Origin of the sequence: Desulfosporosinus fructosivorans, from assembly GCF_004766045.1 — a bacterium.
GTDB classification, from domain to species: Bacteria; Bacillota; Desulfitobacteriia; order Desulfitobacteriales; family Desulfitobacteriaceae; genus Desulfosporosinus; species Desulfosporosinus fructosivorans.
On the sequence record NZ_SPQQ01000004.1, the window covers coordinates 173,015 to 230,685 of the forward strand.

Annotated in this window: 60 protein-coding genes (2 of these 60 running past the window's edge); 5 read left to right on the top strand and 55 right to left on the bottom strand. The window is 42.9% G+C overall.

Annotated elements, in window-relative coordinates:
* From E4K67_RS12815 to E4K67_RS12835, 5 genes are all read right to left on the bottom strand, one after another.
* Positions 1 to 1,203: the 5' portion of a molybdopterin biosynthesis protein gene (locus E4K67_RS12815; protein ID WP_135547292.1), read on the bottom strand. It extends 702 nt beyond the left edge of the window; only the first 1,203 of its 1,905 coding nucleotides appear in the window; the start codon lies at positions 1,201 to 1,203; its stop codon lies beyond the left edge, outside the window.
* A gap of 39 nt (positions 1,204 to 1,242) precedes the next feature.
* Positions 1,243 to 2,484: a molybdopterin molybdotransferase MoeA gene (locus E4K67_RS12820; protein WP_135547294.1), complete on the bottom strand. Its 1,242-nt coding sequence runs from the start codon at positions 2,482 to 2,484 to the stop codon at positions 1,243 to 1,245.
* Positions 2,485 to 2,728: 244 nt separating this feature from the next.
* Positions 2,729 to 3,415 carry a HesA/MoeB/ThiF family protein gene (locus E4K67_RS12825; protein ID WP_135547296.1) on the bottom strand — a complete coding sequence of 229 codons (687 nt, stop codon included), beginning with the start codon at positions 3,413 to 3,415 and terminating at the stop codon, positions 2,729 to 2,731.
* Positions 3,416 to 3,640: a MoaD/ThiS family protein gene (locus tag E4K67_RS12830; RefSeq protein WP_135547298.1), complete on the bottom strand. Its 225-nt coding sequence runs from the start codon at positions 3,638 to 3,640 to the stop codon at positions 3,416 to 3,418.
* 164 nt (positions 3,641 to 3,804) lie between these two features.
* Positions 3,805 to 5,598 (bottom strand): aldehyde ferredoxin oxidoreductase family protein, encoded by a 1,794-nt coding sequence (locus tag E4K67_RS12835; protein ID WP_135547300.1) that lies wholly within the window; start codon positions 5,596 to 5,598, stop codon positions 3,805 to 3,807.
* Positions 5,599 to 6,028: 430 nt separating this feature from the next.
* Here E4K67_RS12835 and E4K67_RS12840 point away from each other — a divergent pair, with 430 nt between their 5' ends.
* On the top strand, positions 6,029 to 7,897 hold the full coding sequence (locus E4K67_RS12840; RefSeq protein WP_135547302.1) for a sigma-54-dependent Fis family transcriptional regulator: 1,869 nt from the start codon (positions 6,029 to 6,031) through the stop codon (positions 7,895 to 7,897).
* A gap of 168 nt (positions 7,898 to 8,065) precedes the next feature.
* Here the strand turns inward: E4K67_RS12840 and E4K67_RS12845 are convergent, their stop codons facing one another.
* The 36 genes from E4K67_RS12845 to E4K67_RS13020 form a co-directional block, all read right to left on the bottom strand.
* Positions 8,066 to 8,581, bottom strand: a complete 516-nt coding sequence (locus E4K67_RS12845) for an NADH-quinone oxidoreductase subunit B family protein (protein ID WP_135547304.1) — start codon at positions 8,579 to 8,581, stop codon at positions 8,066 to 8,068.
* An 18-nt stretch (positions 8,582 to 8,599) separates the two neighbouring features.
* Complete coding sequence (locus E4K67_RS12850; protein ID WP_135547306.1) at positions 8,600 to 10,198, bottom strand: hydrogenase large subunit; 1,599 nt, start codon at positions 10,196 to 10,198, stop codon at positions 8,600 to 8,602.
* A 1-nt stretch (position 10,199) separates the two neighbouring features.
* A complete protein-coding gene (locus E4K67_RS12855) occupies positions 10,200 to 11,657 on the bottom strand; it encodes a proton-conducting transporter transmembrane domain-containing protein (protein WP_135547308.1) in 1,458 nt (485 codons plus the stop codon).
* Between the two features lie 6 nt (positions 11,658 to 11,663).
* Positions 11,664 to 12,317, bottom strand: a complete 654-nt coding sequence (locus tag E4K67_RS12860) for a hydrogenase (protein WP_135547310.1) — start codon at positions 12,315 to 12,317, stop codon at positions 11,664 to 11,666.
* Positions 12,318 to 13,286 carry a respiratory chain complex I subunit 1 family protein gene (locus E4K67_RS12865; protein ID WP_135547312.1) on the bottom strand — a complete coding sequence of 323 codons (969 nt, stop codon included), beginning with the start codon at positions 13,284 to 13,286 and terminating at the stop codon, positions 12,318 to 12,320.
* Positions 13,287 to 13,296: 10 nt separating this feature from the next.
* A complete protein-coding gene (locus E4K67_RS12870; protein WP_135547314.1) occupies positions 13,297 to 15,234 on the bottom strand; it encodes a proton-conducting transporter transmembrane domain-containing protein in 1,938 nt (645 codons plus the stop codon).
* 325 nt (positions 15,235 to 15,559) lie between these two features.
* The gene (locus E4K67_RS12875; RefSeq protein ID WP_135547316.1) at positions 15,560 to 16,144 is read right to left on the bottom strand and encodes a TerD family protein; all 585 of its coding nucleotides are present in this window, start codon (positions 16,142 to 16,144) and stop codon (positions 15,560 to 15,562) included.
* A gap of 164 nt (positions 16,145 to 16,308) precedes the next feature.
* Positions 16,309 to 16,887, bottom strand: a complete 579-nt coding sequence (locus tag E4K67_RS12880) for a TerD family protein (protein ID WP_135547318.1) — start codon at positions 16,885 to 16,887, stop codon at positions 16,309 to 16,311.
* Positions 16,888 to 16,911: 24 nt separating this feature from the next.
* The gene (locus E4K67_RS12885) at positions 16,912 to 17,535 is read right to left on the bottom strand and encodes a TerD family protein (RefSeq protein ID WP_135547320.1); all 624 of its coding nucleotides are present in this window, start codon (positions 17,533 to 17,535) and stop codon (positions 16,912 to 16,914) included.
* A 382-nt stretch (positions 17,536 to 17,917) separates the two neighbouring features.
* The gene (locus E4K67_RS12890; protein ID WP_135547322.1) at positions 17,918 to 18,496 is read right to left on the bottom strand and encodes a TerD family protein; all 579 of its coding nucleotides are present in this window, start codon (positions 18,494 to 18,496) and stop codon (positions 17,918 to 17,920) included.
* A 102-nt stretch (positions 18,497 to 18,598) separates the two neighbouring features.
* Positions 18,599 to 19,210 (bottom strand): TerD family protein, encoded by a 612-nt coding sequence (locus E4K67_RS12895; RefSeq protein WP_135547323.1) that lies wholly within the window; start codon positions 19,208 to 19,210, stop codon positions 18,599 to 18,601.
* A 45-nt stretch (positions 19,211 to 19,255) separates the two neighbouring features.
* Positions 19,256 to 20,080: an HAD family hydrolase gene (locus tag E4K67_RS12900; RefSeq protein ID WP_243454446.1), complete on the bottom strand. Its 825-nt coding sequence runs from the start codon at positions 20,078 to 20,080 to the stop codon at positions 19,256 to 19,258.
* 11 nt (positions 20,081 to 20,091) lie between these two features.
* Positions 20,092 to 21,222, bottom strand: coding sequence for a cysteine protease StiP family protein (locus tag E4K67_RS12905; RefSeq protein WP_199242536.1), 1,131 nt, complete (start codon positions 21,220 to 21,222; stop codon positions 20,092 to 20,094).
* A gap of 50 nt (positions 21,223 to 21,272) precedes the next feature.
* The gene (locus E4K67_RS12910; RefSeq protein ID WP_135547327.1) at positions 21,273 to 22,673 is read right to left on the bottom strand and encodes a phosphoribosyltransferase family protein; all 1,401 of its coding nucleotides are present in this window, start codon (positions 22,671 to 22,673) and stop codon (positions 21,273 to 21,275) included.
* Entirely contained in the window at positions 22,624 to 23,787 is a 1,164-nt protein-coding gene (locus E4K67_RS12915; RefSeq protein WP_199242545.1) for an HpcH/HpaI aldolase/citrate lyase family protein, read from the bottom strand. Before E4K67_RS12915 ends, E4K67_RS12910 begins: the two co-directional genes overlap by 50 nt.
* Positions 23,788 to 24,099: 312 nt before the next feature.
* Positions 24,100 to 24,456: a DsrE family protein gene (locus E4K67_RS12920; protein WP_135547331.1), complete on the bottom strand. Its 357-nt coding sequence runs from the start codon at positions 24,454 to 24,456 to the stop codon at positions 24,100 to 24,102.
* Between the two features lie 394 nt (positions 24,457 to 24,850).
* Complete coding sequence (locus E4K67_RS12925) at positions 24,851 to 25,183, bottom strand: hypothetical protein (RefSeq protein WP_338031867.1); 333 nt, start codon at positions 25,181 to 25,183, stop codon at positions 24,851 to 24,853.
* A gap of 52 nt (positions 25,184 to 25,235) precedes the next feature.
* Entirely contained in the window at positions 25,236 to 25,985 is a 750-nt protein-coding gene (locus E4K67_RS12930; protein ID WP_135547333.1) for an N-acetylmuramoyl-L-alanine amidase family protein, read from the bottom strand.
* A gap of 24 nt (positions 25,986 to 26,009) precedes the next feature.
* Entirely contained in the window at positions 26,010 to 26,258 is a 249-nt protein-coding gene (locus E4K67_RS12935; protein WP_135547335.1) for a hemolysin XhlA family protein, read from the bottom strand.
* Positions 26,259 to 26,505: 247 nt separating this feature from the next.
* The gene (locus E4K67_RS12940) at positions 26,506 to 27,831 is read right to left on the bottom strand and encodes a hypothetical protein (RefSeq protein WP_135547337.1); all 1,326 of its coding nucleotides are present in this window, start codon (positions 27,829 to 27,831) and stop codon (positions 26,506 to 26,508) included.
* Positions 27,832 to 27,843: 12 nt separating this feature from the next.
* Positions 27,844 to 28,395: a YmfQ family protein gene (locus tag E4K67_RS12945; protein ID WP_135547339.1), complete on the bottom strand. Its 552-nt coding sequence runs from the start codon at positions 28,393 to 28,395 to the stop codon at positions 27,844 to 27,846.
* Between the two features lie 4 nt (positions 28,396 to 28,399).
* Complete coding sequence (locus tag E4K67_RS12950; RefSeq protein WP_135547341.1) at positions 28,400 to 29,437, bottom strand: baseplate J/gp47 family protein; 1,038 nt, start codon at positions 29,435 to 29,437, stop codon at positions 28,400 to 28,402.
* The gene (locus E4K67_RS12955) at positions 29,437 to 29,838 is read right to left on the bottom strand and encodes a DUF2634 domain-containing protein (protein WP_135547343.1); all 402 of its coding nucleotides are present in this window, start codon (positions 29,836 to 29,838) and stop codon (positions 29,437 to 29,439) included. The genes E4K67_RS12950 and E4K67_RS12955 overlap by 1 nt, the downstream gene beginning before the upstream one ends.
* Positions 29,835 to 30,191 carry a DUF2577 domain-containing protein gene (locus E4K67_RS12960; RefSeq protein ID WP_135547345.1) on the bottom strand — a complete coding sequence of 119 codons (357 nt, stop codon included), beginning with the start codon at positions 30,189 to 30,191 and terminating at the stop codon, positions 29,835 to 29,837. The genes E4K67_RS12955 and E4K67_RS12960 overlap by 4 nt, the downstream gene beginning before the upstream one ends.
* Before the next feature lie 10 nt (positions 30,192 to 30,201).
* Positions 30,202 to 31,176 (bottom strand): XkdQ/YqbQ family protein, encoded by a 975-nt coding sequence (locus E4K67_RS12965; protein ID WP_135547347.1) that lies wholly within the window; start codon positions 31,174 to 31,176, stop codon positions 30,202 to 30,204.
* Between the two features lie 16 nt (positions 31,177 to 31,192).
* Positions 31,193 to 31,861 (bottom strand): LysM peptidoglycan-binding domain-containing protein, encoded by a 669-nt coding sequence (locus tag E4K67_RS12970; protein ID WP_135547348.1) that lies wholly within the window; start codon positions 31,859 to 31,861, stop codon positions 31,193 to 31,195.
* Positions 31,861 to 33,642 carry a hypothetical protein gene (locus E4K67_RS12975; protein ID WP_243454447.1) on the bottom strand — a complete coding sequence of 594 codons (1,782 nt, stop codon included), beginning with the start codon at positions 33,640 to 33,642 and terminating at the stop codon, positions 31,861 to 31,863. The genes E4K67_RS12970 and E4K67_RS12975 overlap by 1 nt, the downstream gene beginning before the upstream one ends.
* Before the next feature lie 116 nt (positions 33,643 to 33,758).
* On the bottom strand, positions 33,759 to 34,364 hold the full coding sequence (locus tag E4K67_RS12980) for a hypothetical protein (RefSeq protein WP_135547350.1): 606 nt from the start codon (positions 34,362 to 34,364) through the stop codon (positions 33,759 to 33,761).
* A gap of 266 nt (positions 34,365 to 34,630) precedes the next feature.
* Complete coding sequence (locus E4K67_RS12985) at positions 34,631 to 35,053, bottom strand: phage tail assembly chaperone (RefSeq protein WP_135547352.1); 423 nt, start codon at positions 35,051 to 35,053, stop codon at positions 34,631 to 34,633.
* Between the two features lie 230 nt (positions 35,054 to 35,283).
* Positions 35,284 to 35,751 (bottom strand): phage tail tube protein, encoded by a 468-nt coding sequence (locus tag E4K67_RS12990; RefSeq protein ID WP_135547354.1) that lies wholly within the window; start codon positions 35,749 to 35,751, stop codon positions 35,284 to 35,286.
* Between the two features lie 3 nt (positions 35,752 to 35,754).
* Positions 35,755 to 37,071 (bottom strand): phage tail sheath family protein, encoded by a 1,317-nt coding sequence (locus tag E4K67_RS12995; RefSeq protein ID WP_135547356.1) that lies wholly within the window; start codon positions 37,069 to 37,071, stop codon positions 35,755 to 35,757.
* A gap of 1 nt (position 37,072) precedes the next feature.
* Positions 37,073 to 37,255, bottom strand: coding sequence for a hypothetical protein (locus tag E4K67_RS13000; protein WP_135547358.1), 183 nt, complete (start codon positions 37,253 to 37,255; stop codon positions 37,073 to 37,075).
* The gene (locus E4K67_RS13005) at positions 37,248 to 37,667 is read right to left on the bottom strand and encodes a phage tail terminator family protein (RefSeq protein WP_135547360.1); all 420 of its coding nucleotides are present in this window, start codon (positions 37,665 to 37,667) and stop codon (positions 37,248 to 37,250) included. Before E4K67_RS13005 ends, E4K67_RS13000 begins: the two co-directional genes overlap by 8 nt.
* A gap of 384 nt (positions 37,668 to 38,051) precedes the next feature.
* Entirely contained in the window at positions 38,052 to 38,255 is a 204-nt protein-coding gene (locus tag E4K67_RS13010) for a hypothetical protein (RefSeq protein ID WP_135547362.1), read from the bottom strand.
* A 197-nt stretch (positions 38,256 to 38,452) separates the two neighbouring features.
* Positions 38,453 to 38,896 (bottom strand): hypothetical protein, encoded by a 444-nt coding sequence (locus tag E4K67_RS13015; protein WP_243454448.1) that lies wholly within the window; start codon positions 38,894 to 38,896, stop codon positions 38,453 to 38,455.
* Positions 38,897 to 39,082: 186 nt separating this feature from the next.
* Positions 39,083 to 39,319, bottom strand: coding sequence for a helix-turn-helix domain-containing protein (locus E4K67_RS13020; RefSeq protein ID WP_158408470.1), 237 nt, complete (start codon positions 39,317 to 39,319; stop codon positions 39,083 to 39,085).
* A 241-nt stretch (positions 39,320 to 39,560) separates the two neighbouring features.
* Here E4K67_RS13020 and E4K67_RS13025 point away from each other — a divergent pair, with 241 nt between their 5' ends.
* Positions 39,561 to 40,157 (top strand): helix-turn-helix domain-containing protein, encoded by a 597-nt coding sequence (locus tag E4K67_RS13025; RefSeq protein WP_135547365.1) that lies wholly within the window; start codon positions 39,561 to 39,563, stop codon positions 40,155 to 40,157.
* A 26-nt stretch (positions 40,158 to 40,183) separates the two neighbouring features.
* Positions 40,184 to 40,687 (top strand): ImmA/IrrE family metallo-endopeptidase, encoded by a 504-nt coding sequence (locus E4K67_RS13030; protein ID WP_135547367.1) that lies wholly within the window; start codon positions 40,184 to 40,186, stop codon positions 40,685 to 40,687.
* Positions 40,688 to 40,713: 26 nt separating this feature from the next.
* On the opposite strand, the gene E4K67_RS13035 is transcribed toward E4K67_RS13030, so the two are convergent.
* From E4K67_RS13035 to E4K67_RS13065, 7 genes are all read right to left on the bottom strand, one after another.
* A complete protein-coding gene (locus E4K67_RS13035) occupies positions 40,714 to 42,021 on the bottom strand; it encodes an amidohydrolase (RefSeq protein WP_243454449.1) in 1,308 nt (435 codons plus the stop codon).
* A 23-nt stretch (positions 42,022 to 42,044) separates the two neighbouring features.
* A complete protein-coding gene (locus E4K67_RS13040) occupies positions 42,045 to 43,757 on the bottom strand; it encodes an adenine deaminase C-terminal domain-containing protein (RefSeq protein ID WP_135547369.1) in 1,713 nt (570 codons plus the stop codon).
* Between the two features lie 73 nt (positions 43,758 to 43,830).
* Complete coding sequence (locus E4K67_RS13045; protein WP_243454450.1) at positions 43,831 to 44,889, bottom strand: polyamine ABC transporter substrate-binding protein; 1,059 nt, start codon at positions 44,887 to 44,889, stop codon at positions 43,831 to 43,833.
* A 4-nt stretch (positions 44,890 to 44,893) separates the two neighbouring features.
* Entirely contained in the window at positions 44,894 to 45,964 is a 1,071-nt protein-coding gene (locus E4K67_RS13050) for an ABC transporter ATP-binding protein (protein ID WP_135547370.1), read from the bottom strand.
* 11 nt (positions 45,965 to 45,975) lie between these two features.
* The gene (locus E4K67_RS13055) at positions 45,976 to 46,758 is read right to left on the bottom strand and encodes an ABC transporter permease (RefSeq protein ID WP_135547372.1); all 783 of its coding nucleotides are present in this window, start codon (positions 46,756 to 46,758) and stop codon (positions 45,976 to 45,978) included.
* A 1-nt stretch (position 46,759) separates the two neighbouring features.
* Positions 46,760 to 47,587, bottom strand: coding sequence for an ABC transporter permease (locus E4K67_RS13060; protein ID WP_135547374.1), 828 nt, complete (start codon positions 47,585 to 47,587; stop codon positions 46,760 to 46,762).
* A 118-nt stretch (positions 47,588 to 47,705) separates the two neighbouring features.
* The gene (locus E4K67_RS13065; RefSeq protein ID WP_135547376.1) at positions 47,706 to 48,704 is read right to left on the bottom strand and encodes a LacI family DNA-binding transcriptional regulator; all 999 of its coding nucleotides are present in this window, start codon (positions 48,702 to 48,704) and stop codon (positions 47,706 to 47,708) included.
* A 320-nt stretch (positions 48,705 to 49,024) separates the two neighbouring features.
* Between E4K67_RS13065 and E4K67_RS13070 the strand changes: the two genes are divergently transcribed.
* Together E4K67_RS13070 and E4K67_RS13075 are read left to right on the top strand one after the other, a co-directional pair.
* Complete coding sequence (locus tag E4K67_RS13070; protein ID WP_135547378.1) at positions 49,025 to 49,219, top strand: helix-turn-helix transcriptional regulator; 195 nt, start codon at positions 49,025 to 49,027, stop codon at positions 49,217 to 49,219.
* Positions 49,220 to 49,222: 3 nt separating this feature from the next.
* Positions 49,223 to 49,690 (top strand): hypothetical protein, encoded by a 468-nt coding sequence (locus E4K67_RS13075; RefSeq protein ID WP_135547380.1) that lies wholly within the window; start codon positions 49,223 to 49,225, stop codon positions 49,688 to 49,690.
* Positions 49,691 to 49,944: 254 nt separating this feature from the next.
* Here the strand turns inward: E4K67_RS13075 and E4K67_RS13080 are convergent, their stop codons facing one another.
* From E4K67_RS13080 to E4K67_RS13110, 7 genes are all read right to left on the bottom strand, one after another.
* The gene (locus tag E4K67_RS13080) at positions 49,945 to 50,688 is read right to left on the bottom strand and encodes a glucose 1-dehydrogenase (RefSeq protein ID WP_135547382.1); all 744 of its coding nucleotides are present in this window, start codon (positions 50,686 to 50,688) and stop codon (positions 49,945 to 49,947) included.
* 41 nt (positions 50,689 to 50,729) lie between these two features.
* Positions 50,730 to 51,446 carry an ABC transporter ATP-binding protein gene (locus tag E4K67_RS13085; RefSeq protein ID WP_135547383.1) on the bottom strand — a complete coding sequence of 239 codons (717 nt, stop codon included), beginning with the start codon at positions 51,444 to 51,446 and terminating at the stop codon, positions 50,730 to 50,732.
* The gene (locus E4K67_RS13090; protein WP_135547385.1) at positions 51,440 to 53,224 is read right to left on the bottom strand and encodes a branched-chain amino acid ABC transporter ATP-binding protein/permease; all 1,785 of its coding nucleotides are present in this window, start codon (positions 53,222 to 53,224) and stop codon (positions 51,440 to 51,442) included. Before E4K67_RS13090 ends, E4K67_RS13085 begins: the two co-directional genes overlap by 7 nt.
* Complete coding sequence (locus E4K67_RS13095; RefSeq protein WP_135547387.1) at positions 53,208 to 54,080, bottom strand: branched-chain amino acid ABC transporter permease; 873 nt, start codon at positions 54,078 to 54,080, stop codon at positions 53,208 to 53,210. Before E4K67_RS13095 ends, E4K67_RS13090 begins: the two co-directional genes overlap by 17 nt.
* 102 nt (positions 54,081 to 54,182) lie before the next feature.
* The gene (locus tag E4K67_RS13100; protein ID WP_135547389.1) at positions 54,183 to 55,418 is read right to left on the bottom strand and encodes an ABC transporter substrate-binding protein; all 1,236 of its coding nucleotides are present in this window, start codon (positions 55,416 to 55,418) and stop codon (positions 54,183 to 54,185) included.
* Positions 55,419 to 55,881: 463 nt separating this feature from the next.
* The gene (locus E4K67_RS13105) at positions 55,882 to 57,348 is read right to left on the bottom strand and encodes a sigma-54 interaction domain-containing protein (RefSeq protein WP_135547391.1); all 1,467 of its coding nucleotides are present in this window, start codon (positions 57,346 to 57,348) and stop codon (positions 55,882 to 55,884) included.
* Between the two features lie 204 nt (positions 57,349 to 57,552).
* Positions 57,553 to 57,671, bottom strand: the 3' end of a protein-coding gene (locus E4K67_RS13110) for a thiolase family protein (protein ID WP_135547395.1). 1,189 nt of this gene lie beyond the right edge of the window; the window shows 119 of its 1,308 coding nt (coding positions 1,190-1,308); its start codon lies off the right edge, out of view; the stop codon is at positions 57,553 to 57,555.

A 57,671-nucleotide genomic window follows, 5' to 3' on the forward strand; every position in this document is an offset into this window, starting at 1 on the left:
CTCCGAAATCGGCCGTAACAGCTCAACGGGTACTGTTTCTCCCTCATGAAATCCTTCCTGTAAGCGAGGAACCCGTAGCATCCCATCCGCTCGCACCAGACTCATCGTCACGCCTGCGCCTCTACTCAAAGGGGCTGCAACCCAGCGATCCCCGACTCTCCCTACTTTTACCCGCACAAACTCTTCACTGCCGAGCGACGAAAAAACTTTCTTGCTAATGACGGCATCCAGCGTAGCCTGTGAGTCTTTACTTAAACCCTGTAAATGCTTGACCCATGGCTCCAAGAACAAATGGGCTGTCAAATAGGCAGAGACCGGATAACCAGGTACTCCAAAGGTGGGCTTTCCTTGAACTTCCCCTAAGACAACTGGTTTACCTGGCTTAATGGCTACCCCATGTAGATAAAGTGTTCCAAACTTTTGAACCATTTGAGATGTATAGTCATCCCGACCTTGTGAGGATCCTGCGATAATGACCAGAATATCTTGAGATGCTGCCATCTTCTGAATTGCTTCTTCCAACTTTTCTGGTTGATCTGGTGTTATCGGCCAAATTGTCGCAGATCCACCCCATTCCTCCACTAAGGAGGCCAGAACTGTGGAATTACTATCCACAATATCCCCCACTTGAAGGGTCGACTCTGGTGAACGAATTTCGTCGCCTGTCGGCATGATCCCTACTCGTGGCTTAGAACGGACTTCGACCTCCAAAACCCCTGCGGCCAATAACGCACCTTGATCTTGAGGGCGAATGCGATGATGGATTGGGAGAAGTACTTCTCCTTCCACAATGTCCTCTCCTACTGGCCGAACATGATTATAAGGTACGACCGGAGCCTGAAGTAAAATTCCGACCTCACCTAATTCTAAGACGTCTTCGAGCATGACTACGGCGTCCATTCCCTCAGGGATCGGATCCCCTGTGTCTACTTGAACGGCTTGAATTCCAAGTTCTAACCAACGAGGCTCTCGCTCTGAAATTCCGTGAGTATCTTTGGCTCGTATGGCATATCCATCCATCGCTGAAGCAGCGAAATGAGGAGAACTTCTTTTGGCGCGAACAATCGCCCCAGTGATTCTATGCAGTGCTAAGCGTACATCCAATGATTCATTCCTTGGCACACAGCGCCCAGCGAGCTTTTCCATCATCAAGGCCAGTCCTTCTTGCCATGCTGTGTTTTCTAAATATATTTGGCGTTCCACGTTCCTTTGCCTCCCCATTCTCAAGCAATTTCCTTTAGTTTATCTCATTAGCCGAAAAGAAGTCTCTTTTCCTGCTTCAATGCCTTCCGTATCTAAGCGAATGTGAACGATCGCATCGGCTAGTACCATTGTCCGAATTAAGCCAGATTTCCCTCGAATCGGTTCAAGCAGCCATCCTTCTCCGTCTGGTATGAGGCGTATGCGCACAAACTCCTCTCGACCACTTCCAGAATATAAGTTCTGGGTTAACTTCCCTTTGGGAAGAGGATCAACCGGGGCATATAACACCGACCCATCCAACCATGGCCGGACGATTGCGTCAAAAACAACCATCGCTGAGGCAGGGTGTCCAGGTAGACCAAAAATCAGCTTGCCATCCACAACCCCACCGATCGTGGGTTTACCAGGTTTAAGTGCTAATCCGTGGAAAAGCAGTCCTGGCTCTCCTAGCTCGCCAATAAGCTGAGCGGACAGGTCGCGAGTCCCTACAGAACTTCCGCCTGAGAGTAAAACGATATCATTTTCTTTTAACATCCGTGTAAGCATTGTGCGGAGCTCCTCAAGATCATCTTTCACAATACCATAATGATGAGCCTCTGCGCCACACGCTAGGGCTTGTCCGAGCAGGGTATAACCATTAATATCTCTTGACTGACCCGGCAGAGGGTCTTGATCTGGAGGAATAATTTCGTCTCCAGTCGAAAGGATTCCGACACGAAAACGAGGTAATACAGGGACTGATATTTGCCCAAGGGCTGCTAAGAGTCCCATTTCTTGTGCTCTAATCCGGGTAAATTTAGAAAGAATAACTTCCCCTTCGGTGACATCTTCTCCAATGTCAATAAGATTTTCCCCGGGTGCAACAGCCTTCGTTACACCATAGAGTTCCTCCCCAAAGTGTTCGATATGTTCAATCATTACGACAGCATCCGCTCCCTCGGGAAGCATCCCCCCAGTAGGCATAAGTATTCCTGTCCCCTGCCGCAGTACTTCCGTTGGAGCCTCACCCATCCGTACTTCCCCATAACATTGTACCAATGCTGGCATACTTTCACTGGCTCCGAAGGTATCGCTTGCTCGAACGGCCATCCCATCCATTGTTGATTTGCGGAAATGAGGGATAGCATAGGTTGCTGGGATATCTTGGCTAAGAATACATCCCAGTGACTCGGCCAGAGGAATCGTTTCAACGCGTTGATAAAATGAGTGCACATAGGGTTTTAAAGAATCAATTGCCTCAACTAAGGTTTTGACCTTGAATAATTCACTACTACTTCCCATTTTGATGACACCTTTCGTGATCATATTAGTCCGAGTCCGTAATATCAGTAGCTATATTTTATTTATTTCCGAGCCCCCCACCCCCATTCCTATAAGTGGAGGTGGGACGTAGTAACCTTCAGGTTGGGTAGAGTCCATCCTACGGCGCGAAAGATATTCGTCAGTGGCATGCGCCTTCGGCGATACTCTCCACTGAAGATTATCGTATCTAAAGCCTCGATGTTCAGCTTTAGCATAAGCGAATTCACTGGATTTCAAATCGTTCAAACTCCATGGTCTGAAGATCAACTTGTAACCAAGCATGGCGCAATGTAGGTAGCCTGCCTACCAGTATTTTTACCCCCTCAGCAACACTTAAGCTTGCTAAGACGGCAGGAGTAAACGCAGGGTTTCCCCACGTACTCTCAACTCCCTGTTCCCCTTTTCCATATAAGCGCAATACACTAAAGTCCCCAGGCAAACTCACGCCTACTTGGCCAAACCAGCCAGCGATACTTGCAAATACCAGCGGAAGGTCCATCTGGTGACAGACCTTTTCCAACTCTACACGAATGTGCATAGAGTCAAGAGCGTCAAACACTAAGTCGACTTCCCGAAACAATTCCAGACCTTTTTCCGCCTCAAACCAGCCTCTCACAGCTTGGACATTAACTTCCGAGTTCACATTTTTGAGACGTTCCTGAGCCGCCGTCACTTTCCATTGCCCCATATTGAGCTCTGTCGCCATAATCTGTCGGTTGAGATTGCTTGCTTCCAGATGGTCACCGTCTACCAGTACTAGCCGACCTACTCCAATCCGGGCGAGTTCTTCAGCTATATATCCTCCAAGTCCTCCACACCCTACGATTGCTACGCATGATGTGGAGAGCTTGAGCTGATCCTCATCAGAAAAGGTCTTTCTATTCCGTGCATAACGACCTTCTAATTTCATTTACCCCCCTCCCACAGGCGGAAAGAGTGCAATGGTATCTCCATCTTTTAAGACATGCTGTTCATTGACATTCTTCCCATTAACAAGGCAAATGGCAACTTCCTCAGGTTTAATATTCAACGGCTGGAGGACATCATGAAGGCGAGTTTCTTCTGGAAGCTCCATCTCTTCAACTTTAAAGCGGCCATCCCTAAACGTCGCGAATAATTTTACGGTCACACGCACTTAGGTCCCTCCTTACTATTTACGATGGCTAACCGCCACCAGTCGCGCTTCGTGGGTTCGTTGTATAGTCGATATGGTTTATGCCATGATATTTTGAAGGGGGGACCCCAAAAGGTCCCCCACAATAACTTTATCTCTATTCTTATCCGTTTGCAATAAGAATCCTAAATCCCGAGGTTTTTAAGACGCTCAGGCGTTGGCACTCCAGCTGCATCCCATCCACGTTCAGCATAGTACTGAGGCAGAAGTTCTGGCAATCTGTGTACACTTCCTTTGGAAGGCCCTGTAGGAATCGCTACTTTTAATAAACGTTCGGGCAGTGTGTCATCCGCTGTGGTCATCCCTGTCCGTAAATTTTGTAAACGTTCAACGTTCCAAATCCGTTCTCCGCAAGCCAAGAGTTCCGTATCCGTATAATCGGAACCAGTCACAGCGTTGACAATCGCGGTGTAATCAGAAAGGCCCAGCGCGAACGATGTGAACAAGCACATTCCAAGGGAGTCAATAACAGCAGTGAGATCTTGGAATATCTTACTCCACGTTGCTTTACCTTCGAGGGAATCCTTATCAAGTTTTTCTGGAAGCCCCAAAATCTCCGGAGAAATCATATACCCACGAACATGGCAACCACCTCGGTTGCTAGTTGCAAATTGGAGACCCTGTCCTTGAATGCCCCGAGGGTCATAGGCTGGAATTTCAAGTTTTTTCACAGTCATGGATAGCTCTGGATGACCATAACCTGCAGCGAAGTTATACGAACCCTGAGCCATTTTAGCTCCGAGCCCTTCAGCGTAAGCGATTTTCCGAACCCATTCTACCATTCCTGCTGCATTTCCGAACTCTAGTGGCGTACCATCAAGTTCTTCTGGCTTAATATATCCGCGCTGAACAAGTTCCATACCTGCTGCAATGGTACAACCCACTGAAATAGAGTCCATCCCTAATTTGTTGCACAAATCATTGGCCGCGTGAATCGCATCATAATCATGGATGCCACAGTCCGAGCCAAAGCACCAAACAGCTTCATACTCAGGACCGCCGCCTTCTCCGTCTTTCCATTTATTATGGCGACCACATGCGATAGGACAGCGATAACAAGCGTCTTTTTTGATCAAATGATTGGCTGTCATGGTTTCTCCGCTAATTTGATCGGCCTCGGCATCATAGGACTCTTGGAAATTATTTACCGGATACACTCCACTCTCATTAATAATATTAACAAGAACAGCTGTCCCGTACGCGCCAAGTCCTTGACCTGTTACGCCATTTTCCTTAAGTTTTCCCAAAGAAGCACTCAGGACATTTTTCATCTCATCTGGATTTGAATTTTCGACTTTTCCAGTTCCACGAACGATAATCGCCTTGAGATTCTTTGATCCCATGACTGCACCCACTCCACTACGCCCAGCCGCTCGGTAGAGGTCATTTATGACAGCTGCCATCAGAGAAAGGTTTTCACCGGCCGGCCCAATGGTTAAGACTTTGGCTTTGTCATCTCCAAACGCCTGCTTTAAAATCTCCGTTGTGGCATAGACATCTTTACCCCAAACATTAGCGGCATCTTTAATTTCTACCTTGTCATCATTTATGGAGATATACACAGGCTTTGCTGCCTTGCCTTCTAAAATAACCATATCATAACCAGCAAATTTCAGCTGTGCACCCCAATATCCCCCAGAGTTCGAAGAAGCAATAACTCCATTTAGGGGGGATTTTGTGACGACCATAAACCGGCCAGACGTTGGAGCATTTGAGCCGGTGAGTGCTCCTGTAGCAATATACATTGTGTTTTCGGGAGAGAGTGCGTCAACATCTGAGGCTACCTCATCGAAAAACATTTTTCCTGCAAGCCCACGCCCGCTCAAATATTTCTTTGCAAGTTCCATGTTTAAAGGTTCAGTACTAGTTTTCCCTTCCGTGAGATTGATACGTAATACTTTTCCGGTATAACCACCCATGAATCTTCCTCCTTATTTCTATAATATTTCGCTACATTTTCTTCAGGGGACAATAATTTTATTTCACTTACCCTAAGCGACCTTATTTAGATATATAGCAATATTCATGCCATTTACTTAAGTCTAAAAATTAAATTAAATTTTCTGCAAAATCTAACAATAACAAATTAAAACAAATTAAAACAAATTCAATCAAACAAACTTTTTTGCACTAAAAGTGTTTTTGAACGAAAATATGAAGACACTTTAACTCTCCTTCACCACTAATGCTCCATATCTGACCGTTTTGTCTTATAGTTTTGTTCCAATATTGAACACTTTGAAACTGATAAAATTTTGCTGCCTGTTGTTTGGATAATATAGGTATGATATTCTGTCCTTATAAAGAAATAATAAATCTATGCCTAGAAAGGAGACGGAAAGAGTTTTTATGGAAAACCATTGGAAACGTTTTATAAATGGGGAAAGCGTGGAATCGGAAGTAACTCCTTCCATCTATCGTTCCTGGCAGAGAAGCATAGATTATAATGTTGACTATTCGCTAGTATCTAACCAGGATATTCTATCATCTCCGAGTCTCAACAAGCGTCGTGAAGCCCAAGAATCCCTAATCCGAGCGAGTGAACCTGTGCTGCCATATATTTTCAGTTTGCTTGGAAGCACCAATTATACCGTTTTATTGGGTGACAACGACGGCTACATCATTGAGGCCATAGGTGACGCGCCCTTCATGAGTAAAGCTCAAAAAGTGAATTTAAGTCCAGGCGCCAGTTGGCGCGAGGAAGTACGAGGGACCAACGCCATTGGAACTGCTCTTAGTGATAATGCTCCCATCTCAGTCTTCGGTTGGGAACACTTTGTCCAAGATAATAACTTTTTGGCATGCTGGGCTGCTCCAATACAAAATAGCCTTGGTGCCCCCCTTGGCGTTTTAGATATCAGTGGGGAAGTCAGTCTAGACCGTCAGAAGATCTTAACAATTGCCATGATGGGCGCAAGTATGATCGAGAAAAATCTTCGGCTTTCTGAATTAGAGAATCAGCTGAAATTTTATCAAGAAGGTGCCAAGTTAGCCTCTTCACTACTACAACAGGGATTTATTGCCATTGATCACAACGGCATCATTACTAACATCAACCCCCTCGGCGCGGCACTGCTTGGGCGCAAAGCAGAAACAATCGTGGGTCAACTTGCTGCAGATGTTTTTAGTACTCCCAAAGGGTGGATGTTAAACGGTCATTCTCTGGATCTCCAGATAAAAGACCGCTCAGGAAAAGACGTTTCCTCTCACTTAAAGCGCGTAGTCAATGAAGCCGGTCAATCGTTGGGTGCAGTCGGAACACTTCAAGTGTCCAAAACTCCCTCGTCCCTGTCCGATACATTATGGATCGGACAAAGCCAGCTTTCGCAGCGCACTTTGGCACGAGCTTCGAAGGTTGCCTCAACCCACTCTTCCGTACTCATTCACGGGGAAAGCGGGACCGGAAAGGAAATAATTGCCCGAACCATCCATCAACTCAGCCCACGCTGCGACGGTCCTTTTGTGGCTTTAAACTGCGCCTCACTCCCTCCATCTCTGATAGAGAGTGAATTATTCGGATATGTTGAGGGCGCTTTCACTGGAGCACGCCGTGGTGGAAAGCCTGGGAAATTTGAATTAGCGAATAAAGGAACTATTTTCCTCGATGAAATTGGAGATATGCCACTGAATGTTCAAGTAGCACTTCTTCGAGTACTGCAAGAAAAGGAAGTTTCCCGGATTGGAGATACAAAAGCTTTAAAAATTGACGTTCGTATCCTAGCTGCTACACACAAAGACCTCTCCGCTCTTGTTTCAGCAGAGCTGTTCCGCTTGGACCTGTACTATCGCCTGAAAGTTGTCACTTTGGAATTACCTCCACTGCGCGACCGTCCTGAGGACATTCTGGACTTAGTGCCCTATTTTATCCGCAAAGCATGTGAAGCGTTTGATAGCCCGGCACTAGGGATTGAAGAAGAAGTTTATACTCATTTATCCACCCATCACTGGCCAGGCAATGTCCGAGAATTAGAAAACTGTATTGAAAGCATGGTAGCTATGGCAGAAGGACCTATTCTGACCGTAGCAGACTTACCCGATGAATTCCAAATGGTCGCCGTGGAAAGTGAACCTGAACCCTTATTGGACCAACAGACCAAACATGCCATTCTCTATGCGCTGACCCAAACCAAAGGGAAAATCGCACCCGCCGCTAAGATCCTAGGGGTTGGTAGAAATACTCTTTACCGCAAGATCAAAGAACTGGATATAAAGTTTTAGCCGGTAGAAGCGCCAAACCATAATCTTCGCTAAAAGAAACCTAGGACCATCGATAGTGGTGCCCCTTGAATTGTGATAAATTTTAACGTAAAAGAGCAGGGAAGCATTTTAAATGTCTCCCCGCTCTTTATTTTCTGTGGCTATCTAGTTTGCAGTATTAGTGCGGTGTTAAGATCTACTTGCAACCGAATGCACTTTCTTCCCCATAGCCCCCAGTAAGGCCTTCATCAAATCATCTGGCGAAGGTGGACAGCCTGGAACCTTAAAATCTACAGGTAATACTTTATCGATGCCTCCTGCACTGGCATATGCTCCCTTAAAGACTCCACCATTGATAGCACAATCTCCTACCGCCATGACCCATTTCGGTTTAGCCATCGCTTCATAGGTTTCATGGGCAGCATTAAGCAACTGCGTTGCGCCCGGACCTGTGCACATCAAAAGATCCGCATGACGGGGTGAGGCAACGAAATCAATTCCAAAATGCTGATGATCATAAAGAGAATTACCTAAGGCCGTCATTTCCCAATCACAAGCATTACAGGAACCACAAGCGAGGTGCCGAATCTGAAGAGATTGCCTGAAACTCGCTGGTAAATCTGACGAAATCTTTGATATCAGCGAATTTCCAACCTTCTCAGTGAGACGTCCCATCTTTAACTTTCGGAGCATCAACTTCAACATGTTATCTCCCCTTTTCGGCTAGCGATCGCAACAACTATAACACAATTCAAAACTCTTATTGATTAATGGAAAATCTGGAACAATATTGCCCGGTACAGTAAGTGGAACCGCAGGCCAGTTGGCATAGCTAGCAGATCGAACCCGACAACGGTAGATTTTACCTTCTTCGTCCAACATAAGCCAAATAACATCTGTTCCTCTAGGAGACTCTACACAGCCCCAAGCAGGTACCATCGCTTTAATATCTTCGAAAACTATGGGGATTGGCGTATTCGGAATGAGCGTGGATCCCTCTATCGCCTCACTCAGTAAAGTATTAAGGAATCGAAAACTCTCTCTCGTTTCCTTAACCCGAACCATTAACCTAGACCAAGCATCTCCATCCTGTTCAACCATTGATTTTACCTCAAGTTCGGGATAAAGAAGATGGGCATGGAGTTCTCGCCAATCATTGGGTATGCCTGAAGCCCGGGCAGCTGGCCCTGTAACTCCAAAATCAATAGCATGCTCAGGTTTTAATACTCCAGCCGTGACCGCCCTCTGTCTAAAGCCGTCATGTTCCAGCAGCAAGGGTATCCATGCTTCAAAATCAAGGGATACTTCTATCAATCGGTTCAGAATAGCTTGACTATCATGTGATCCAGGTATTGACTTAACTCCCCCAGGGACAACCATTCCTCGTAAAAATCGATGGCCAAAGAACTCTAAATTGAGGCGTTGAAGCTTTTCCTTGCTCTGAGAACCATTGGCATTACCAAGGGCAAAGCCGACTCCCGCACACATATTCCCGATATCTCCGATATGATTGTACATCCGCTCTAATTCAGCGAGTATTGTTCTCCATAACAAGCCCTGACGAGGAACTTCTACATTAGCGAGCTTTTCAACAGCCTCACAATAAGCCAGACCATGACTTAAAGCACATACTCCACAAACTCGCTCAATGATGCGCAAGCCATCTTCGATACTTCTTCCTTCAACGAGCTTCTCTATTCCTTTGTGAGTGTAAAAGAGCTGGGCTTCGAAATGCAAAACTGGCTCACCAATAGCGTACAAACGAAAATGCCCTGGTTCAATGATTCCGGCATGGATAGGACCTACTGGAACCTGAAAGATTCCGTCACCATGCATTTCCGGGAAAATTAAAGGAGCCCGTTTAAACTCCTGGCATTCGTTCCCCGCTTTGTAATCCTTGCGCAAGGGATAAAATCCCTGCGGCCAACCCGGATGTAAGACCAGAGAGCGCGGGTCAGGATGTCCTACCGCCTTTATTCCGAAGAGATCTTGGGCCTCTCGCTCTGACCAGTTCATAGCCGGAAAGATTGAGGCGAGCGTTGGGAATTCATCAGTTATTCCCTTAGCAACTAGCGTCAGTGAAAAATCCTTTCCCGGAAAATGGAGCACTAAGTAAAGACAGAATCCATGTCCTAACTGTCGCTCGTCATTGACAACATGTGTTAACCAAATTGGACGCGGCTTTATATCTAAACAGTAAGTCAATACTTCCGGTAGATCACGGGAGGGCAATTCGACAATTCCCTCTTCTTTCGTCCATTCTACAATCTCAGTGCCCGGACAACTATGAAAACTCTGTAAATATTCTCGTAAGCCTAGCATCCTAAACTCCTCCCAATATCACGTTGACGACCTGATTTAGGGCCTGATTCAGGCTTTCTGGAATGAACAAGCCTAAGAAAAGGACTAGCAAAAGAGGAATCGCCAGAGCAAGTGTACTTACATGCTCTGGTGGTTGTTGCTGATCAGCATGTGGTGCCCCGTAAAGCATCTGGAGGAAATGATAAAGAAACCCTGCAAAAATCACAGTTAGAAAGAGAAAGCTCATAAAGCCTAGGAGTGGGTGCCCTGTCTTAAATAGACCAGAAAAGATAAGTACTTCCGAGCGAAACGTTCCAAACGGTGGCGTTCCTGTAATGCTCAATAATCCAAGAACCATGATTAACCCTGTATAAGGCCAAGCTTTAAAGATTCCACGAATCTTAGAAATTTCCCTTGTCCCCGTCTTCTGTACCAACTTACCAATAATGACGAAAAGATTCGCTTTAGTAAGACCATGAAGCAAGAGATGCAACGATGCCCCCCAGACGGCTTCCTTCGTGCCCAGCCCAAAACCTATCGCTAGGATTCCCATGTGTTCAACACTCGAATAAGCAAGTAATCGTTTTACATCTTTTTGCAATAAGATAAACCCTACCATAAGCCCCAACGACAATAACCCAAAACTTATAAGTATCGTCCCAACGAAATCCGGACCTAAACTGGTAAGACGCGCTAAACTGTACCAACGCAAAATAGCATAGAGAGCACAGTTGAGTAAAACTGCGGATAACAAGGCACTGACTGGCGAAGGAGCCTGACTATGAGCATCAGGAAGCCAAGCATTCATAGGAGCAAAACCTACCTTTGCCCCATAGCCAACGATCGCAAACAAGACACCCAAGCGAAGCAACGTCGGGTCTAACTGACTCGCTACTCCTGGAAGGATTCGCCAATCCAAGGCGTTCAAACTCTGTCCCAAGAGCGGTGCCACAGACGCAAAAAGCAACATAGTTCCTAGTAAGGCAAAACTAATACCCACCACGCATAAAATCAAATACTTCCAAGCTGCTTCAATCGCTTGCTTGTTTCTATAAAAACCAACCAAAAGTGTCGTGGCTAAGGTTGTCCCTTCAATACCTACCCAAATGATGCCCAAATTCGGGGTGCTTATGACCAAGAGCATCGTTGCCATAAAGATCCATATCCAAAAATAATACCACTTCAGTCTCGTTCTTGGAAACTTCTTCTCACGGACTTCTTCTTCCATGTACCCAAAGGAAAATATAATAACATAAACAGCAATAATAATGATAACGCTAAGTAGCAAGGCACTCAGTGCGTCCCAATATAATATGCCTGGCCCATAAGCGTAGGACCCTTGGCTTAAGGTTTGTCGAATGGTCCATCCTCCACTCAACGTTAACAACACAAGGGCCACGCTGTTCAATAGTCTTAAGTAGGTATCCTTTGCCGAAAATAGCATTCCTACTGCCGCGATTACCGCCACTCCAATAAACATCGCATACTATCCTTTCAATGACCTCATGTGATCAACATTTAGAGAATCATATGTTTCCAACATTTGTCTCGATAAAATTCCAATAATGACAATCCCTATAAGAATATCAAAAGCCGCTCCAAATTCAACTAACAAAGGCATCCCTTGGGTTAGAAAAAATCCTGCTAAGAATATTCCATTGTCTATAAGTAAGACTCCTAGCACTTGCACAATGGCAATTTTACGGGTCATCATGATCAAAAGGCCACAGAAAATCAGCGCTATCGCAATGGCTAAACCGCTGCGATAGCTGGAGTGAAGTGCCATTAAAGGTTCTGTCACTTCGTAGGCCAAAAGCGTTAAGCCTCCGGCGAATATTAATGACATTGCACGCTTTAAGTATATTTCACCTACCCACTCTGTCTTTGACTCTTTTAAAACGCGTCTTAAGAGTATAGGAATAATTCCAGCCTTCGCTATTAACAATAGCACACCAAAAATAATAACTTCTAATGCATCGTTATGAATACCTTCTCCTATCAGAAGAAGCGAGACGAAAACAGTTTGTAATGTCCACCAATTCAAGGCTTTTATCACTCGTGCACTATAGACCATCATCAGTCCGCTGCCTAAGAGGACGAGAAGTACTAAATTAAGCGTATTATCAGAAATACCTATCACTTAAATCTGCCCCCCTATAATCCAGAGTGATATTAAGGCCAAAATCGCAGCACCAGTACCTGTTGCCAAATAATGAGGAGCTCGGAAAAGCCGCCTTTTAACGAAGAGACTCTCCACAGTGGCAAAGAAGAATCCTAAAGCTACCACTTTCACTCCAGCAAAAGCAAAAGCCCAGAGCATTTCTAAGGGCCCATTACTAAGCGAGATCAAGCCACTAGGCCAAATGATTTGCGCTAATAGAACAAGTAGTAAGAGTTGTTTTACCTGTTCTGCAAAATTCAACAGAGCCAGCGAAGGCCCCGAATACTCCAACAGCATCCCCTCATGAATCATCGTTAATTCTAAATGAGTATCCGGATTATCCATGGGTATCCGTCCCATCTCCGCAATGCAAACCATCATCAAGGCTATTAAAACCAAGATCCGGGGGATAAACATAGGGGAAACACTTTGCAATCTAACTGTGATCACTTGTAAGGAGGTGGTCCCAGTTATAAACGCTAAAACGATTAACCCAAGAATCAAAGCCGGTTCCGTTAATAATCCCAGAAAGAGTTCTCGACTCGAACCCATCCCTCCAAACGTTCCTGCCCCTTCTAAACCCGAAAGTGTTAAAAACAAACGCGCTAAGCCTAGGCTTGCCCCTAATAAAAAGAGGTCACCCCATACGCTTAACGGAGCCCAGCCCCATGCACCCGGAATAATGAATCCCGCCATTAAGGTGCTAGCGAGAACGACACGTGGGGTTAACACAAAAATCCAGGAGGCATGTTCAGAGATTAGTTCCTCCTTATTCATTAATTTTCTTAAATCTCGATATGGTTGAAGAATTGGTGGGCCCTGCCTCATCTGCCAAAATGCTTTACTTTTCTTGATGAAACCTTGAAGAAGCGGAGCCGAAACTAAGATGATTGCTAAATGTCCTAAACTCATCAAAAGACGAGTTATTATCATGAAAAATTCGTCCATCTCTTCTCTCCTAACGTCCTATAATCAAAACGACGACGACTGTAACTAACAGGTAAGCTAAATATAGATGGATGCTCCCTGATTGTAGTTTGCGGATTTGCGACGAAAACCAAAGCAATCCGCGTATTAAGGGGCGATAGAAGATATCTTCAGAGACTGCTTTAATTCTCCCTTCGTACGTTAGAGAACGCAGACTATAACCAGTTCCGGCAAAATCCCCTTCCACAAGGCGTTGAGAACCTAACACTTTAGCAAAAAGAACTCGAATGGGATTGGTTAATCCGTCGGCAGTATATTGTAAACTCGGAGTTAAGGGCGCACCACAATTCCAAGTCGCCGTAACTCTCTGAATCCCTCGTTTACTTAGAATCACAACGATAGCTGTCAGCAGAACCAGCAGAATTAGATAGACCGAGGACAGGTTAAGCGGTGTCCCAACTGCTGACATTATTGGCGTAACCTCTCCGGTTCTCATAACCGAAAGAGGCAAGTTGATTAGGGCTAACGTCCCAGCGGGCCAAAGTACACTTAAAACCGCTAATCCGCCAGCCAGCAATGGTGCAATGTACTGTACCGGGTGTGCTTCTGCAGCCTTTTCTGCCACTGGAGAACGGGCTTGCCCGAGGAAAGAAATTCCAAACCACTTTACGAATGTAGCTATAGATAAGCCACCAACTAGGGCGAGAATACCAATAAACAACGGTAAAAAGACTTTACTCCAGCCATTGGCTAGATGAGCCGTATTCACCCATAGGGATTGAAACAGCATGAATTCCCCCCAGAACCCGCCTAGAGGGGGTAACGCCGTTATACCAATAATTCCAATAAGCGCAGCCAGACCCGTCTTCGGCATTCGTTTGATCAACCCGCCCAACCGCTCAAGGTTTCGTGTATGCGTTGTTTGAATGATATTCCCTGCTCCCATAAAAAGTAACGATTTAAACAACATATGCTGCAAAGTATGCCAAAAGAAAGCGATAAGCGCTAAGTCCATGCCCCAAGAATTATTCCAAGATCTTGCCAGAAAGGCACTACCCAATGCCATGGCAAGGATTCCGACATTTTCTATCGTGGAAAAGGCGAGCAATTTTTTGAGATCTGACTGCACCGAAGCAGACAATATCCCAACCAGCGCCGACAGTGCTCCGATTAGTAAAAATAACCACCCCCACCAAACTGGACCAGGTCCTATCGTCAACCAGACCAATCTAATAAAGAGATAGAGCGCAATTTTCACCATGACCCCAGACATTAGTGAAGATACAGGACTTGGTGCTGCTGAATGAGCATAGGGCAACCAAATATGAAACGGCACAAAACCAGCTTTTGTCCCTAGTCCAATAAAGAAAGCTAGAAAAATTAAATTTAGTTGGATTGTGGAAAGTGAGGGGACCGCCCCCGCCCATACTTCAAAGGCAAAACTTCCTGTCGAGGCATATAAAAATAAAATCGCGGCCATCAAAAAGACTGTTCCAACATGAGTCATAATGAAATAGATGTACGCTGCTTTTTGATTTTGAGGGTCTTCATGTTCATAGAGAACTAAGAAAAATGAAAACAAGGACATCATTTCCCAAGTTAATAGAAAGGTGAAGCCATCATCCGCAAGCACTACGCCATACATACTGCCAAGAAACAAAAACCAAGGCACATAAAAAGACAAAAGAGATTTCTTCTTTTCTTCATATTCCTTTAGATAACCTAGGGCATAGAGAGACGATAACCCTTGCCCTAAGAGTAAAATAAAAATGAAGAACATCGTTAGACCATCTAATTTCCAAGTAAGTGAAAGTCCCGCTCCAGCATCTGTAACGAATCGTAATCCGGTACTAATCCAGCCCTCAACTCGATAAGTCAAAAACACTCCCAAGATGAATCCGACTCCAGCTAATGCAATACTTAAGCTCATTAATAATTGCCGTACGGATTGACTCCCCTTATTAACCATTAATACTTTCCCCCTGATTATCTTTTATGTATGATTGCGCTTGTTTTTACCTAGTTATATTATACATTTATCACGTATTTCCCCAGTATATCATAAATAATAATTTCATAAACAGCAAGAGATACCATTTTTCCTTAATATTTTCAAATATCATTGCATTCCAGCTTGTTCCAACTTATTCCGAATTATTTCGGCTTATTCCACCTTGTTTTAGCATATATGCATATTTTATATTCTAAAAATGTTCATGATATTATAAACAGCTTTTAAAAATGGGTATCAAAAAAGAGGCGCCCTATATGGAGCGCCTCTTCTAACAAAAAGATTAACCTACTTGTAAACCATAGTTTGAACAAAGTGCGCTCAAACCACCCGAGAAACCATTACCTACTGCATTGAACTTCCATTCCCCTTGATGGCGGTATAGTTCACAAACAACAAGCGCAGTTTCAACCGAAAAATCTTCCCCTAGATCATAACGCATGACTTCTTTTCCGTCGGTTTCATTGACAACACGCACAAAAGCATTGGATACTTGGCCAAAGTTTTGTGCTCTTTGCGCCGCCTCATGAATTGTAACAGCAAAGGCAATTTTATCTACATGTACAGGTACAAGGGCTAGATCAACCTTGACCTGCTCATCATCTCCATCCCCTTCACCAGTGAGATTATCCCCTGTATGTTTTACTGAACTATTTCCACCGACAAGATTATTGTAATAAACAAAATCTTCGATACCGCCGGCCTTGCCATTTTTATCAAGCAAGAACACAGAAGCATCTAGGTCAAAGTCTGAACCACCGGAATACTTATTAGTATCCCAGCCTAATCCAACGATAATCTTTGATAGCCCAGGGTTTCCCTTTGTCAGGTCAATCTTTTGTCCTTTTTGTAAGCTGATGACCGCCATAAAAGCACTTCCTTTCTCCGAGCGTGAAACTCCCTCGTCTACAAGTAGTACCCCGTACTCTGTTTAGAGGGGGTAGACTCCCCCTCCGTACCGAAGTCTGTATGTTCAACTTTAGTTGAACTGGATTTCCCCGTCCATCTGACCTCTGGCTTCTGACCTCTGACTTATACGTCTAACCCGAAATCTTTGCACAGTCCCGCCAGGCCATTTTGGTATCCGCTACCGATAGCATTAAACTTCCATTCTGTGTTATTGCGATAGAGCTCACCTACAACAACAGCAGTCTCAACAGAGAAGTCTTCGCCGAGGTCATAACGAATTATTTCCTCACCTGAGGCTTCATTGACAACGCGTACAAAGGCATTGGAAACTTGTCCAAAGTTTTGACTGCGTTCTTTAGCATCGTGGATTGTAATACCAAAGGTGATCTTATCAACGCTACTGGAAACCAAAGCTAGGTCGACTTTGACCTGTTCATCATCCCCATCCCCAGCACCGGAAAGATTATCTCCAGTATGGGTCACAGAACCATCGGGACTCTTAGGATTATTGAAAAAGACGAAATTCTTGTCATCTGCAACTTTTCCTTCAGAATTCAACAAAAATACAGAGGCGTCTAAATCAAAGTCTTTTCCGCCATCATACTTGTTGATATCCCAACCAAGACCAATAATGATCTTTGTAAGACCCGGATTTGATTTAGTTAGATCGACCTTTTGCCCCTTTTGTAAACTAATTGCCATAATAGATATCCCCCTTATAATATATTATTGATATCGACGGACGAGTTCGCTTAAGGATCCATCATTCGTCCCTTCGCCGATTGCAGCGAATTTCCACTCATTATTATGTCGATAAACTTCAGCGACCACTAAGCTTGTTTTCCCTGCATAACTGTCAGTTAAATTGAACCGACAAAATTCTTGATCATTCACTGGGTTTACAACTCGGATAAATGCGTTGGCGATCAGTCCAAAGTCTTGTTTGCGCTTCACACAATCGTAAATATTAACAACAAAAACAATTTTTTGAACATTACTAGGGACACCGCTTAGATCCACTTGAATTTGTTCATCGTCTCCATCACCAGCACCAGTCAGGTTATCCCCACTGTGTTTGACACTTTTATCCCCGCTTTGGAGATTTCCAAAATAGACTAAGCGATCTTTCGAAGTTAGCTTGTCCTGCGCATCCAACAGGATGGCAGATGCATCACAATCGATTGAAGCTGAAGCCCCTCCGCCTCCTCCAAACAGCCCTCCGAGAATGCCGCCTGATTTCGGTTTCCCTGCTACTTCATCCCATCCTAGGCCTACCAAAATTTTCGATAATCCAGGATTTCCCTTAGTTAAGTCTATCTTTTGTCCTTTTTGCAAGTTAATCGTTGCCACTGTAATCCCCCTTTAAAGAATAAATCTATTTCATTTTTCGACACATTCACACTCTGATAAGCCTTCATGACTGTATAATATCACATGAATGCTTTCGAAAAATCTTTATCTATAATGTTCACATAAATTTCACATTTTAAACTTTTTACCCTTAGTTGATATCCTCCTTCCACATATACCATAGTTTACCATATCAAAATACGTTATACAACATACAAGACTATTATGTAACTCACTGCTTAAAAGCAGTCACTTTGCACCCTCTTGTGAACTTGTTCAACTAAAATTGAACATTGAGACTTAGGCGGGGGACCCTACCCCCACCTAAGCAGAATACGAGGTTCCACTCCCACTTGTAGCAGTGGGAGCCTCAGTACTTGGATTAAACGTCTAGTCCGAAATCTTTACAAAGTCCCGCCAGTCCATTCTGATAACCACTTCCAATGGCATTGAATTTCCATTCCTGACCGTTTCGATAGAGATCGCAAACGACAATTGCTGTTTCAATGGAGAAATCTTCTCCGAGGTCATACCGGATTAGTTCTTCGCCTGTTGCTTCGTTAACAACACGTACATACGCATTGGATACTTGTCCGAAATTTTGATTGCGTTCTTGCGCTTCGTGGATGGTAATAGCAAAGGAAATTTTATGGACGTTTGCCGGGACAATTGCAAGATCAATTTTAACTTGCTCATCATCCCCATCGCCAGCGCCCGTCTTATTATCACCAGAATGGATAACTGCTCCCTCGGCACTCTTTGGGTTGTTGAAGTAAATGAAATTCTTCTCATCAGCAACCTTTCCCTCAGGACTTAACATAAACGCTGAGGTATCTAGGTCAAATTCTTTCCCGCCATCATACTTATTTACATCCCAGCCAAGACCGATAAAGATTTTTGTTAGACCTGGGTTTGTTTTGGTAAGGTCGACTTTTTGACCTTTTTTCAAACTAATTGTCATTTGTGTATCCCCCTTCAATTTAGACATTCTAGTTAGTAAACCTAATCCTTAACTTGCGTTGTTACAATCCTCTATAAGGTTCCCCCCGAGGATGAAGCCCTATTACTGATATCTGCGGATTAGTTCGGTAATAGAGAAATCATTTGTTGCTTCGCCAAGTGCATTAAATTTCCACTCCGCATTATGGCGATAAACTTCAGCAACCACTAGGCTAGTTTTGCCTGCATAAGTATCGGTTAGATTGAACCGGCATAATTCTTGGCCATTAGCTGGATTAACAACCCTGATAAAAGCGTTGGCAATAAGTCCAAAGTCTTGCTTTCTATTCTTGCAATCATAGATATTAACAACAAAGACAATCTTTTGGACATCGCTCGGAACATTGCTTAAATCCACATGGATTTGTTCATCGTCTCCCTCACCAGCTCCGGTAAGATTATCCCCACTGTGTTTCACACTTTTGTCAGCGCTTTGCAGATTTCCGAAGTACACCAGCCGGTCTTTTGCAGTTAGTTTATCCTGCGCATTGAGTAGAATTGCAGAAGCATCGCAATCGATTTTCGCCGCTCCTCCGCCTCCTAAAATGCCACCCAGAAAGCCACCTGATTTTGGTTTGTCTGCGCCTGCATCCCAGCCTAAGCCCACCATAATTTTCGATAAGCCTGGATTCCCTTTGGTTAAATCGAGCTTTTGTCCTTTTTGCAAATTAATCATTGCTACTATAATCCCCCTTTTTAAGACTAACACTATTTTAAATCATTATACAACTATTTGATTGGCAAGCGACCACGGTATACTCTCTAAAATTTCTTCCGCTGCTTCGATTCCGCTTTTTTGTGTGAATTTGATCTTCTCCAAGCCGGATTTCCCCTGAATATGAAGAGAATATAATTCACCATGCGCTGGGGCAAGGCCAAGATCAGCCGCTTTGAGCATATCTAAGTCGAGTAACGAATCTCCTGCCGCAACAACACAGCTTATGCCTTCTTTTTCCTTGATATATAGGATGGCCGCCTTTTTGTTAACATTCAAGGGAACTAGATATAATTTTCTCCCTTGGATCGATAGCTCCCAGTTGTTTTCCCTCGCCCACAGTTTAAACGCCGCTAACTCAGTTACGGGAATCTTTTCTCGATCAATTAAGCAATAATAAAACAGTTCATCAGCCATCTTACCCGAATCTTTGAGAACCCAAGAAGAGTGGGAAATTTCCTCAAACTTTTTGATCAGATCCTGCGCGGCCAAACACTTATCTCTTCCCTCTATGACAAGCCGGGACCAGTCACTATCTTCTACACCTTCAGAAAAGATTGTCCCGCCGTTACTGGTTACGGCGTATTGATGGGTTATGCCATAGCTCAGGAAATTAATGCGCTGATATTGAAGCTTAGTCCGAGTGGTTACCGGTACAAACAGGGCCTTTTGAGCAATTTCCTTGAGCGCATTTAAAGCGTTTTGAGTCATATAGGAAATAAATCGGTCATCCAGCCTTTCGACGGGTCTAATTTGTTCGTCGATTTCTTTGCTGATAAACGTTTTGTGGGAATAGATCAAAGTTTGGTCGAGATCGCTGGCAAATAACATTAAGTCCTCCATCATAGCTGTTTCACCAAGCCGCAACAAGAATACGTAAGATCAGGATACTCTTCAACTGGGACTCCTTTATCGTTGGCCAGCAGAAGAATGTGTTTTAAATTCGGATTATTTATTCGATCGACCAGAATCCTTTCCGGTAGTCGCCTTAAGAGAACCCTGGTTGTCTCTCCAATGCCTGGCTTTATAAAGTTAATATCCGTAATTCCAAACGTTTCCTGGATACGCTTTAATGCTTTCAGCCCCTGCCAAGTCACCTCGACCTCATCGTCAACCTGATCATCATTAGCGTCATCACCAGAAGAGTGTCGTAATCCGAGAGTTTTAAATTCCGCTGAAATTGTGTCGACGAAGAGGTTCGAAACCTCCTCCTTCAGTAGCTCTTGATAAAATCTAGCCCCATGAAACTCATTCTCCCCGATAAGATCTGTACGAAAAACAGTTCGACTAACTAACCCAGATACGGTTGAATTTAAACAAGCACTAGGGATCAAGTAGTCTTCTCTTGTGCCGAACGTCTTTACACAGTACCCTGGATCAGCTAGGACTGCTAAGTCATCATCTAACTCGTACCCATATTTGACTTTGAACTCAGTGCACGCCTGACTCAAAACGCTTGTTATAGCCCCTTTTCCTGTCCAACCATCAATAAACTGGATCTTAGAATCGAGGTGATTTTGAAGAATATACAGGATAGCATTTTCATCGATACCCCTACCTCGAATGATTGAAATACTGTAATGAGGTAAATCCAGACCATGAACTTCTAAAAGATAGCGTTTAATTAACACTCCAATTGGCGTACCCGCTCGAGCAAGAGATACCAGAACCATCTTGGGGCCGTTTCGTTTCAAAATGCTCTCCGCTACTATCCCTACACCCTGTGCGACTTTAGAGGCACTCTCTTGTAGCGTCTGATGAAATAGATCTAGATACTCCTTGGTTGGCTCATATTCTATTGGAAGCATTTCCGAATAATGACCGCCAGATTGAACATTTTTCTCTCGTGTATACAAATCTGTTTCCAGCAATAACCCATTGAGATTTTTAAGCAAAAAGATGACATCATTTGATTTATAACTTCCTATAGGCAAAGGATCTGGAATACGATTTATGAAGATCTTATCGATCACCTGACGACCACCTCTTTTCCTAATCTTAACACAAGGACACATACCCCCAATTAAAGGGGGGATGTTTTTGACGAAGTACCATATACCAAAACTAAACGTGGTATACCTAGGTCGCGAAAGGTATTTAACATGGACGTTAATCGTTCATTACTGACTTCTCTTTCAAAAAACACATACACTTCATCATAATACTTGAAGGGCACATTATAGATGTAATTAGTATTAGTGAGTTCGTCCGGATTTGCGAATGAGAATCCATTTTGAATTCCGTATTCGGGTTTCGCGAAAGAATAGATTGGACTCCTCGTTGTGGTATGAAAACTCACTCCCTTTCCCATGTAGGCAGAAACCAGCATAGGGAAATACATGAATTCTCCAGTCCCTAGACAAAGCGTCTTTTCACCAGTACGATCGCCCTTTAATTTCACGCCGATTTCCCTGGCTAAGGGGAGAATTTTCTGATGGTCCGAAGTGGACAACCCAAATCTCCCTGTTAACGCTAGATACGGTGTAACATTCTTATAGCCTGATGAATCTTCTGAAAAGACTGGGACCAGATCATCTAAGTCAAGCAATTTCACCTCTGGATAAACATGGGATTCACTAATATCCGGTCGCTTCGCCTGCTTAAAGTCCTTAGTTTGTTCGTTAACGGGGTCACCACTTACTGCTATTTCCCCTTCCAAGAGGGAAGTCGTTAGGATTGTTATGTTTAATTGTTGCTCAAGTTCTTTAAAATTCGCTCGGTTTTCAGCCGTTCTCCAATCAAGTAGCGACAGGACAACGTAATTCGTCTTTGGAAACTTGGCATGTATTGCTCTAATTATATTCAACGCTGTATTTCCAGTCGTTATCTCATCGTCCACTAGGATAATTGTTTTCGGAGTTTTGAGTAACTCAGAGTCCCACGGGTAGCATCTATGATTCACGGCATGTGAATGATCTTCATTGAAATTAAGTTCAGAGGCCAACAGGGGTATTTGTTCACGAGTCGTGTGCATGTAACAAGCCTTATCAAATAGGCTAAACACTGCATGTCCTAAGCCGGTTGCTGTTTCTGCAAAGCCTATAAATAGGCTCTCCACGGGGAGGGAAACGAGCGGTCTATTTATGACGGTTTCATAAACTGCTTCCGTATCTTCATTACTCTTCAGCGCCTGGATAATTGCTTTAGTATCGACATGGTTCACGCCATGAATTCTACTGAGGAATTGAACAGCTAGAGCCGCCCCTGCAAGTAGGGGAACGAACGGATCATTGGGAACATGTTTGCCAAGTACTTTGCTGACAAACAAAAATCCACGTTTCATATTCTTCCTTGCGGCTAAGGAATACAATGTCTCCGGGGAAAAATAGAAAGGGTTATTTTTCAAAGTAACTTTGACCCTTTGCCCCTCTAAGTTATACGAATATATTTTCGGTAAGTAGGCAGATGAAATTGTGTTGCTCATGAAACACTCCATAATTCTTTGCTCTTAATAGGATCTTCCGGGCCCAATTGTAGTGAGGTTTTACTTCATTCATTTTATTGCTGTAGTGGCTACTGATAACACCGAGGTGACCATGGCTGTTTTCTAGAATACTCAAAGCATCCAAATACTCTTCATGCCCAACCGTGTATAACGATTGAACAGGTAGGATATGACTTGGATGGATAATAGTCTTCCCGATAATACCATTTTCTTTGTCTAAAATCACCTCTCGTATTAATCCATCAACATATTTATTTAAGAGCTGCCCTCTTATCTTAGTTCCATTGCACCCATTATCATCGTGGAATTCTTCAAACGGACTCTTACGAAGCTGAGGTTTGAGTACTCTTCCCCCATTTAAGAAATATTCCCACACCGGTCCAGAAACTACGTAATCGCTTTCGACTCTTCCAAAAACATTAATAATATCGGCGATGCAATCACGTATCACCGTAATATCATAGATGGTGACGTCTGGTCCCCTGCGAATTCCATACAGTCCCGAGAAATCCGTGGCCCCGATTCGGACATTTAAGACTAAGTCCTGATAGGAATCTAAGAGTCGTTTAGTTTCCATTAATTCATACAATCTGGATTCACGGTATATAACTTCGGGGCTTTCGATAATTGGCATTCCATAAAATGGCCCAGTTGATTGTTCATTAAGACTCTTGATCGCCTCAAAATATTGATAACTTTCTGACGTAAATTTCGGAAAGATAAAACCGGTGATGATCTTTGCACTGTCACCCATTTCCTCTGTAAGCCTGAGGATCTGTTCAGGATTTCTAACTCTAATGAAGATCAGCGGCAGATCAGCAAAGTCGATCTCTTGATGACTTAAAGCCAAATGGATCTTACCCACTTGGCTTATGATGTTTTTCTCTGCAGCAGGCACCTCAGAATCCCCAATCGAATCTTCTAAGCAAAACACGGTGGAGGCCAGGCCACTGTTTTTCTTGGAAAGAATATCAGTGGCGATGGTCTCTCTGGTTCCAGGCATATATAGTGTCGCTCCGAGCGCATGGGAAAGAATTTCTCGAGGCGTGTATTTATCAAAAGGCTCTGGTTCTTTAAAAAAGGTAGCTTCCATACCCTCTTTGGTTAAATAATTAAAATGTCTCACTTATTCGTACTCACCCTAAGGAAGTACTTCTCTCCTTTCTCTGATCGCATAGACATCGTATTGCTATGTTACATTATAAGTGTACAACTAATTCTTTCCTAATTGATTAAAATTTGATTAATATTTGGTGAAATTTATGTGAACTTTTCGCTTACACATCAATAAATCACGAAAAGAACCCGACTAAACTATAAAGTTAATGCGAGTTCTTTTCATTTACTTTCATTCGACAGATTCGGTGCCTTTGTGCTCATTAAAGTTAATTTAGCGGTGTCAGATTTAGAAGGTGAATACTTTTGCTTCAGTTGCTAAGTCAATGAGGTGAGCAGCTGTCGACAATTTTGCTCCATCGATAAACTCGTCTTCACTGTAAAGCCTCGTTCTAGCACATGGTGTACAAATATAGAACGACACCTTATTCTCTACTAAGTAATCAATATATGGTTTGGCCGCATCTCCAGTCGGAGCCATAACATTATCCGCCAATCCCAAAACAGCATAGGCAACTGCATCATCTACTAAGAATATATTAACTTCATGCCCTTTTTCTTTGGCCACCTTAGCCAATTGGAATGCCCGGGTAGCGCGTGTAGGATCCTCAAGTCCACGACTCAACACAAATAGAAACTTTTCCAAAGTAATCACTCCTTCAAGGTATTAACATACTTTACTTTCTAAAACCCTATATAAAGTACTTTCTCCCCAAAAATAATAAATCCTGCCATATATAAAAATTTTCCTGAATATGTAAAGCTATTTAATATAAATTATAAATAAAATTGTCTTAACCAATAAGTATGTTTAAATATCGGTTAGTTCCCAAGAAATAGAATTTGCCTTTGAACTATGGGGCAGAATCTAAAAAATTCTCCGTTAGGAGCGCTTTTCTTGTATGTTTTCGACTAAGAATTTTACAATGAAATTGTAAACGTTAATGGGCCAAATGAAACAAAAATGACCCCGGCAATGCCGGGGTGAGTCTTAGTAATTTCTATTTATTACAGGCAGGAGTTCACATCAAATTATATTTTTATCCTGAATCCGTGGCCTTCAGTTCTTGAATCTGTTCCTGTTTAGGCTTTTGATTCTCATGAGTAGTGTTCAATCCCGATAAATAATTCTTAGCGCTAGCATAAAGTAATTTAGCCATATCCTCAAACATTGTATAAGTAATAAACAACCGGACTGTCATGGGTAGTAGCCGGTAACCCTTTTCGACTACAAAACCTAACTTTTGATCACCAGTTTTCAGCACCAGACTTTCTGCTTCCTTCTCCGCTCGGAGCATAAGAGATAAGATTATCTGCACGGCCTTAGACTTTCCCTGTGTGACCAAGAATATGACGAAGCCAATTATAAACAAGATTATCCCCCAGTAATTCTGGAGATACGATAGAATTACATCCACCTCTGTTTCACCCTTTCTTGTCATACTCAAAGACATTCACATCGTCAGTATTGCGCTGCACACTTCCTTTTTGAGCTTGACCTATATCCACTGCCTTTTTTACTTCGGCGATTGCAGCATCTTGGTAACTTAATGCCATGACCTGCTTCCCATCTAAAATGACGCGGTACATAACAACGATAGGTTCTAGCTGTGGGGAAACAGGCTTAACCACTTCTGTATAAGGGACACCGACAGCACGGCTGAACCCCCTGCAGATAGCCGAGGCCACCGTCTCATCAAATGAATCCTGTTTCATGAGTGCCTCTTCAGCGGGATTCGAGATAAATCCGATCTCCACCAAAGTTGCCGGGCAATCCGTTTCCCTGAGCACGTGGAGATTATTAAACTTAACTCCCCGATCAGTAAGACCCGTTGCAACGACCAACTCCTTCTGAATCTCCTTGGCTATCTTTTCCCCCATCCCGCCAGCTGCCAAGGCTATCGTTTCAATTCCATGGGTATTGGGGTCTACGAAGGAGTTGGCGTGGATCGATAAAAAGTAGTGTGGATTATAATCGTTCGCTCTGTTTGTCACATCCCAGAGATCTCCGTCTTGAATGGCAAGGATTTGCCAACCGTTCTTTTTTAACTTCGTGACGACTAACTCCCCGACTTCTTTATTTTGGGTGGCCTCTTGGTAACCTGTTGGCCCAATAGCCCCGGGATCATAACCAGCGTCTTTCGGTCCGTGGCCGTAGTTAATGATTGCTTTCATTTAACCATCCCTCCAAGTAAAAACTCATTTAAAGATTGCCAACGCTGCAACCCCCGCACAAATAATGGCCCCGACGACTGTGCGCCAGAGCCATGTATTGTTTGCTTCAAGTTTGTCGATACGATGGGTGTTTGATTTTGACCTAGCTTCCGTCTCTGTTGCCTTAGTTTCAATGCAGTCAACCTTTTCTCTCAATCCGTTTTGGGTATCTAGTTTTGTCTCCACTCTCACAAGACGTTCTCTTATGTCTATTAGTACTTCTTGATCGCCCATATTGCCACGGTCCTTTCTATAGACATAAAAGCAACGCCTCTTTTATGGTGTTTTGGTTTTATAAGCCTCTCATTACTCTACCAAGAGAGGCTTATATACTGCACATCCTAGGTCTATTGCTCATTTAGGGTAGCCTGCATGTCTCCTGACATGATAACCGCCTCCCATCTATGGCTTGTACTTCGACCATTTAATGGGTTCTTCCTGCCTTTTATTTAAGGTTTCCAAAGGAGCATTGAGGCCCCTCTTACATATTGGTTACAGTAAACACTGGTAGATTTCCCACCTTAACAGAGATGCCACTTATCGACGTTGACGAAGATGGGGGTGATGAGGTGACATTAATATGGAATGAGATAATATCACCCGGGCTAACGGCAGTAGTGAATGATAACGCAGTACCGAAACCCGCATGGTTCGCATATGAGTAGACATCTACCCCGTTTTTCCTAACGGTTGTCAATGCTGTACTTATAGAACCACTATTAATATATGAGGTGTAACATATTGTAACAGTACCTCCAACTCCAGCAGGTATAGTAAATCTAGCAACCTCTGTTTCGCCGTTTGTAACACCGTTAGAGTCATAACCACCGTTAGGGTCACTGTATAAGATTTGACTCCCTGGAGTGTATTGATAAATTCCCGTGACAACAGACCCATCTACACCAAATATATTCTTGCCAGCCAGAATGTTTGATGCCATAAAGTCCGCATCAGTAATCATGACATTATCATCAACCCCATCCCGATATCCATTTGACGCTCTGAGTTTTAATGTTGTACCACTCACGCTGCTAGCCAGAGCAGCCGTATCTCCTGCACGGTTAGGCATCGTACCATTTACTAAACCACTATCGGACCCTATCGAATATCCAGTTAAGACTTGAGATGCTAACGCTGTCCCGTATTCACCCCCTTCACCCTGTAGTTGAAAATTTCCCGCTGCCGTGCTATATCGCAGTGTGTATCTACTCCCTGCTAATAAAACCTTTGTTGATGAAAACGCATTTCCTTTTGAATCAACTACTGCCTTAGCTCCTAGTCCATTTACGTTAAACGTAATTGCTCCAGTACTCGTTGTATTTATTCTTACAGTAATTCCCATACCGTCAACGTAAGCAGAGGGAGCAGGATCTAAAGTCACAATGTAAGCATTTGCCGGTCCAGTGGTCACAGCGTAGCCAGGTTGACGCACATAATCCGCCAAATGCGCAACAAGATCCACCTGCCCAGCTCGGCTCGTATCTGCAGGATGCACATGATCTGCTCTGGCATATCTCTTCGATGACCCTATTCCCGCAGTCCCATTCATAATCGGAGCAATCGTCCCAGCTTGGCCGAGCACAAAAGCGGTTGTTGCAACCTGTGTCGTACTCGTATCAACCCCTGCTGTTGGTGCTGTGGGCGTTCCAGTAAGCGCGGGCGAGGCTATCGATGCTTTGGTACCGATGAGTATTGCTGTCGCAGCCGCATAATTGTCTAGCAAGTCTGCATTATCATTAAAGTCTTGAATATTTACAACATCTGTTCCTTCGGGCTTTTTCAACCCTAAATTCACTGTCGTTTGCATAGCTTATCTCCCTTACTCATAAACTCTCAGTTCATTCCAAGTCATCAAGTTCACGCTATTCCAAGTGAGATCTTTCAAAGAATCCCACCACGTATAAGAATACTTAAAACTGTACCCTAAATGGGAAGGCTTAATTTGCTCAAGCATCTGAATAAACCCCGGCATGTTGGGTGGGATACCTTTTACCCCAGTAAACCGTACCTCAAAGCGATATTCTGTTGGATACTCGATGACATCCACCTCTCCGCCTGAAAAGGCGGACGCAGTATCCATAATCATTTGCTTGGTGGTAGTGCCAGAGCCGCGAATTTTTGCTTTTATAGTTTCTCTTCTCCGCTCGATAGGCTTATTAGCATCTGTCGTTAAACCTAACTCGCTTTCCCAGTAATCCAAACCCCATGTTGCAGTTTCCACAAAACATTGACTCAGCGCGTCGTCAATGGCATACAAAAAAAGACCCATCTCATCCGATGCAGTCTCCTGGAGTTTTTTCATTTCTCGAATGCCCTGATAATACTCAGGCAGATAGTTCATGAGGTCAGGTATAGAGTAGTATTCAGGCATTGATTCAGACCCCCAATCCTACGGTTCCAAGCACCGGTATTTCTTCATCCGCCAGAGCCACGTTTGCACTGCCATCATTAACTATCAAATTTATATAATCGATGACGCCAGGTGTGCTAAGCAATAGCGTCCCAACCTTGGCGTAACTGACATAGGTGCCTGTAAAGGCCATCTCTTGCAAATAAACATTCAAGGCTGCACTAAAAGCATCTGTCACACCTTGGATAGCATAGCCTGATGCCAACGCGACCATAGCAGAAACACTAATACTCTTAGCGACTGCCGAAACAACGGTCACTGCAGCACCAATGGGTCGTACAGTTTCAAGGTAGTCAGCAACAGTTTCCACTAGGGTTGACGTAGCTGGTTGTTTTTCTGCATCGACTATGGCAACCTTCACTGTTCCAGGCCCTGCCCACAATGGAAAAACTTTTGCATCTCCTACACCAGGTACTTCTACAGCCCACTGTCGATACTGAGCTGCATTTCCTGAGGTTGCTGGCTGCCGTACTCGCAACATATATCTCTGTCTGAGATCGTCATCTGTTTCTGTATCTACTCCAGGAATAAGAATGTCGGACAACTCCGCCCTCGCAAGTCCACTAATATAGTCAATTGGCAACATAGCTCCGAAGTTCTGATTTCCTATGTTTCCGGCGACCTCACACTCCAAGATATACTGACCCGTTGAAATTCTTTCTGTCGTCTGATAGTTAACCCGTTCTATAGAAAAGCGACTGCCCACGGCCACGTCCAAAGGTGTATCATTTTGGCCAAAGAACAGCGCTTTCCGTTGTGCCTTCGTAGCTGCTTTACGAGTAACCCCATAATCTGCTGTCCTTAATTCCAGATACTCACCACTTGAAGTCTGTGCTGAAAATAGCCTTAGATTAATCTCTAACCCAGCATAAGCCTGAGCCAACTCTGCTGCGGCCGGGGAGAGGGCGTCAAAGATGATACTGCCCTCTCGTTTATCTAGATCAGCCGGTATTCTGTTCAACATTCGAGTGAGTATTAATTCATAAGTTTGTGCTTCATACACTATGTGTTCACCTCCTGAGTCATGTCAAAGCTTCCATAGCTGCTGATAACTGTAAATTTCACCGCTAAACTATCTCCAAGGACTGTGGTCTGAACATTTTCTATGGCAGAGATTCGGTCATCCTGAGTCAAGGCTTCTCTGATCATCCGGGTTATTTCCGATTGAACAAAGACCGGGTTGCTGCCGATCAACTTCTCCAGCTCGGAGCCGTAGTTAGCGCTGTAAATCAGGTGGCGAAAGCGCGGAGTTAGTAGAATTTTATAGGATGCCTGCATAACTGCCTCAAGACCATCTATCTTACCAACAATTCGATCTTTGTTGGCGTCGAGTTTCCAAGTGAGTGATGGCTGCTCTGTTTCTGTTATCGTCCCGTTTGTTATCGACCCACCGACTGGGATCATACCGTCACCACCTTATCTAAAATTAAGAATTTCTGCCCGCCTTGGACTCGAAGTAACAGGACCTTATCTCCACCTTTTAAACCAGGATGGATTACTATCTTGGTTATTAAAGCTTCTGCCGTGTTTCTTGAGAAACCATTGTCTGTGTATTGGTGAGCATGCTCAAGATCAATTTCAAACAGTCTCATGCTTTCCGGCACAATTAAAAAGTCCGCTGTAAGCGTGAATCGTTGTTCGACCTTCACACTGAGCGGATTGACCGTAATAACCTCCCCAATCATTATGGTTACAGGGTTAGAGGCTCCAACCGCATCCATCCCTGCGTTTTTTATGACATCCAATAAACTACCCATTATATCACCCTCAAATTGCTTTAAGCTCTAGGCTCATTTTATGGTCTGCACCGTCAAAACTGTGGGTACATTCATCCACTAGGAAGGGCTGATTAATTCCGTATTCCTCAATCCTGATCCGCACGTATCTGCCTGCCCTTAAGCGAAGATCGCCGATGGCCTCAATTTTCAGAGTTTTAGATTCTCTGTTTCTCAGGGTCGACAAAGTCTCTAACCTCTCATTAATCTGAGCTACGTTCAAATTTCCATCCACACTCTGGGAAAGTTGCAATATTCCCCATTTGGCCATATTGGCGCTGTCTTGGGCAATGTAGACCTCACGCTTACCCGAGTCTTTGTTATCCTGATAAAGTTTAATCTTATTGTAAGTTTCAGAGTCTATAGATATTTTCTGGGCATAGTCCGTCATCAAGCTACCATCGCCAATAAAGAAGTCCTCCAGGGAATCCTCTATCTTTCTAATGGACAGGGAGCCAAAGTCGTCAAAGAATACATAGTTCTTGCCAGAGTTGATGAGGGTGATGTCCAGGGCCTTGCATATGATATCCAACAATTTTTGATTATCCTCGCTCATGGCAGGGATTCGGTAGCCAGAATCGTCGATCTGCCCCAGCTTGAGGTTAAAATCTGCCGCTATCTTTTGAACGACCTCAGACGCTGTGACGTTTGCCAATACATACGTATCCTGAGCCATCAAGTAGCGTATTTGGTCATAGCAGGATATCCTGACTGCCTCATCCCTTCCACCGTCGATGGAGAATATATAGCCATAAAAGATATTTGCTCCATCCTCTGCCCTTTGGACGCTGACGATATCACCATTACTGTACTTGAACATTTTGTCTTGCCCAGGCGCATTTTTGATCAAGGTGAATTCCAGGCTGCCGGCTTTGCCAATCCGGCTGGTTTTCCAAGTTACGTCAGCCACAATCTGAGAAATATCCCACACGTTGCCGTCTTTGTTGTCGATTTGTATTTTTAACATCTCAGGAAACCTCCTTTTAGGGCAGCTTCAGAACTCTACCGATCTGCAGCCGCTTGATCTCTGCATCGGCAATGCCATTCAGCTTTTGAATTTCCGGCCAACGGGCTCCGTTGCCAAGAAACTGTTTGGCAACAGCCCAAAGTGTATCGCCGGCCACGAGTGTATAGGTTTTAGGCTGTTGTGTCTCATCCGGGCGCGCTGGGGTTGCTGTTGTCGCAATGACAGCAGCAATTGGAGTTTGTTGACTGATCTCAACTTTCTTTGCAGCATAGGGTACATACATTTTCAACTTAATGTCGTAGTCAATGTCTCCGGCCCCACCACCAGCTACTTCTTTCCAGTCAAAACTCTCGATACTGGCTAAGGTGTTGATATCGTAGCGATCAGAGGTGAAAATAAAGCGAATGGGCTGTCTCGACGCCATCCACTTTATAATGAATCTTACGTATTCGATGGGCTGCAAAAGAGTTTGTACCGTTACGAATGGATAGCGTTGGGCTGGAAAAAGGCTGCTAAATCCATATTCGCTGAGCTTGGGATTCTTGATCACATTGATTTCCCCCAAAGCAACGATGTCATAAGTTTTAGCATTTGCGGAGTCACCGATTTCAAGAGATCCTGGCATGACAGGTAGTTGAAAGAATTCAGCCTTGTCATTAAAACTCAACTCTATTCCATACGGCATCAGGCATACACCCCCTGAGCGGATGAGGAAATTTCAGTCTCCAGCATCGTCTTAATCTTAACTATAATAGAATCCACACTCTGCCCGTTGTGAATATCGCCTGTTGTCATGGCCACCGTCGGCGTCAACGTCACGAAATTCTGGATGTTTTTCATTTCAGCCAATTCACGCATGGTCTTTAGGTCTTCGCTGGAGATGTCGACGGTGTTGTTTATTTTGCCAACTTCGTTGACACGGTCAATGGTGGAATTTCCGTTCAAATTATTAGGGTTTAAGTTCAAGTTATTAGGGTTCAAGGCATCATCAGTTGTCGGTCTTTGTGGATTGAATGCGTTCTTTAGCGCACCAAACGTTCCTTGAACACCACTCACAGCAGCATTCCCCCCCTTTTTACCGAAGTCCTGTCCCATACTGAATGCATCGCCATAACCAACTTGCTCAAATCTCATCAGCTTTACAACATCTGCTTCGCTTTTAAGGCTATCTCTTGCCCCTTCAAGTTTTTTTAATAAGTTATCCATGCCTGAGGTAATGTCAATATGTTCTAATCCTGGTATTTTGTTAATGAGATTCTCGATTCCCGTGGCGATATTCGCCATAAATTGAAGAGCGTTTATTGATAAATCATAAAATAATTTTTTTACTGCATACACAGGGTCATCGAACACATTGGCGATAAACTCTGCAACGGATAGCACGAAATTTGCAAAGTAAGCAAATGAATTAAAGAGAAAACCAAAAAGCACTCCGAATAGCCCTCCGATGAAGCCGATCACCTCCACCGTAGTGTCCCCCCATGTCACCATAGCGTAAAGCACAAAACCGATTGCGGCACCGATCAACAGTATTTGCCAATTCAGTAATAGCCACGCTGCTGCCGCTTGGACTATAGGGTATGCCAACAAGCAGAGGTTCCTATATAACGCCGGTATTTGGGTTACTGCCCATAGGGTAAGCGCTGAGCCCATCATCACAAGTATAGGAGCAATGATGTCCCAGTTCTGCTGTATAATCCCCCCCAGCCAAGCAAGAGCATCGGCAACTCCCACAATTCCCCCGACAATAACCGCTAGTCCGATGCTTAACCCGTCAATAAATGGCTGAAACTTTCCCGCTTGAAAAGCATCATTCAACCTCGTAATGAGAGGAGCAAGGGCTTCCATAGCTTGCACTCCAGCATCAGCAAAGCTGGACTTCATGTTGTTGGTGAAGATCTCCAATTGTTTTGTCGGTGACTTCATCATTTGATCAAAGGCCGCTTGCCCCATATTCTGTTTTTCAAGAAGCTGATCAAAGGCTTTAATAAAACCATCGATATTTCCCGACTTGCCTAGATCCTCAATTTTAAAGGCCTCCATATCGAAGTCTGATATATTGAAGCGTTCAGCCAACGTAGTGGTGTCGCCAGACATCGCTTCCTTAACAGCCGATGCTGCCCCTTCAATACCGCTTCCCGTGGTGTCGAAAGCATTTAGTTGCTGAGCAAAATCATTGAGCTTGGATAATTGGCCTACACCTTGGGTTGAAGAAAAAAATGCGAGGCTACTCTGCAAGGATTCATTGACATCTAATCCAGCATCGAGTGCATCCCTTTTAAATTTTTCAAACATATCAGTCCCTATTTCTGTATTTCCGGTCCGACCAATAAACATATCCTGCGTTTTTTGCTGCTGCATTGCGCCACCAAGTGTTGCTTTTCCTAACTCAGTGAGCAATTGGACGGTAGCATTGAGACGAGACGATGCGTTAAAAAGTTGCAAGATTGAATCAACCGTTGCCAAATCGATCCCTCCTTTCAAGCATAATAAAAAGCACTCTATTTAAAGTGCTTGTGCGCTATAATGTAATAATTTCCATAAGAAAAGCACCTTCGAAAGAAGATGCTTTTAACTATATTTTAGAGATCTATGGTCTGCCCATTAGTGATATTTAATTTCGGAGAAATAGCATTAATCAAATTCCAAGCACTTGTAACGTTCCCCGACACATCAAACCCTACATAACTGACTTCTCCATCTTTCAGGTATGTGATGATAAGGTAATGCATTGTAGTGGTAGACTTCTTTTCTCGCACCCTTCCACCAATCATTGCCCCTAATGGCCCAAATAAGGCAGCGCCTCCAATAGCCCCTCCTACACTAGATACATAGAATTTTTCTATCTCTACGTCAGTTTTTATTGTCGCATCCGTAATCTTGCTAAACGCTAACCGAAATGTATTTCCCCCGCCTGTAATTGTGAGCGTATCCTCATTATAGTCGCGTTCAATTTTCACCTCAGCCCCCTCAGATAAAGGGAGTCCGACTTGATGGTCAGCATACACAATAGCTTCTTCACGCTCTTTCTCTTCCCTTGTCTTTGCCTTTTTTAGTAATAAAAACAGCCCAGGCAATGCAAATATTATTCCTGCCAAAATCTCTGCATTATTTTTTTCAGTAAGTCCAACTAATGCCATAATCACCCCGGGCACTAAAAAAACTACCCCAATAATTTTCCGCACCATCGATACTCCTCCGTTCACACATTTTACGCTAATCATACTAGCAAAATATTCCTGTGTAAACGGGAAAATGAGAAGCTTAAGAATATTTAAACGCTACTTCTTTTTAAGCTTCGCCCTGTCTTGCCTTTCTTTCTTGATGCGAATATCGATCATGGCAAAGATAGCTGCCTTAGCTTCTCGTGTTTTCTGGGCAAGCTCATCTGGAGAAATCCGGAGTTCGTGGAGGGCGTAGTAAGCGTAATTCCACTCGCCATCACCCTCCTCAATTAGTTTTTTACCTCGTCCATCAAGTCTTCCATGCTCTGATCGAAACCGTTTAATTCTTGCACCTTCTGAATAAGGGTTGCATATTCTCCGGGAAACAGCATCTTGCGCAGAAGCTCTTCAGCACCGATGACACCGTAGGATTTTTGCAACTCAGCATTTTTCAGATCAGGGAAACTGACACTTGCTACAATGATCTTGGCCAGATAGATGTTCTGATCTGTTTCAACCTGTTGCGAACCATTCTTTCCCTTGACTTTCCGGGTGGCTGCTTTACGATACTCTTCGTTCTCTGCTTCGGTTATGCTATGGATTTTCCAGGCGATTGGCTTGCCATCTTTATCCTTAAATCGTTCGGACGCTACAACCTCTTTGGTCAGATCGGCTGCTACATTTTGGGCAAAAAAAGCTTGTAAATCACTCATTTTTTTATTCCTCCAAAATTTCACTTTTTTAACAACTAAGTGCCAGAAGAAGTCTCCCACTTCTAGAAGCAGAAGGTGAATCGGCACAATTCATTATGATACCCTTTGATTCAGTGGGGGGAATAAAGCCCCCACCCCCACTGATTTCGATCTAAGCGAGTTCACTGATCATTCTTGCCACGCAAGGTTTACAGTAGCTTTGTGCTGGGCATTTTGATGTCCCAGACCTCTTATCTCACGATTGGAGCATTAAATTGATCCAACATATCAAAATCGTCAAACGTAAAGGGCATTTCTTCCTCCATAGGGTCATCTGACGTCGCATCAAAGGCTGCAGCTACCACGCTGTCCAAGTTGCAATCCTTGAGGACAGATGTCTGCTTACCAACTGTGGAGGCAGGGTCCTCATTCACAATCTGCAAATCAAAGTAAAAATCTTTGCCTGTCTTGATATATTCCAACATGAGGGCCCTGAACATGCTCGTAAAGTAATAGATCGTCAGAGTTCCAGTGCCAGACCAACCGGCCGCCTTCTTGCCGACATTCGTTTTTCCCAATATAGGTACGTCTGCCTTTGTTTTCTCGATGGTCGCTTCGACTGTCTTTGCATAAAACAACTCTTCCACTCGACCATTAATCGTGACAAAAGCCTTGCCCTGTTTTCCGGATATTGCATCTTCTGCTTTAAGAAATGCCATATCTTATCTCACCTGCACTTTCACATAGATTTTCTCGATAGAATCAACCGGCTGCGTATACGCCTCGATATAGACACTATCTAATTCATTACCCGCTTGGATTGTCACATCCGTTTGAGAATCAAAATTCTGGACAGCATCCATGCCCTGTAGTGTTTCCATATATTTGACACACTGGGTTTTTAGCAGATTTCGACCATCAACGTTATTAGATACCTGTCCAATGTAAAAATCACTGAAAATCCGAACAAAATCATTATTAATTGCATCGAGAACTCTGATCACGCGGTTCTTAGCAAACTGCTTACCTTTTTCTAAGCTCAATGTGGTTAGAGTATTGATGTCTTGCTCTACGACGGCTCGGTTATCATTGGCGGTAAACACAAATTCCCCAGCCTGCAATGCCGCAATGATCTGAGTATTGATATACCTGGGAGCCACATCCACTGCCCCATCATAAGCCTGATAGGTTAGAGATTCATTCACTTGGGCACCTGCGGTTGCACCAGCTACCCAGGCAGTCGCTTGAGCTGCTGTCAGGGTTGTGCCATTGGAAAGGATAACTCCGTTCTTGACACTGATCACGCCTTCATAATCAGCCGTCGGATAATTTTCGAGGACGACTTGAATTTTTTTACCTTCGGTATTGCGAAGACGCTGGCAAAAGGCTACAAAAGTCGCTTTAAGTGCCTCATCTGTCGAAGGCAAGGCGATCGTGTTGAAATCAAATATTTCCACTGCTGCTAAGTAGTCAGCATAAGCCTGATTGGTGATCGTACCATCTGCTCCTCCCACAAGAGGCGCGCCCGCCGTTTCCGCCAAAGCTCCTGTGCCCGAAAAAACCACCCAATTATTTGCCACAAGACCCGCGATATTGAGCACGGTTTGCTGATCTACTTCCGCCCCATCTAGCAAAGTAGTGACATCAAATTTGGTGCCATCGTCTATGTTTTCCTGAATGAGCATAGCCACGTCATTCCCTCTTAAGCCACCCCATTTGGCTGTGACAGTAAGGTTACCCGTTGTCACGGCTGCCTTTGTCCCTGTATTAAGCCTGTATAAGAGCAGGGTTTTCGCACGTTTCAAGGCCTCCCTGACTAAAAGCAGCTTGGCATCTCCTATCAGATAACCAAGCTTAACAAATGTGTCTTCGCCCGCCTCAAGGCTGATGATTTTGTTGGGCTCGCCCCACGAGAGTAAAAGCGGAAGAGAAACAATCCCTCGCTCTCCAAGAGCACCTGCCACCTGGGGCTCTGACTTAAAGTTTACGTAGACCCCCGGTCGCACTTTGTTTTGTGTCGTCCATGTACCTGCCGCCATCTTATTTAGCCTCCCTTTTTAGAAAATTTTCCAAGATCGTTTTGACCTGATCATGGGTGTATTTCTGCTCTTCTTCCAAGAGCGCATCTAGCAAATCCTTTTGAAGATATTGCTTGGACTGCAAAACCTGCTGTTTACTATAAGTCTTAGTGATCTGCTTTTCTCTCTTTTCAGTCTTAACCACGTAAATATCCCTCCTGTTTCATAGACTGCATTAATGGCTCTGGTTCAACGGTTCTCAAGACATGGAAATTATAGGCCACAAACCAATGAAGCAAACCGTCAACGATTTCATGGCGCATTCCGGTCCCTCTGACAAGGCTACCGTCCACGCTAATTAGCTCCAGTTTGTCATACAGCTGCTCGGCCATATCATGTAAGGCCTCATTGCTTCCTGCCAAGTAATGAATATCAAATGAGTGATTGCGTTGATAGCGCTGGCCAAGCAGCTGATTTTGAGACACCGGCAACAGCTTTACATAAAAATAAGGCTCTTCTAAGCCTTGATCATTCTCTTCGCCGTAGACGTTTAGATTAGGAAAATGCTGCTTCAGGGTGGTCATAACGCTATCTCGAACCATATTGATAGTGATCATCGAATCATCTCCTATACACTCACCCGTTTTGATTTGTTTTAAGCAACTCCACTGGCCTTCCCTCCCAATCCCTGGGCAGTTCCAGTAGTCTTCGCCTGAATACCTTCAAACTGTTCCTCTGATCCATTGAATTTTCAAAAGCGACCTTTGATAAAGTCTTTCCACTTCGTGACAAGAAATTTCTGCACCTTTAGCCTGTTCCTCAGACAATTCTAAATCAAGTCTTTATTCTTTGGTCATTTATTTCCCCGCCCTTTCATCGTCACTTATTAACCCCTGTCATGCTTAGTAATGTCTAGCGTTTTAAATTAGCAAAAGCAAACAGCGGCATAATAAATGGCCCAACCTACACCTCACCCCCTTTCCAACATTAAAGAATCCCGCTCAGTCCATCTTCACCCCTCGGTTACTTCGCATCATCCTATCCCAAGCCTTAAACTTAGCAGTATCCTCATAGTTCTCCTTCAGTTCGCCCTTCTCTCCACAGTGCTGTCCTATCCAATTTAGGCAATTGACACAGTTTTCTTTAACTCCTAGTTTTGTGGCCGAGAATATTGGGCATTGTTTGATTTTGATTAGGGGTTTCATTTCCTCCACCTCACTTAAATGACATAAAAAACGAACGCCCCAATCGTTGGGGCGCTCTTAGTGAGAGGAGGAGGATTATGTCACAAGCATTTTTCTTTCCTGACACCTTTCACAATATTATTGTATCACGCCTTTTTCCAAACAAAGTGCTAACTCTATGCCAAGAAAGTGCCAAACGCTCACGCTCACAAACTCACTTAATCACGAATATATCCTAACAGAATTGCCGCCTCTGCTACCAGGGCATCTCTGATTCGATAATAAGTTCGAAGTGGTATCTTCATTTGTTTTGCTACCCACCAGTCATAATTGTGTTTGCTAAAGTAGCGATACTCAATAATCTTCTTTTCGTCTTCTCCAAATCCATCGATAATAATTTCTATCTCCTTGATGCGAAGCTCGCACTCGTTAATCTCTTGGGTTGTCTCCCAACGTTTGGCGGCAATGCCCCCTGTTTGATCACTAGTTCTTGAGGATACCGGAGTTAGGGAGTAGCTCGCCGTCGTCCTTGGCAATTCAGTTCCAAGCTGTGCGTTTAAAATGCATAAGCGCTTTTTATCATCCGGATATTGAGAGAGTCTCTTGATCGTTTGCATGTACCACTCGGACTTTTTGTTTTTCTTCTCTGCTTGAGCGTCCATAATATCCCCTTTCTAAAGCTTCCCCAGCTCCACCTCTGAACTAATCAGATGCCATATCCATAGCTCTCACCTTACGGTCTTCACTCTGGAACGGCCCTTAAGCCAGCAAATGGATTGAGAACTTTATCAGCATACTTAATGAGTTTTCTATTATCGACTGACACACTCTTCGTCTTTAACTACTCTTTAGCAGTCTTGTATTTCCGTCATATTTGGCATAAAATTTAGGTCTTTCATAAATTCTCCTGCAATCCGATAAATGCTATTAAGCGATAGTGTATATTGTCCAGCTTCGGTATCAGCTATGTAGCTTCGCGATAAACCAACTTTGTGACTTAGTTCAGCTTGGGTTAGCCTCAGCTTTTTCCGTTTATTCGCAATCGCATCTCCTTGCTTTTGCATGTCAATGATCTTCCTGCTCATCCTTGGTTCGCCCTCCTCTCTGTTACCTAAGGTTATTGTATTGTTATTGTATTGTATATCCGTCATTTGCTCAAGAGTGAAAAATGATCATCGGCTTTGATTAGCTAGCCCGTCCTTAAATCTGCGGCTATTAACTTGTATTTACGTCATTATTGAGAAAATAATGACTTGTGATTCCAGTTATGATGTTTTATACTATAAATGTCGGATATACAGAACATATATTTTGGGAGGGAACACCGTGGGTGTGGGCGAGCGAATTAAAAAGGTTAGAAAACAAAAAGGCCTTACTCAAGTTAAACTTGCCGAAAAGGCCGGAATTTCAAGGTCCTATCTAGCGGATGTGGAATCTGACCGCTATAATCCAAGCTTAACTACATTGATGGATCTTGCTCGTGCTTTAAATGTTACCGCGAGTTGTTTTCTGGATGATAAAGAAATAGATTTCCGCAACCTCATTCAGCTATGTAAAAAGAACGGCCTATCTCTAGACTCTCTTGGGGAGTTATTGGAAATTTCGTCGAAGGAATTAGCTCATATAAAATCCAATAAACTCCCCTCTGAAGGGACTATGTTCAAAATTATTGATCATTTTGACTGTACATGGGACTATATTATTGGGAAAACGGATTCGCCCGATAATGTGGTCTTTGAAGAAAACTCTATTTCTGCCTCTGGTCTAATTCCAAAACGTCCCGAGAAACTTGGAGATCCGATAGAGCTCATCAATATTCCTTCTACCATCGCGGCTCATTTTGAAAATATGAATTTTACAGAAGAAGAAACTGAAGAGATTAGTAATTTTATTAATTTCATAGCCTCTAAAAGAAAAAAGTAACCATTCCGCGCATAAGGAGATGTTACATGAATTATGAGAGTTTGCTCAAAGAGCTTGAAAAAGAAGGCGTCGAGGTAATAGAGTATAAGTTTCGCAGCGACTCTTTAAAAGGTTTATATTTCGACAATGTGATAACCCTTAATCCTGCAAACATTATTGATGATAAAGAAAAAGCCTGTATTCTAGCCGAAGAATATGGACACTATCGCACATCCTTTGGAAATATTCTGGATCAGCAAAATACTTCTAATGTTAAGCAAGAAAAACGGGCTAGAAATTGGGCCTATGAAAAATTAGTACCCTTAGAAAAACTCATCGATGCGTTTGAAGCTTGTATTCATAACCGTTATGATTTAGCTGATTTCTTAGGAGTGACGGAAAAATTCTTAGATCTGACCTTGAGCCACTATCAGGAAAAATTCGGCACCTATGCTGAGTGTAGGGATTACCTGATTTATTTCAGTCCGCTCGGCGTACTGCGTCAGTTCAAGAATGATGATTATCCAAGTGAAAGTCATACGGGTGAATGAAGACACTAGTGTTAGGCCTAATGATCTCAACTTATCATGGTTTTTATTTCTTTGCTTAATACCATTAGTTCTTCCCTAGTTTTGCTGAAATCAAATTTGGTGAAGCATTTATTCCTGAGCAAAACCTTTCCATTAACAATTACCGTATCTACATTGCTTGCATTGGCGGCGTAAACAATGGTGGCATAATAATCATAAATAGGCTGCATGTTCACAGAGGAGGTTTCCAGGATCACCAAATCAGCCTTTTTGCTCGGTTCAATAGAGCCGATCAACTTATCCAGATTTAAGGCCCTGGCGCCGCCTATCGTAGCCATTTCTAGAATGTCCATTGCTGGAAATAGGGTCCTGTCCCGGTTAAACAACTTATGGATCTTGGCCACCAGTGACATTTGAGTGATGATATCCAGTGTATTTCCACTCATTGGCCCGTCACTACCAAGCCCCACCTTCATCTTCCTCTTAACCATTTCTTTCAGGGGCGGTACCCCTTTTCCCGCCTTGGCATTGGCACCGATATTATGAGCGATGCCGATCTGCCTCTTCTCAAGAATATCCAGGTCCTCCATGGAAACATAGATCAAATGAGCGGCAATAAAGCGGTCATTGAGTACACCAAGGCTGTCCAGATATTGCACCGGTGTCATATTATATTCAGTCTTGTATTTTTGAACTTCATCGTCCATCTCCGCCACATGCATTATCATCGGAACATCGTATTTTTCAGAGAGCGCTGCTGCCTTTTTCAGGTGCATACTGTCATTGGTATAGGGTGCATGAGGAGCGATGGCCGGTGTGATCAAGTCATCCTCGTGCCACTTTTCGATAAACTGTTCGGCGTAGGCCAGGCCGCCGTAAGCTTCCTTGGAGTCTGGCGATGGAAAGTCCACCACGGTTTCCCCTAGTACTGCTCGAATGCCCATTTCTTTGGCTGCCTTCGCCACTTCATCTTCAAAATAATACATATCTGCAAAGGTCGTCACACCAGAGGCCAGCATTTCCGCTATAGCATATTTTGAGCCCAGTGCTACCAGGTTTTGATCGACTAACTTTTTCTCGAGCGGGAGAATGTACCGTTTCAGACGATCGGGCAGATCGTCCCCCAGACTTCTGAAGACCACCATGGCAGCATGGGTATGGGTGTTCACCATCCCGGGCATTAAGATGCCGCCTTGGCCATCAATGACTTCATTCGCTTGATAGCGTTCCAGCAACTCTGGTCCGCCCACAGCCTCAATGGCATCCCCGCTGATCACCACAACGCCGTTTTCTATCAGTTCCTTTTCCTGATTCATGGTCAATATCGTTACATTGTTAATTATCAAGCTAGCCACAATGAGTACCTTCTTTTCATCGACTATTTAGTTTCTACAAATAAACTCACGATTTCCTGGTCATTGACATTAATCAAGCCTCGGTCGCTGATCTTCAAAGCCGGACTAACCGGCAGTGACAAGGTACTCAGAGACATGATTTCGTTATGATGATGATAACCCAGTCCCTTCAGCGCCTGTCTTATGCCCTTTAGCTTTTCAGCCAGTCTAGCTAGTGGTTCTTCAGATAAAATACCACCGACGGGTAATTCCAAGGCAGCAATCATTCTTCCCTGTTCTGCCACACAAATACCGCCCTGCTGTTCAATCACCCAATTGGCAGCTAGGACCATATCCTCAGTATTTTTTCCCAGCACCAATAGATTATGACTGTCATGGGCATAACTGCTGGCCACAGCGCCGCGCTGAAGTACATCGCCCCCGGCCAAGCCATAGGCTCTGTTATTATTCTTGCCATACCGTTCAAAGATAGACAGCAGGCAATATTTAGAACTCTGCCACAGCAAATGGCCTTGTTCTGCCCCTAACCAAGCAAAGCTTTCCTCGGTAAAGGTGCTGTCTGCTTGGACATTCATGATTCTACAGAACATTTTCGCTTTATGATCGGGCGTTTTTACGATAAAATCGGCTGCGGAAAGCTTGGGGAGTTTGATACTTTGATAGAAATGTGCCGGAAAACGTTGCTGAGGATCTGCTCTGCCGGCTGTCTTTTCTTCAACCTTTACGCCACCTTTATACACTGCGTCAATGACAACATCCTCAAGCTCACTGAGCAGTATAAAATCGGCCACTTTACCTGGCGCTATGCTCCCCCGGTCGAGTAGCTTCATTCTTCTTGCCGGAGTGTAGGTGGACACATAGATGGCCATCTCCGGCGTCATGCCCATTTGAACAGCCTTTTTTACTAAGCTGTTTAAATGACCTTCCACCAGCTTATCTGCCATCACATCGTCCGTCACCAAGGCGAAATGTTCGTATAGATTATTGGCCACGAGATAGTCCATATTCTCCTTGTTCATGGATTTTTCCTGTATTTCCATGAACATGCCGTTTTGGATCTTTTCCTCAAGGGATTTCACGGTCTGTTGGGTGTGATCACCATCGACCCCGGTGCCTATATATTTGGAAAGGTCTAAGCCGGATATCCTGGGGCAATGTCCCTCGATCACCAGTTCAGGCTTTTTTGCTTTGATTAGTCTAATAATCTGGTTAATGGTTGAATCCCTATTCTGAACCAAATCCTTGAAATTCATCACTTCGCCAAGACAGAGTACATCGTCTCTTGAGAGCAGTCTTTCCACTTCCAGCACACCGATGCTTCCGCCTGAGGTTTCCATGGCCAAAGAAGTAGAAGGAACAGAGCTGGGAATGCCATAAAATATATCGATCAGCTCGCTACATTTTATATCCATCATAGCCTCTATTCCCTCTAGTCCAAAGACATTGGCCATTTCATGCGGATCTGCCACAACAGTTGTTACACCCTGTGTAACAACTGCCTGGGCAAATTGAATCGGAGTAGTCATGGAGCTTTCAATGTGCATGTGGATATCAATGAATCCCGGAATAAGATACTTTCCGCTTCCGTCGATCACCGTTGCTGCCTTTAATGGCATGTCATCCACTTCTGATATATGCAGAAACTTACCATCCGCAACAGCGACATCTCTATAGAAAAACTTCTTAAAGTAAGCATTAAATACCTGCACATGTTTAATGATCAACTCTGCATCCATGCTGGTTCCCCTTTTGGGCACATTCAAAAAAATAACCATAGCATCTTTGACTTGTTATTTTCTTTCATATGCCTTATTTATTAAATAATCTGTTCCACTGATCAATCCACGTTTTTAGCTGTTTGTTGACTAAGCTGTAATCTAAAGTTTTGGCTTTATTGACACCTTCACCATAGGTTAGGTTTGCCGCATCCTTTTCCGCCAACTTAACATCCACATTAATCGGTGAATCACCCACGAAGGCAGCAGTCTTACTCTCTACCTCTGCACTTAATACATAATCAACAAACTTTGTAGCTAGTTCTTGATTCTTTGAATTTTTCGTAATATTAATGGTATTAAAGTTCAGAATGGCTCCCTCGGTAGGGTCTACATAGACGGCATCAGGCATTGCTTTCTTGATGGAAGCAACCACAAAATCGGCAGCTACGGCAGCGGTTATTTCTCCATTGGAGAACATATTGACTAAATCTGAGGATTTCGTATAGGTCTTGACCACATTGGGTTTTAAAGCTTCTAATGACTTAAAGGCAGCGACGCCATTATCACTCTTTACCTCTGTGCCGGCATTGATTCCTCCTGCAAATACCATAGCAGGTCCAAAGGTCGTGGTAATATCCGGAATCGAAATTTTACCCTTGAGGTCTGCTTTCCATAAATCCTTCCAGGACGTAATTTTTCCGTTAACTTTATTTGGATTATAGACGATGGCTGCGCGGTTCAAGGTATAAGCCGGACCATAGCCTGCCTCGACAAACTTTTGGGCAACAGGTAAAATCTTTTTAGCATTGGGCACTTTGCTATAGTCTATTTTTGCAAACAGACCATCCTCAATGCCCTGCTGGGAATAAGATTCTGCCAAATACATGACATCCACAGTGCTGTTGGGGTTGTTCTTGAGCTTGGCCAAGCGTTCATCATTATTTCCGACTTCAACGACTACTTTGACATTGTTGGCCTTTTCAAAGGGTTCAATAACGTTTTTCATGTATTGATCCTGATTTAAGCCCCAAGTAGATACGACTAATTGTTTTGGCGTCCCCTCAGTGGTCGAAGTTGGTTTTTGAGCACCGCACCCTGCCACCAAGGTTGTTAGCATGAGACCTGATAGAATAATGGCAATTTTTTTCACTAGACTATTCCTCCTTAGTTTTTTTGATAATAATCAATTTATTGGAAGGTAAATGAAGCTTTACCCTATCCCCTTGATGATAAATCTGATCTTTACTGCTGTTTACAAGCATTGACCCCAGCTTTGTATCCACACTGTACTGATAGTCCTTGCCTACAAAAGTCCTTATCTCAATATTGCCCTCTATTACGTTGGCAGTTTGACTGGTTTCAGCTGAAAGCAGCTCAATATCGTCAGGTCTTATGGTCCCGAAAGACATAACGTCACTATCTGCCAAGTTCTGATCATCACTAATCTGTAAGGAAATACCGTCGTCCGTTAGGAAGCGTCCCAATTCCTGCTTTTTAAGATTGATGAAGTTTTCAAAGCCTATAAATCTTGCCACAAACTCAGTTTTAGGATGGGAATAGATCATTTCAGGAGAATCATACTGCTCTACTACCCCCTTATTCATCACGGCTACCTTATCTGAAATAGAAAAGCATTCCTCCTGGTCATGGGTTACAAATAAAGTCGTAATGCCCAGCTTTTGCTGAAGTTTTTTAATTTCCACTCGCATTTTTAAGCGAAGCTTGGCATCGAGATTACTAAGGGGCTCATCTAGGAGCAGCAGGTCCGGCTTAATGACTAGGGCTCTGGCTAAGGCTACTCTCTGCCGTTGCCCCCCGGAGAGCTCCTTGGGATATCGTTTGCTAAAGGCTTTTAAATCCACGACTTCCAGGATCTCCTCAACAGCCTTACGCAGTTCTTCCTTAGTGGTCTTGCGCATTTTCAGGCCAAAGGCCACATTATCAAACACACTCAGATGGGGAAATAAAGCATAGCTTTGAAACACTAAACCGAAATTGCGTTTATGAACCGCCAGCTTTGTATAATTATGGCCATCAAAGATGAAGTCTCCCGCCTTGGTTTCTATGAAGCCGGCAATAACCCGAAGGGTCGTTGTTTTCCCGCAGCCGCTGGGGCCAAGCAAGGAAACGAACTGGCCTTTTTCTATGTCCAAATTCAGTTTTTTGAGGATATCTGATTTTCCATCGTAGGAAACCGTAATATCATTTAAATTGATTAAGGCCATTACTTCACCCCCTATTTCGCAAAATTGCTGATCCCTAACGTCTTTTCTACAACAAACATAATCAGCACCGTCATCGCCATCAGGATCACCGACAGAGCGGAAATCGTTGGATCATAGTTGTATTCCACATAGCTCATCATACTGATGGGCAAGGTGCTCACACCGGGTCCCGTCAAAAACAAGGATACTGGTACGTTATTGAAGGAGTTAATGAAAGCCAGCATAAACGCTGCTATGACACCTGAAGTTATATTCGGAAGGATTACCAGGAAAAAGGCCTTCAGTTTTGTTGCTCCCAAACTCACTGCCGCATCTTCAATGGAAAAATCCAGATTTTCTAGGCTGGACCCGACGACACGTATGATGTAGGGAATAACGATAATTACATGCCCGATGAGCAGACTGGTAAAAACATCTAATTGCAGCTTTAACGTTAAGAAGCGAAAAAAAGCAAAGCCGAGTACCACACCGGGTACAATGATGGGGGATAAGAATATGCTCTGCATTGCTGCTTTTCCTCGATAATTATTTCTGCTCAGGGCATAAGCTGCCGGTATCCCAACAACCATGGCAATAAGTGTCGATATAACGGCTACCTTAAAGCTGATGCCCAGGGTTGTCATAAAGGTTCTGGAGTTGAAGGCATTGCTAAACCACTGCAGGCTGAAACCCTTGGGCGGGAAGGACATAATATTCCCCGAGTCAAAGGCAGTGGTAATAATGATCAGCAGCGGTCCGCAGAGAAACACATAGACTAAAATCACAAAGAAACTAAACAGCTTATTTCCCTTCAAGCTATACACCTCTTTCATATAACTTTGAGGCGAATTTATTGATCCCAAACATCACGGTCAGGGTAATCAGAATCATGACTGTGGAAAGCACAGAAGCCTGAGTCCAATCATTCAGAGTCATGGCCTTCTGATACAACAGCGTTGCTAAAACTGTATTCTGATTTCCTCCCAACAGCTGAGGGGTTGTGTACGCTGTAAAGGTACCTGTAAAGACCAATACGCTACCAACAATCATCCCCGGTACACTTAATGGGAAAATGATTTTTAAGAAGGCTGTAAATTTGTTGGCCCCCAAGCTTTCCGCGGCTTCAATTAAATCATCCTCTATGCTGTCCATCACTCCTACCATGGAAATGATCATTAAGGGTAGAAAGAGATAGACAGAGCCGACGATGATCGCTGATTCTGTATATAAGAACTTCTGAGGTTCTTGCAATAGATGGGTTGAGACGAGCAATGTATTGATAATACCGTTTTTTCCCAAGATGGTCATCCAGGCAAAAGAACGTACCACTGAATCCGTCAGCTGAGGAAATATTGCTGCTGCAAGGAGTAGCCCTTTTAGCTTAGGGCTACTTTTAGCTACATAAAAGGATACAGGTACACCGAGAAGGACGCATATGATGGTTGTGATGATCCCGATTCGCAAGGTTCGGGTGAGAATGCTCATAAAGTAATCATCTTTAAAAAAAGCCAAATATCTGCCTAACGTTAATCCATTGTCACTAATAAATGAAGGTAGGGTGGTCATCAGTATAGGTAAGAATAGAAAAAGACTGATCACAATAAGTCCCGGTATGAGCAATAAGTAAATACTTTTATTTTTCATGCTAAACTATTCCTTCTTCTTCAATATTCATAACTTGAGGAGGCTTATCATCGCTACTCTCCATTTCCGTGCGAGAAACTCAAGAGTGACGACTTCCTGTTGACGAGGTACTATTCTCTCACCTTTTAACAGGTCCGGTACTTTCTCTAACAACCAGCTTGGGAAACAGTGTTAAGGCTTCTACATTGTTCCCGGTGTCCGAAATCTGTCTTAGCAGCAATTCAATGACCACTTCACTCATCCTTTCTATGGGATACTCTACGGTCGTTAATGAAGGAGTAATGCTTCCCGCCAGTTCAATATTATCAAAACCAAGGACCGAAACATCTTCAGGCACCTTTCGACCGGATTTATGCAAATAGTTGATGACCCCTATAGCCATCAAATCATTGACCGCCAGTACTGCCGTAATTTCCTGATTATCCTTGAGCAACATTTCTGCACATTCAAAACCGCTTTGCATTGTATAATTGCCATAACATATCTGTCTTTCATCAACTGAAATATGATTAGCCTCCAGCGCTCTTAAGTACCCCGCCTTTCTTTTCGTGGATATTTCCATATTCTTCGAGGCACCGATATAGGCTATGTTTTTATGGCCTAGTTTTATCAGATGCTCAGTGGCAATAAATGCACCATAGTTGTTGTTAACACTGACCGATGTTATTTTATCAGTCGTAATTTCCCTATCCAGAACAACTACCGGAATGCCTTTATCTTGGGCAAGATGGGCAATTTCCAAACTCCTGTAGGAAGAAGCATAAATCAGTCCGTTTACCCTGTTATTCAACAAATCAGTCAAAACTTCGTCCTTGTTCTCGTCAATATACTTGATATTGATGAGCAACAAATTATAGTCGAAGGAATTAGCAACACTGCTCAAGTGATTGGCCATTTTTCCATAGAAAGGATTTTCTATGTTTGGGACAATTAGTCCGAAGGTTTTTGTTGCTTTTGCTCCGCCACTTCTTTCAAGTGGCTTATAGCCAAGGTTCTTAATAGCCTCTTCGATTCTCTTTCTTGTCTCTAGTTTTACATATCCGCTATTATTGATGACCCTTGAAACTGTAGTTATTGAAGAATTAGCCAGCTTGGCAACTTCTTTAATGTTAATCATAATCCACCTTTATGAATATATTTTCATATCGTATTCTTGACTCTGACCTGCAATCCAACCACTATAGCCTATTCTAACATGAAAACATTTTCATATATAGATATAATTCAAATTTTTCTTTCTAAACAGTGCCATTCAGAGCGGATGGACGAGTGTCCCTGTGGTCATTCTCATATAGGTTCCGAGGGATTGCGCGTTTACCTAAAATCTTTCACTAAGGATTGTAAGTCCTCGTTTAATTATTATATTACTAAATGTAATATATAATTGACATTACGTAAGGTTAATGAGTATAATGTAATTGAAGGGAGAGACGTTTCTTGAAGAATAAAAAAATGAAAATTGCTAGAATTGAGTCTGACGTGTCACAGGAACAATTAGCTGAAATTATTGGAGTCACGAGACAAACAATAAATTTAATCGAGTCAGGTAATTATAATCCAAGCTTAAAGTTGTGTATTGAAATATGCAAGGCACTTAATAAAACATTAAATGATTTATTTTGGGAGGAATGAACTATGAATACTGATAAAGTAGTTAGAGAATCTAAAACAATTATGCTGGTGACGCTGGTTATTGGGGTAGCTCTTTTAGCAACTGGAATAATATTTAAATTGCTTGAAATTAATCTTCTACCAAACAACATGGCGATTATAGGATTATCACTTATACCGTTGAGTGTGGCATTAGCGTATTACGTTAAGTTATTAGGAATAAAGAAATCTCCTCAAAAGTTCATTATTAATGAGATTGATGAAAGGCTTGTAGCACTGAAAAATGAAGCGGATGCGAAAGCATTTAAAATTGTTCAAGGAGCCTTGTTTTTAACTTATATGGGCTATACATTAATGATTCCTAAGGACGTCTTCGAAACGGTCGGATGGTGGCTTCTAATGATTCTCCTCTTAATTTCTTTCATCTCACAAGCAATACTGACTATGAATGTAATGATTAAAGAAAATTCTAAAGATAAGGAGGAAGAATAAATAAAGAGGCTGTTACGAAACTTGAGATTATTTAAGCCGGTGGTGCGTTATCCCAAAAAAGAGGATTGTACACCTTTGAAGTGGTGAACAATCCTCTGAATATATCAGGAATTAGCAAATATAGTGGGGCTGTAACAAACTGGAAAACAAGTTTTGTTACAGCCTCTTTAACTATGCGTGAATTATCGTGTGAAAGTGACGGTGTTTATCCTCAAGAAAGAGACGTGAATTTATTAATTGGGCATAAGATTTCATTATCTGTACATAAAGCCTCCAGCAACCAATAACTCTTCGCCGGTTACCCACGAAGCTTCTTCGCTACATAAATAGGCTACTGCATCAGCTACTTCAGAGGGCATGCCCATTCTCTTAAAAGCAGTCTTACTGGTAAGGTCCTCTAATACACTGGTAGGTACGGCTCTCATCATCTCAGTATCGATAACCCCAGGGCGCACACAATTTACATTAATATTATATCTCCCGCCTTCCCTGGCCAAACTCTTGGTGAAGGCAATTATACCCGCTTTAGTAAAAGCGTAGTTAGCTTGACCCGCTTCCCCGCTTGAATTCGTGGATGATAAGTTGCATACCTTTCCATATTTTTTCCCTCTCATTATTGTCCATGCTTCCTGGGTACAATTAAAAAGTCCTTTACCATTGACAGCTATAACATCATCCCATTGTTGCTCTGTCATTTTATGAAATATAGCATCTTTGGTAATGCCGGCATTATTAACCAGAATATCAACTGTGCCAAATTTTGCTATAATTTTAGCAAAAGTCGCCTTTACTTCAGGGCGATCAACGATATTGCACCCTAAACCTATTACCTTATCTCCACTAGGATCAAGCTCCTTAGCCAGTTTTTCAGCGCCCTCTGCATTAACATCAAGAATTACAATTTTAGCACCTTCATTATAGAACTTCCTAACAATTGCTTCACCTATTCCTTTAGCTCCACCTGTAACTACGGCAATTTTCTCACTAAACTTTGCCATATTAAACGCTCCTCTCAATAAGCATATTATTTAAACTTACGCTAATATTTCTTTGAACCTAGATAACTCTCTACTACCTTTGAGTTCGTCATTATATCGGCCGCTGCACCTTCTAAGGCTATATGTCCAGTTTCTAGTACATAAGCTCTATTCGCTAACTTCAGAGCCATATTTGCCATTTGCTCGACCAACAATATGGTTGTCCCCTGATTAGCTAGTGTCTTGATCATCTCAAAAATACCTTTAACGTAAATTGGCGCTAAGCCGGCTGAAGGTTCATCCAGCAGCAGTAATTTCGGGTTCGACATCATAGCTCGTGCTATAGCTAGCATTTGCTGTTCGCCTCCACTTAAGGTCCCCGCAAATTGTTTAGATCTTTCCTTTAAAATCGGGAAAAGGCTATACATGTGTTCTATATTCTTTTGAAAAATAGGTTTATCTCTTCTTATAAGATATCCACCAAGTACGAGATTCTCATAAACGGTGTGTTGGGGAAAGACTTGCCGACCCTCAGGGCACATAGAGATGCCCAATTTCACGATTTTTTCTGCCGAAAGTCGCGATGTATTATGATCTTCAAAGGAAATTTCACCCTGGGTTGGATTAAGCAAGCCAGTGACTGTTTTCATGATTGTCGTTTTACCAGCACCGTTAGCGCCTATGATAACGACTACCTCACCCTGATTCACTTCAAAGGAGACTTGCTTAATGACCTCCACCTTACCATAGCTAACGTTTATATTATTGACTTTCAGCATGCTTCCACCGCCTCATCCTTACCCAGATAGGCGTCAATAACTTCTTGGTTTTCCTGTATTTCTGTAGGCGAACCCTCTGCTAATTTCTTACCAAAGTTAAGAACAGTTATTGTATTAGAAATATCCATGACGAAGTCAATATGATGCTCTATCAATAAGATTGTTACTCCTTTGGGAGTAATTTTTTTAATGAGATTGCTCAGATGACTTATCTCGACCTCATTTAGACCAGCCGCAGGTTCATCGAGCAAGAGTAGATCCGGTTCCATAGCCAGAGCTCGGGCAATTTCCAACAATCTCTGTTGTCCAGAGGACAAGCTACTAGAAAATTCACTGGCTCGGTCTTCAAGACCTACCATCTGTAATAAAGCCCAAGCACGCTCGCGGGTTATCCTTTCCTCTTTGCGTCCTCTGCCTAATTTAAAGATGAAATCAAAGAGATTACTGTGATATTGACCGTGCCCGCCCACCATGACATTTTCAAGGACACTCATATTTCCAAATACTTGCACACTTTGGAAGGTGCGGCTTATTCCAGCTAGGGCAATTTTGTAGGGCTTAGTGCCATTGATTTGAGAACCATTAAACAAAACACTGCCTTCATTGGGCTTGTATACTCCAGTTATGATATTGATTAGAGTAGATTTACCTGCCCCATTGGGTCCAATCAAGGAGTGAACTGAACCCTTTTTAACCGTGAGAGAGATATTCTGGATTGCATTTAATCCACCAAAGCGTTTGGTCACATTTTCCATGACTAATAAGTCTTCATTATCTTTATTTTGGCTCCGATCCACTATCGGATCTACCTCAAATTTTTCTGGTTTTTCTACGGCAAGCAACTTAGGGAACTTCCTCAGTATTGCACCACTAATTCCATGAGGTAAACCAATTACGGAAACAATCAGCAAGAGTCCATAGATGATTAAACGGTATTTATCGAGGGCTTGCATGTATTCCGGAAGAATTGTCAAAAGAATAGTTCCAATAATAGGTCCAGCCATTGTGCCTTGTCCACCAACGATTAAGGTTAATAAGAAGAATACGGATAAATTAAAGGAAAATGTGTCCGGACTAACAAAAATACTAAAGTAAGTATAAATACACCCAGCTAACCCAGCAAATACTGCGCTTAACACGAAGGCTAATAATTTATACCCCATAATATTGATGCCCATACACCCTGCTGCTATCTCATTGTCTCTGATCGCTGAAAATGCTCGTCCAAAGGGGCTCTTAATAATATTATTTACAAGCCATAGTACCAATAAGCATATAGCCAAAATTACATAATAGACTTGGACCTCGGATAAGACTTCAGACCCAATTGAAATAGGTTGTACCGAAATACCACCAGGGCCGCCTGTAAGTGGCACCCATTCTACTAAAAGCTTTTCTACTATAACGCCAAATCCTATCGTAATAAGAGCCAAATAGTGGCCAGATACCCTCAGGGTTGGTATCCCGACAATAAGTCCGCAGATACCGGCTACTACCATGGCTACCGGCATACCTAGCCAGATGGACAGCCCTAATTTTACTGAAAGCACACCACCCGTATATGCTCCTATTCCATACAACCCTGCTTGACCCAGTGAAACCTGCCCAGCGTATCCAGAGACTATATTAAGTCCCGTGGTGAGAATTAGATAGATAAGTGTCAGACTCATAAGCCTTAGAAAGTAAGGACCCGTTGCGGGACCTGCTAAAAATCCGATTAGTAATAATGCCCCTAAAATGAACAGTATTTTTTGCTCTTTATTAAACTTTCTTTTCATATGCTACACCGAAGATCCCTTCTGGTTTAATACTGATAGCAATGATCATAATCAAAAAAGCAATAGCATCTTTATAACCTGGTGTTACTTGTGTCATAGCCAAAGCTTCCAATATTCCGAGTAAAAGCCCACCTGCAAAGGCTCCTTTGCTATTTCCTACGCCACCAATAATAGCCGCACCAAAGCCTTTTAAGGCTATCGTAGTTGTCATTTCCGGTCCGACAAAGGTGATTGGACTTATCAATATGCCAGCTATTGCTGCAATTATCCCGCTTAGCGAGAAACAAATCAGTACTATCTTTTGAGCACTAATACCCATAAGCTTAGTCACGTTATGGTTAAAAGAGGTTGCCTTTATCGCACTTCCTAGAATCGTTTTCCCTAATACTACATTAAAGAATAGGGCAATTAATATGGTTATAACAATAACCCAGATATCATGTGGTAGTATTTTAATATTAAATACCTGAACTAATCCTGACCCTCCAATGGGTGGAAACGCCCTAGGTTGGGTACCAAATACTAGCATGGCAACATTTTTCAGTACAATTCCTGCGCCCAAAGTAGCCATTAACCATCCCAAGGAATTGCCTAAATTGTCTCCGAAAGGTTTTACCGTCGTTAGATATAAGATTATTGCTATAATGGCAATGAAAGCGCACGTAAGTATCAATCCAGGCAGAAAGGAAATTCCGCTTCCTACAATTAAAGTGAGCCCGAACATCGCACCGAGCATTACCAGTTCGCCGTGAGCAAAGTTGATAATACCGGTCGTGGAGTAAATGATATTGATGGCTAACGCCAATAGTGCATATATACACCCCATTACCATGCCACTCTCCAAAGCTTGAAACATATAATCACTTCCTTCATATCATCTAGGCATAGATGTGACCGATAACTCGTTGAAATATTTTGGTGGCATAACCTTGCCCAGTTATACCACCAAATCGCAATGTTATTCAGCCAACTGGAACAATCCTTTGTTGTTTTTTGTCACCAGAGTAACTGACAAATTGGAAGCCTGGTTACCATCATGTCTATCCGGACTAAACTTGTAGTCCGAATTAGCTCCATCATAATTGGAAATCATCTCAATTGCTGCTTTCACTTTGTCAGCTTCGAAACTCTTAGATTTTTCTACCCCTTCTTTGATAATATACACACAGTCATAGTGTGAAACAGCCGTAGCAAAGATTATCTCATTCGTTGCATTAGGTCCAAATTTAGCTTCAAAAGCTTTCGCTAATCCCGCCTGGCGTGCAGGAAGTTCTGCACCTGCTTTATAAGCACACTTCGTTGGTGTATTGCATAAGGTACCTTCTGCAGCACTTCCAGCGAGATCTCTATACGCAGGTTGACCAAGACTTGTATATCCATGAATCTCAACCTTGGGAGGTAAATAATCAATTTTTTCTAAGGCTTTGGCGATACGCGCTCCATCTACCCCTAACGTAAAGAAAAGAGCAGAGTCACATTGAGCGTCCTTAATCTTTTGAGCTACTGCCAGCATATCAACATCGCCAACGTTATAGGAACAATCGACTGCAGCCTGTTTACCCTGCTGTTTAAAAGCTGCTTCCATATCCGCTTTAGCGCCACTTCCTAGTGCGGAGGTATCGTGAACCATTGCAATTTTTTGGCGTCCTTTTTTAATTGCACGATCGACCATATAGTTTGCTTGATCACGGTCATTAATATGGGTTCTGAAGGTGTAGGGGAATTCCTTTTCATTGATTAGAGTAGCTCCAGTACACCCACCGTTCATATGAATTATTTTATTCTGATTTAAGTAAGGTTGAATGGCTTTTGCACAAGTCGTATTTACCGGACCAATAAAAGCATCAATTTTTTCTTTAGTTACAAGTTCGCGAGCAAGATTTAGAGATTTTGTTGGATCTGCCTCATCATCACGTATTACTAGGCGAATCTGAGAACCATTAATTCCGCCTTTTGCGTTAATCTCATCGACTGCAATAGTAACTCCATACTTGGCGTTATTCCCCAACTGAGCGCTAGGTCCAGTCATTGCACCAATAACGCCGATAACAAATTCTTTCTTGGTGGGTGCCGTGCTAGTACCACTCGTCTCGGTTTTGGTGCTCGCACATCCAACTAAAATACCTGGAAAAGCTAACGCAGCCAGAGATGCTCCTGAAATCTTCATAAATTTACGACGAGATACATCTTCCACTATTATTCCTCCTCAAAATATAAATAAATTTTCAACATGCCCCTCTGATAACCTTGAGATGGTTACTTTACATTGCCGACCATAAGTTAAGATTTAATACCCGCACTATTATCAGAGCGTTGATCTTATTTATTGATTGTTATATGCAAATATCATGCCTACAGATAACTAAATACTCATATTGATGACAATGTTATAAATTATCTGATAATTTATAAAAGTTTAATACCTACTTAATCAAGGACCCTCCTTATTGAAAAATTATCTTCATAATTGAAGAAAAAACCTAATTTATCTAGAAATTTATTTTGTTGACATTTTCTTGAGCATTTTATTCTGAGATCGAAGTCACATGTGGTAAATTTGCGACACTTGAGTGTAGTAAATTTACCACATGTGATGTAATTGCGACAATATTCCCATATTATAAAATATTTAAAAATATCAAAAGATTATAGAATATTTACTTTATTTTATCCAGCTGATCCCTAATATCCAAAATAGGAACTTTTCTATAGACTGCCGATCGATCAACCTCCAATATATTCGCAGCCTTACTTACGCATCCCTTGCAATCCTGTAATACCTTGATGATGTATTCCTTCTCGATTAGACCCATAACATCTTTTAAACTGCCTTTATTGGGTATAGAGATATTATAACTTTCATTATTTGTTTCCCTATTTACTTCACTATTTCTCACCCGCTCAATGTCTCGTGGTAGGCTAATTACATTTTCTTCTTCATAATATTCAATACTATTGCCTGCATTTGTTATCACTAATCGCTCAATTAAATTTCTGAGTTCCCGTACATTTCCTGGCCATTTGTATTTCAAAAATCCATCTAATGTTATCTTAGAAAGGACTTTGTTGTATCCATACTTTTTATTGAATTTCTCTAAGAACAGATCACTTAACGCTAAAACATCTTCAGGTCGTTCCTGCAGGGGCGTTAATCTAAGAGGTATCACATTGATCCGATAATAGAGATCCTCTCTAAAGGATTTATCATCGACCATCTTTTTTAGATCACGGTTGGTCGCGCTTATTAAACGTACGTCGATTTTGCGATTAGTGGTTCCCCCTAATCTTCTTACATCACCGCTATCTAGAACTCGCAATAATCTTACCTGCACGGTCAGAGGCATCTCACCTATCTCATCAAGGAAAATCGTACCTTTATCGGCAATTTCAAATAAACCAGGTTTCCCTTTGGCATCCGCACCAGTAAAGGACCCTTTTTCGTAACCAAATAGCTCAGATTCTATTAAACTTTCTGGTATGGCACCACAATTCACGGATATAAAGGCTTCTTTTGCTCGATGGCTGTTTCTATGCAAATACTCGGCTAGTACTTCCTTGCCTGTACCTGATTCACCAAATAATAGAACTGAACTATCCGTAGGGGCCACCGTATTCGCCTTGAGCAACGTATTCTTCATAGCCTGACTTTCAGCAACCAAACAGTGATTTTCAAACTTTAGATTCCTAAGATATTGAACTTCTTCTTTAAATCGTCTGGCATCCGCTCTTTCCTTGTCCAGTTTTTCGGCAAATTTAACCAAGGTTTCCTCATCTCGACAGGTGCTGATCACCATGATTACCTTACCTTCAGCATCAAATATGGGACTGCTCGTAGTTAGCAGACTCTGACCATCCCGATTTATGATCGTTCCAGTTACCGTAGCTTTCTTCTCAACTGCCTCCATAGCTGTTGATCTATCATAATATCCTCTGCCCATCAGTTGATTGACATTCGAACCAATCATTTCTGATGCTGCTGTTTTAAGGAGTCGTTCAGCGGTGGAATTAGCCATCATAACAATGCCTTCAGGATCAGTAACAAAAATAGAATCATAATCGGTTTTCATTATTTCCTCAAGTGAATGAGAAACACTTTCTTTAAGATCTCTATCTTTTTTTGCCATCCTTGCACTCCTCTGTTAACGATATTCAAGTTGAAACATCAAATGATGTAATATCATGTACAACTTAATCTATTACTATTCGACGAAACATCATAAACACCTTGACATATTCAAAGAATATCCTACATTTAAGTAGAAGGCCACTCAATAGTTGAGTGGCCTTCTGCCTTATAATGAGGAAAAAAATATGGGGTATTAATTAACTTATTCAACCCAAATTATTGCTCCAGCACCCTGAGTCAAGCCACCACATATAGCACAGGTAGCATAACCGCCACCATTTTCTTTCAGATTATAAGCAGCAGTCATCATTATTCGGGCAC

What these genes read in the sequence shown, in the direction of transcription:
- E4K67_RS12915 (WP_199242545.1), bottom strand. Translation starts at nt 23,787, where the DNA reads ATGGAAGCTACCTTTTTTAAAGAACCAGAGCCTTTTGATAAATACACG.
- E4K67_RS12970 (WP_135547348.1), bottom strand. Translation starts at nt 31,861, where the DNA reads ATGCCGTATGGAATAGAGTTGAGTTTTAATGACAAGGCTGAATTCTTT.
- E4K67_RS13095 (WP_135547387.1), bottom strand. Translation starts at nt 54,080, where the DNA reads ATGTTTCAAGCTTTGGAGAGTGGCATGGTAATGGGGTGTATATATGCA.
- E4K67_RS12840 (WP_135547302.1), top strand. Translation starts at nt 6,029, where the DNA reads ATGGAAAACCATTGGAAACGTTTTATAAATGGGGAAAGCGTGGAATCG.
- E4K67_RS12825 (WP_135547296.1), bottom strand. Translation starts at nt 3,415, where the DNA reads ATGAAATTAGAAGGTCGTTATGCACGGAATAGAAAGACCTTTTCTGAT.
- E4K67_RS12965 (WP_135547347.1), bottom strand. Translation starts at nt 31,176, where the DNA reads ATGTTAAAAATACAAATCGACAACAAAGACGGCAACGTGTGGGATATT.
- E4K67_RS12930 (WP_135547333.1), bottom strand. Translation starts at nt 25,985, where the DNA reads ATGAAAGCAATCATTAACTACGGCCACGGACCGAAAGACGCTGGTTAT.
- E4K67_RS13015 (WP_243454448.1), bottom strand. Translation starts at nt 38,896, where the DNA reads ATGGACGCTCAAGCAGAGAAGAAAAACAAAAAGTCCGAGTGGTACATG.
- E4K67_RS12895 (WP_135547323.1), bottom strand. Translation starts at nt 19,210, where the DNA reads ATGATTAATTTGCAAAAAGGACAAAAGCTCGATTTAACCAAAGGGAAT.
- E4K67_RS12890 (WP_135547322.1), bottom strand. Translation starts at nt 18,496, where the DNA reads ATGACAATTAGTTTGAAAAAAGGTCAAAAAGTCGACCTTACCAAAACA.
- E4K67_RS12865 (WP_135547312.1), bottom strand. Translation starts at nt 13,286, where the DNA reads ATGGACGAATTTTTCATGATAATAACTCGTCTTTTGATGAGTTTAGGA.
- E4K67_RS12945 (WP_135547339.1), bottom strand. Translation starts at nt 28,395, where the DNA reads ATGCCTGAATACTACTCTATACCTGACCTCATGAACTATCTGCCTGAG.
- E4K67_RS12850 (WP_135547306.1), bottom strand. Translation starts at nt 10,198, where the DNA reads ATGCTAGGCTTACGAGAATATTTACAGAGTTTTCATAGTTGTCCGGGC.
- E4K67_RS13030 (WP_135547367.1), top strand. Translation starts at nt 40,184, where the DNA reads ATGAATTATGAGAGTTTGCTCAAAGAGCTTGAAAAAGAAGGCGTCGAG.
- E4K67_RS12990 (WP_135547354.1), bottom strand. Translation starts at nt 35,751, where the DNA reads ATGGCATTTCTTAAAGCAGAAGATGCAATATCCGGAAAACAGGGCAAG.
- E4K67_RS13010 (WP_135547362.1), bottom strand. Translation starts at nt 38,255, where the DNA reads ATGAAACCCCTAATCAAAATCAAACAATGCCCAATATTCTCGGCCACA.
- E4K67_RS12980 (WP_135547350.1), bottom strand. Translation starts at nt 34,364, where the DNA reads ATGGTGCGGAAAATTATTGGGGTAGTTTTTTTAGTGCCCGGGGTGATT.
- E4K67_RS13090 (WP_135547385.1), bottom strand. Translation starts at nt 53,224, where the DNA reads ATGAAAAGAAAGTTTAATAAAGAGCAAAAAATACTGTTCATTTTAGGG.
- E4K67_RS12820 (WP_135547294.1), bottom strand. Translation starts at nt 2,484, where the DNA reads ATGGGAAGTAGTAGTGAATTATTCAAGGTCAAAACCTTAGTTGAGGCA.
- E4K67_RS13040 (WP_135547369.1), bottom strand. Translation starts at nt 43,757, where the DNA reads ATGGATGCAGAGTTGATCATTAAACATGTGCAGGTATTTAATGCTTAC.
- E4K67_RS13050 (WP_135547370.1), bottom strand. Translation starts at nt 45,964, where the DNA reads ATGGCCTTAATCAATTTAAATGATATTACGGTTTCCTACGATGGAAAA.
- E4K67_RS12935 (WP_135547335.1), bottom strand. Translation starts at nt 26,258, where the DNA reads ATGGGCGATCAAGAAGTACTAATAGACATAAGAGAACGTCTTGTGAGA.
- E4K67_RS13105 (WP_135547391.1), bottom strand. Translation starts at nt 57,348, where the DNA reads ATGGCAAAAAAAGATAGAGATCTTAAAGAAAGTGTTTCTCATTCACTT.
- E4K67_RS13060 (WP_135547374.1), bottom strand. Translation starts at nt 47,587, where the DNA reads ATGAAAAATAAAAGTATTTACTTATTGCTCATACCGGGACTTATTGTG.
- E4K67_RS12940 (WP_135547337.1), bottom strand. Translation starts at nt 27,831, where the DNA reads ATGCAAACGACAGTGAATTTAGGGTTGAAAAAGCCCGAAGGAACAGAT.
- E4K67_RS12870 (WP_135547314.1), bottom strand. Translation starts at nt 15,234, where the DNA reads ATGGTTAATAAGGGGAGTCAATCCGTACGGCAATTATTAATGAGCTTA.
- E4K67_RS13080 (WP_135547382.1), bottom strand. Translation starts at nt 50,688, where the DNA reads ATGGCAAAGTTTAGTGAGAAAATTGCCGTAGTTACAGGTGGAGCTAAA.
- E4K67_RS12900 (WP_243454446.1), bottom strand. Translation starts at nt 20,080, where the DNA reads ATGTTATTTGCCAGCGATCTCGACCAAACTTTGATCTATTCCCACAAA.
- E4K67_RS12875 (WP_135547316.1), bottom strand. Translation starts at nt 16,144, where the DNA reads ATGGCGGTCATCAGCTTACAAAAAGGACAAAAGATTGACCTGACAAAG.
- E4K67_RS12845 (WP_135547304.1), bottom strand. Translation starts at nt 8,581, where the DNA reads ATGTTGAAGTTGATGCTCCGAAAGTTAAAGATGGGACGTCTCACTGAG.
- E4K67_RS12910 (WP_135547327.1), bottom strand. Translation starts at nt 22,673, where the DNA reads ATGAGCAACACAATTTCATCTGCCTACTTACCGAAAATATATTCGTAT.
- E4K67_RS13005 (WP_135547360.1), bottom strand. Translation starts at nt 37,667, where the DNA reads ATGATCACTATCAATATGGTTCGAGATAGCGTTATGACCACCCTGAAG.
- E4K67_RS13065 (WP_135547376.1), bottom strand. Translation starts at nt 48,704, where the DNA reads ATGATTAACATTAAAGAAGTTGCCAAGCTGGCTAATTCTTCAATAACT.
- E4K67_RS13085 (WP_135547383.1), bottom strand. Translation starts at nt 51,446, where the DNA reads ATGCTGAAAGTCAATAATATAAACGTTAGCTATGGTAAGGTGGAGGTC.
- E4K67_RS12960 (WP_135547345.1), bottom strand. Translation starts at nt 30,191, where the DNA reads ATGGGTAGTTTATTGGATGTCATAAAAAACGCAGGGATGGATGCGGTT.
- E4K67_RS13075 (WP_135547380.1), top strand. Translation starts at nt 49,223, where the DNA reads ATGAATACTGATAAAGTAGTTAGAGAATCTAAAACAATTATGCTGGTG.
- E4K67_RS12880 (WP_135547318.1), bottom strand. Translation starts at nt 16,887, where the DNA reads ATGGCAATTAGTTTACAAAAGGGGCAAAAGGTCGATCTAACTAAATCA.
- E4K67_RS12855 (WP_135547308.1), bottom strand. Translation starts at nt 11,657, where the DNA reads ATGTTTATTGGAGTGGCGGTAATCGCGGCAGTAGGAATGCTATTTTCG.
- E4K67_RS12835 (WP_135547300.1), bottom strand. Translation starts at nt 5,598, where the DNA reads ATGGGTGGTTATACCGGAAAAGTATTACGTATCAATCTCACGGAAGGG.
- E4K67_RS12985 (WP_135547352.1), bottom strand. Translation starts at nt 35,053, where the DNA reads ATGAGTGATTTACAAGCTTTTTTTGCCCAAAATGTAGCAGCCGATCTG.
- E4K67_RS12955 (WP_135547343.1), bottom strand. Translation starts at nt 29,838, where the DNA reads ATGATCCCAGTCGGTGGGTCGATAACAAACGGGACGATAACAGAAACA.
- E4K67_RS12995 (WP_135547356.1), bottom strand. Translation starts at nt 37,071, where the DNA reads ATGGCGGCAGGTACATGGACGACACAAAACAAAGTGCGACCGGGGGTC.
- E4K67_RS13020 (WP_158408470.1), bottom strand. Translation starts at nt 39,319, where the DNA reads ATGAGCAGGAAGATCATTGACATGCAAAAGCAAGGAGATGCGATTGCG.